The organism is Streptomyces sp. NPDC042100 (assembly GCF_055582325.1).
On sequence record NZ_JBVJDK010000014.1, the window covers coordinates 73702 to 131372 of the forward strand.

The window sequence follows — 57671 nt, forward strand, 5'->3', positions numbered from 1 at the left end:
CGTGGCTCACCGGGCGGGCGGCGCGCGGGAGTTCGGCGGCGGTCGGCGGGGCGGCGGGCGAGGGCGTCTCGGCGGCCCGCCGACCGCCGGCCGCGCCGTCCCGGCGCACCGGGTCGGCCGTGACCGGCGCGGTGGTGTCGCGCCGGGAGGAGGTCTCCGCGACGGTCGCCGGGGTCACGGGGCGGCTCACCGGCCCGGCGGGACCCACCGGCCCGGTGGCGCGCGGCGGCTGCGCGCCGGTCGGGCGCGTGACGGCGCGGCTCGACGGCCCGGCGGCGCCCGAGGGCACCCCGCCGGCCCGCTGCACGGTCGGCGCGGCCTCGGCGCCCGTCGGCCCGGCCGCGCGCGCGGACTCCGGGGCCGTGTCCGGCGCGGCGGTGCGCGAAGGCACCTCCGGGGTCCGCCGTACGGCCGGAGCGCTGACCGGGCCCACGGGCTCGGCCGCCCGCGAGGCCGCCCGCGAGGCGGCCCGCTGCACGCCCCGGGGCTCCCCGGCCGTCACGGCACCGGAGGTCACCCCGCCCGCGACCCCGGCGGCACCCGCCGCCCCCGCGTCCGCCACCGGCGGGCGCACCGGCAGCCGTACCGCCGGCAGGTCCGGCGCGGCGGGCTGGTCCCGGGGGACGCGGACGGCGTCCAGGAGGAGGCCGCCGGGGGCCGCCGGGGTGCGGCCGTGGCCCGGTTCACGGTGGAAGGACGGGTTCCCGTGGGTCGCGAGCGCGGCGGAGAAGGACGGGTCGGCGACCCGGCTCGGCGGGGCAAGAACGCGCTGGACCGGCGGCAGCGCCGCCCACGCGTCGCCCGGAGCGCGCCGGGGCGCCGCGACCGGCTCCGCCGCCCCGGCGGGCGCCGTCGCACCGTCCGCGTCCCGTCGCGACCTCCACCTGCCGAACATCCCCATCCTTCCCGTGTCCCCTTCTCTTCCCGCTCCGCCTGCTCGGCCTGCTCCGCTTGCTGGGCCTGCGCGGCCTCTTCCTCTTCTCTCCTCAGCCCTGCGGTCAGCCCTGGGCCGCCCGCTCCACGAGCGTCGCCGCCCGTTCCACGTACCGCCGCCGGTCCCCGTGCTCCAGGTCCAGCACGGAGTCGAGGGACCAGTGGAAGTGGTAGGCGAGGTACGCGGCCTCCTCCTCGATCCGGTCGGCCGCGTACGTCACGATTCCCCCAGGCGGCTCCCGGCCAGCTCGACCTCGAAGGACTCCGAGCAGTGCGGGCAGGCCACGGCGGCCCGGGTGTGGCCCTCCGCGTTGATCTGCCGGTAGAAGTCCTGGAGGAACGCCAGGTCGGAGGCGAACATGTTCTCCACCGTCCCGTCGTGCACCGACGGCAGTGTGCCGAGCCGGGTGACGACCCGGCCCAGCAGCACGACCGAGAGGTACGCGGGGTTCTCCCGTACCCGGACGTCACGCAGCGGGACCAGCTCGTCCCGCGCCGTGGCCAGCCGCATGGCGCCCCGGCGGTGGACGGTGCCGGACTCGTCGACGTAACCGCGCGGGAGCTCGAACTCGAACTCCGTGCGCAGGGGTTCTGCGGGAGCGGACGCCAGGGCGCCCCCAGGGCCTTCGCGTCGCATTACTCGATGACCAGCTCTTCGAACACGATGGTGACGGACTCGGTGAGCGCGGCGGCGTCGCCCGCCTTGACCCCGCTCGTGTCGACCTTGCTGCACCAGGCGTTGCGCAGGTTGTACCGCTTCACCGGGTTGTTCTGGTAGTCCATCATCATGATCGTGGCGTTCTTGCGGGCGGAGCCCATGTCGCCGGCGATGGACTGGTTGATCCACTCGTTGAAGGTCGCGCTCTGCGTCATGCCGCGCACGACCGTGCACTGACCGGCCTTCTTCACGCCGGGCATCTTCTTCACGACCGGCTTGCCGTCCGCCGAGACCTGCTGGTACTCGATGACGTCCTGCTCCATCGACAGGCCGTTGACCTCCTGGAGGTACTCGACCATGACGCCGTCGATCTGGAGGCCGAAATTATGGGTGGTGAGAGCGTCACCGGGCTGCAGGGACATGGTGTGGGGTCACTCCTTGGTTCTTGTTCGATGCTCTGCGGGTCGGGCGGGGTGCCGGGAGGGAGGCCGGGCGGAAGGGCCGGGCCTACTCCTCCAGTTCGCCCCCGCCGCCCTGGAACTGCGCCAGGCGGAAGACGACGAACTCCGCGGGCTTCACCGGCGCGATGCCGATCTCGCAGACCACGCGGCCGACGTCCACGGACTCCGGCGGGTTGGTCTCCTCGTCGCACTTCACGTAGAACGCGTCCTCGGGCCGCTGCCCGAAGAGCGCCCCGGAGCGCCACTCGTTCACCAGGAACGCCGAGATGTTGCGGCGGATCCGCGCCCACAGGGCCTGGTCGTTCGGCTCGAAGACGACCCACTGGGTGCCGATCAGGATCGACTCTTCGAGGTAGTTGAAGTAGCGGCGCACGTTGAGGTAGCGCCACGCCGGGTCGGAGGCCAGCGTGCGGGCGCCCCACACGCGGATGCCGCGGCCCGGGAAGGCCCGGATGCAGTTGACGCCGACCGGGTTGAGCAGGTCCTGCTCGCCGCGGGTGATCTGGAGCTCCAGGTCCACCGCGCCGCGCACGATCTCGTTGGCGGGCGCCTTGTGCACGCCGCGCTCGGAGTCGTTGCGGGCCCACACGCCGGCCATGTGGCCCGACGGCGGGACGATACGGGTCTGGCCGGTGGCCGGGTCGAAGGCCTTGATCCACGGGTAGTAGAGCGCCGCGTAGCGCGAGTCGTAGCCGGCGGTCTCCTGCCGCCAGGTGCGCACGTCGCGGGCGTTCAGGGCGGGCGGCGGGTCGAGCAGCGCCATCCGGTCGCCCATGAGCTCGCAGTGCGCGATCAGCCCCAGCTGCACGGCCTTGACCTGCTCCAGGTCGATCAGGCCCTGCTGGTAGGCGGCCATCAGGTCGGGCACGGCCACCATGGTGATCTCGTCGTACGCCTCCAGGCCGCCGAAGCCGGTGCGGTCCGCCGAGTCGCCGATGAACCGGCCCGAGTCCAGGGCCTGGCCCCGGCCGGAGCCGGCCGAGGGCACCGGCAGCGGCGCCGGGGCGGGCGGGGCCAGGGTCACGGTCTGCGCCTCGGGGCGGGCGAGCGCGGCGCCGGCCGCGGCCTCCTCCACCACGATCGTCTTCGACCGCTGCCGCACCTGCGTGACCACGAAGTTGCGGGCGCTCTTCTTCGCGCTCACCTCGAAGGTCTCGACGGCCTTGTCGCCGTCCTTCACGACCAGCTTGAAGCGCTCGGCTCCCTCCGGGTCGCCCTCCGCGTCCTGCACCTCGACGGTCAGCGTGCCCTCGGGCCCGGAACCGGCGGCGATCGCGGCGACCCGGAAGGAGCCGAGCGCGACGGCGGCGCCCGGCAGCAGCTCCTTCGGGGCGCCCGCACCGCTCGTGTCCGAGGCGGACGGCAGCGCGCCGGAGGCGTCCCCGCCGCCGACCCGCACGATGTACGCGGCGGTGCCCCCGTTGTTGAAGAAGCCGTAGACGGAGTGCGCCAGGTAGTACCCGTCCGTGAAGTCGCCGAAGGAGGCCACGTACTGCGACCAGTTGGTCACCAGCGTCGGCTCGTGCAGCGGTCCGGTCGGCGCCAGGCCGACGAACGCGGCGACGGAGGTGCCGACGCCCTCGATGGGACGGGAGCCGCTGGCGACTTCCTCGACGTAGACACCGGGGGAGAGGTAGGTGGGCATGGGTACGTGCGCTCCTGGAGGGGTACCGAGGACGGGAAAGGGGCGGTGACGCTTCCGACTCTCTCCCGCCCCCGGGCCCCGGCGCGTGGTCGAACGGGCGGCGCCGAGGGCAGCGATCGCTGCCTCACCGGACACCCGGAAGGGCAGTCCGTACGGAAGGGCAGCCGGGCCTGCCCCCGGCCCGGGACCTTCGGACACGCCCGCGCGCGCCCCCCGCCCGTAGCCTGCGGCCCATGACCATCTGGACCTCTCTGGACCCGGCCGCCGTGGCCGTCGAGCCCGGTTCCCGGGCCACCGCCCGGCTGCGGGTGCGGAACACCGGCGACACCGTCGAGGAGTACCGGCTCTCCCTCGTCGGCAGGCCCGCGGGCTGGGGCCGCGTCGAACCCGATGTACTGCGCCTCTATCCGGGTGCGGAGGGGACCGCGGAGATCTCGTTCGCCCCGCCGCGCAGCCCCGACGCGGAGGCCGGCCCCGCCGCCTACGGCATCCGGGTCGAACCCCGCGAGAACGGCGCCGTGCGCGACGTCGTCGAAGGGCAGCTGACCATCGCGCCCTTCACCGAGATCCGTGCCGAACTCCTCCCGCCCGCCCTGACCGGGCGCTTCCGGGGCAAGGCCCGGGTCGCCGTCGACAACCTCGGCAACACCCCCGTGACGGCCTCCCTGGTGGCCCGCGACGAGACCGACGCCCTGGAGTTCGACCTGGCGCCGAACGCCGTGCGCGTCGACCCGGGCCGTGCCGCCTTCGCCGAACTGGGGCTGCGGCCCCGGGACATCCGGTGGACCGGCGGCGAGCAGAGCCACCGCTTCACCCTGGCGCTGCGCCGCTCGGGCGACGACTCCGGGCAGGAGCTGGAGGGCACCTTCGCCCAGCGGCCCGTCGTCGGCGCCTGGCTGATGACGGTCGGCGGACTGCTCGTCGCGGGCGCCGTCGCCTTCGCGGTGCTCTGGTTCGGCTTCTCGCCCAAGATCGGCAGCTCGGCCAAGGAGCTGATGGCCTCCGGCGCCCCCAACCCCGTGCAGCAGGGCGACGGGACGAACCTCCCGACGCCCCCGCCGGCGCCCCCGGGCACCGGCGACGCCGCGGGCACCGGACCCGGCGGCGCGTCGCCGCCGCCCGCCGACGGCGGGAACCCCGACGGCGGCGGCGCCCCGCCGCCCGCCACCGGTGACGGCGGCGGTGGCGGCGGTGGCACCACCGGTGGCAACCAGGGCGGCGGCCCCGCACAGCAGCCCCGCACCCAGACGCCCGCCAAGGTCGGCCCGCCCTGGGGGCCCGGCTACCAGAAGGACCGCGTCGTCGAGTTCGCCCAGGAACGCCTGGTCAAGCTGAAGAACGCGTGCAGCCCCCGCGGCACCTTCACCCGCGGCGTGATCGACGCCCCGACCCGTGCCTCCCTGGTCTGCTACCAGAACGCCGTCGACGACAGCGGCAAGAACCCCCACAAGATCCTCAGCGTCGACGCAGAGGGCACACTCGGCCCGGCCACGCTGACCTCGCTGTGGATGCAGGGGGTCACCCCCGACGACGTCAAGCGCGGCGGCTGGGAGACGACCCGCTTCATGGCCGCCTTCTACTGGGCCATGAACGGCACCTTCGACGCCCACGACATGGACGTCGCACGGGCCAACGCGGACCTCGGCATCGACTACTTCCGCAACGGCGTGACGGGCCCCTCCACCAGCTACAACTCCAATGTCATCGCGCACGTCCGCGACTACCAGAAGGCCATGGGCCTGTCGGTGAACGGCACCATCGACTGGCCCACCATCCGCACCATGCTCGGCGGCGGCGTGATCTGGCGCCCCTGACAGACCGAGGAGGCCCGCGCGTGCCACCCGGCGGGCCTCCTCCTCATCTCTCCCGTGACGCCGCTACGGAGCCCAGGGCACCCCGGCGTCCGGCAGCAGCCGGCCCGCCTTCTGGTACTCGCGCCGGGCCCCCGCCCGTACGTCGTCCCCGGTCACCGGGCCGCCCCGGCCCGCCGCCAGATAGCCGGCGGTCACCGCCGCCGAGCGGATCGCGCCGCCCGCCAGCTCGAAGCCCTTCGCGCACTCCGCGAGCGCGTCCGCGAGGTCCGGCGCCTGCGGGGCGCCTGCCAGACACGCCTCCCACAGCGCCACCCGCTGCTCCGGGTCCGGGAACGGGAAGTCCACCACCAGGTCGAGCCGGCGGGTGAACGCCTCGTCGATGTTGGCCCGCAGATTGGTCGTCAGCACCGCGATCCCGTCGAAGGACTCAAGACGCTGGAGCAGATAGGCGCTCTCCAGGTTGGCGTACCGGTCGTGCGAGCTGCGCACCTCGGAACGCTTGCCGAAGACGGCGTCGGCCTCGTCGAAGAGCAGCACGCAGTCGGTCCGGTCGACCTCGGCGAAGATCCGCTCCAGGTTCTTCTCCGTCTCGCCCACGTACTTGTCGACGACCGACGACAGGTCCACCACATAGAGGTCCAGGCCGAGTTCGCCCGCGACGACCTCGGCGCCCAGCGTCTTTCCGGTGCCGGACTCCCCGGCGAACAGGGCCACCACGCCCCGCCCGCGCCCGCCGCCGGTGCGCAGCCGCCAGCCCCCGAGCACCCTGTCCCGGTGCCGGGCCCGCCCGGTCAGCTCGCGCAGCAGCCCCAGCGGCTCCTCGGGCAGCACCAGGTCGTCGAAGCCGACGGCGGGGCGCACCCGCCGGGCGTGGCTGTCGAGCAGCGGCGCCGACATCAGGCGCGCCCCGCGCTGCACGTGCGCGGCCGTCAGCTCAGACCCCTCGAAGGAGGCGAGCGCCAGCGCCGAACGGGCCGCCCGGCGGATGGGACCGCCGCCGAGCCGGTACGGGGCGACCGCCTCGGCCAGGTCGAACGCGGGCTCTCCGGTGCCGAGTTCGCGCCGCCACAGCTCGGCCGAGCCGGCCGCGTCGGCGGGCGCCTCCAGTGCCAGCGGCTCCACCTGCGGCGCCCAGCGCGGATCCGGGGCGTCGGTCCCGGCGAACACGACGGTCGCGTCCGGCACCGCCAGCGCCCGCACCAGCGGACCGGCGTCCCGGGGCAGCGGCTCGACCACGACGGCCGCCCCCCGCAGCCGGGCCTCCCGCAGCAGTACGGTCCCGAGGGCGCCGTCGGCGTCCCCGGCGCCCGCGCGCAGCCGGAGCACCGGCACGCCCGCGCCGCACAGCGCCTCGGCGACGGCGTCGGCGCCGCTGCCGGGGGTCCGTTCCCGCAGGTGCACGGCGACCGGCGCGGCGGCGAGGATCCGGCCGGCGAGCTCGTCCAGCGCCCCGGCCACCGGGGCCGTCCCCGGCGGGGCGGGCGGCAGCAGCTCCACCCCGGCGCCCGGCAGCAGCGCGTCCAGCCGCCCGTCGTCGCCGAGCAGATGGGCCACCACCCGCTCCGGCACCCGCAGCGCCCGCCCCGGCAGCGGCCGCTCCTCGTCCTCGACGAGCAGCAGGCCCCCGGCGCACAGCGGCGCGGCCGGGTGGAAGCGGTCGCGGGCGGCGGGCTGGTGCGGGCCGGTGCCCGCGAGCCCGAGGGCGAGCGCCACCGTCGCCCGGCGTCGGCCGACGTCGTCGTTGAGATACCCGAACAGCGGCTCGAAGGCCCGGTCCACGTCGGGCGCGAGGGCGGTCAGCAGGACGTGGACGTCGAGCGGGACGAGCCCGAAGGCACGCGCGAGCGCGCCGAGCCGGCCGTCCGCGTCCGCCTCCGGGCCTGGGCCCGTCTCCGGTCCCGGAACCGCGTCCGTTCCGGCGTCCGTCCCCGCTCCCGTCCCCGCTCCCGTCCCCGCTTCCTCCGCCGGGTCCGGCGCGCCGAGCGGGCGGGCGGCGGAGCGCAGGGCCGACTCGGGGGTCAGGTACAGGCCGCGCAGCGGGTCGGCGGCGGTCGGGTCCCCGGCGGCGCGGTCCTCGACCACGCCCCGCACCCGCTCCCGCAGCGCCGCGAGCCGTGCGGTCAGGCCGGCGGCGCTCACGGCAGGTACTCCGTCCGCCGGACCATGCGGGGCGCGGAGTCCGACGGCACCCCGTCGGAGCCGCGCACGGTGACCGCCATGCCCTCGGTGACCGGCGGCGCCACGTCGTACACCGGGACGACCGGGAACGGGGTGGTGATCACCACGTCCAGCGAGGGCTTCAGCTCCCCGCCGAGCGCCGACCAGATGTCCGCGAGGGACCGGGACTCGGCCGGCGGGACGGCCACGGTCAGCGGCAGCGCCGGGGTGCCCCCGTCCGCGCGCAGCACCTCGGGGACCACCTCCTGCGGCAGCGCCTCGTGCGGCAGCAGCAGCGCGAGGGCGCCGGACAGCAGCCGGTGCTCGTCCTCCGGGCGGGAGGTCCAGGCGGTCACCAGGTAGGAGAGCCGGAACCAGCGCCGGGGCTGGCGGCGGCGCACCACGGCCCCCCGGGCGTCGCGCTCCGCGTACGCCCCGCGCTCGCGGCGCGCCACGTCCTCCCGGATGTCGAAGAGGTACGCGTTGAGGGTCGGCGCGGTGCGGCGGGCGGCCCAGTCGCGGGTCGGCGGGTCGAAGGAGACGTCCCCGGTGACGGCGGGGGCCAGGAGGCGGCCCAGCGCCTCGTCGATCTCGTGGATCATCAGATGTAGCCCTCGCGGAGTGCGTACGCCACGGCGTGAGCCCGGTTGGCGAGATGGAGCCGCGTCATCAGCGCGTGCAGGATGTTCTTGACGGTGCGCTCGGAGTAGGCGAGCTTCTCGCTGATCTGCCGGGTGTCGAGCCCCTCGGCGAGCAGCCGCAGCACGTCCACCTCGCGCGGGGCCATCCCGAACAGCGGGGCGGTCCCGGTGGTCGCGGTGGTGGTCGCCCGCTGGAGCCGGCCCACCTGGTTGAGCAGCCGGCTGATCAGGTCCGGCGGGAGCTCGCCGTCGCCGCGCGCCGCGCTGTGCACGGCGTTGAGGAGCCGCTGCTCGGTGGCCTGGTGGCGCCAGAGGATCGCGCGCACCCCGTACTCGACGACGGTGAGCAGATCCGGCTCGCGCAGTTCGCCGGCGACGAGCACGACCCGCTGGTCCCCGCCGCGCAGCACGCGCCGCAGCTCGGTCGTGGCGGTCTCGTCGATCCGGTCCGCGAGCATCACGGCGACCGAGGGGGCGCCGTCCCGTCCCTCGCCCGGCTCCTCGGCGGGATGCTCGGGCACCACCTCGATCGTCGGCTGGTGCTGTAAATGGCTGATGAGTCCGGCCCGGCTGAGCGGGTCGGCGGCGTGGACGGTCACTGCCACGCGTGTGGTGAGCATCCCCGGATGCCTGCCCTTCCCCCAAGAATGTGCTGGTGAACGACCGTCGAACAGTCGTTTCATTGGTCTCCACCACATTCACGGGGGGCATTGCCGTCCCGTCGCCGCGCGGCTAACGCCCGGCTAACGCTCCGTCGCCGCCGCCCCGGCCGCCGAGGCCGCCGCGTCGAGCCGGCGCAGCTGCGCCTCGACCCGCTGCACGCCCTCCTTGTAGCCGTGCGCGAGGCCCATCTCCCTGGCCTGTACGAGCAGGGTGGCGGCCTCCTCGGTGCGGCCGAGGTCGATCAGGGCCGTGCCCGCCGTCGCGGTGAGCATGCTGTGCCGTATCCCCACCAGGCCGTTGACGGTGTCGCCGTCCAGGGCCAGCCCCTCGCGCGCGCAGGCCAGCGCCCCGGCCGGGTCGCCGACGGAGAGGAGCTGGCGCGACCGGTGCTCCAGGGCGAGGAGCTCGGTCATCACGTCGCCGGTGCCCCGGACCAGGACGGCGGCCCGCTCGGTGTGCCCGAGGGACTCCTCGCTCACCCCGAAGCGGTCGAGCGCGACGGCCAGGTTCACCAGCGCGGTCGCCTCGCTGGACGCCTCGCCGGCGCGGGCGGCCAGCGGGGGCGCGAGCCGCAGGTGGACCAGGGCCTCGGTGAGCCGGTTCTCCTGGGTGAGGACCCAGCCCAGCAGGGCGCGGACCCGCGACTCGGCGTCGGCGTCCCCCTCCCGGGCCGCCGAGTCGGCCGCCGCCTCCAGGAGCGGCACCCAGGCGTCGTGGCTGTGCCACAGGATGTACGGCCACTGGAGGACCGCGAGCCGCCAGGCCCGGTCGTGCAGACCGGCCGCGCGGGCGGCGGCGACCGCCGCCGCGAGGTTGTCGCGCTCGGCCGCGTACCAGAGCAGGGCCGCGTCCCGCCCGGCGAACTGCGCGGCCGTCCGGGGCAGCCGGGCGTTGGACGGTGCCGCGCAGCACGGCTGGTCGTCCGGCTCGGCGGCGCGGGCGGCGGCCATCGCGGCCAGGGTGTAGTGGTCGAGCAGCCGCAGCAGGGCGTCCTCGTCGGCGTCGAGGCCGCGCGCGTACAGCCGGACCAGGTCGTGCAGGGTGTGCCGGCCGGGCGCGTACTCGGTGAGCAGGTGCGCGTCGCACAGCCGGTCCAGGGCCTCCGCGGCCACCGGCGGGGTCCGGTCGAGCAGCGCCGCCGCCGCGTGCCGGTCCAGGTCGGTCCCCGGCACCACGCCGAGCTGCCGGAACAGCCGCGCGGCCTCGTCGGGCAGGCCCTGCACGGTGAGGCGGAGCGCGGCGGCCACGCCCTGCCCGTCGGCGCACTCGGAGTCGTCCACCGAGAGCAGGGACAGCCGCCGCTGCTCGTCGGCGAGTTCGGCGGCCAGGTCGGCGAGCCGCCAGTGCGGGCGGGCGGCGAGCTGCGCGGCGGTGACCCGCAGCGCGAGCGGCAGCCCGTCGCACAGGGCGGCGAGCCGGCGGGCGGCGGCGGGCTCCGCGTCGACCCGGTCCCCGCCGACGGCCGCGGCCAGCAGCGCGGCCGAGTCGTCGAGCCCCAGCACGCCGAGCGGCACCGGGCGGGCCAGCTCGCTGACGACCAGCCCGCCGAGCCGCAGCCGCGAGGTGACCACGGTCGCGCAGCGCGCCCCGGCCGGGAGCAGCGGGCGGGCCCGGTCGGCGCTGCGCACGTTGTCGAGGACGACGAGCAGCGCCCGGTCCTCGGTGAGCGAGCGGTAGAGCGCGGCGGCGGCCGTCGGCGACTCGGGCACCTGGCGGGGCGGCACGCCGAGCGCGGGCAGGAACTCGCGCAGGACGTCGGAGCTGTCGACGCCGTCGTCCTGGCTGAAGCCGCGCAGGTCGGCGTAGAGCACGCCGTCGGGGTAGTGGGCGGCGCGCCGGTGCGCCCAGTTGAGGGCGAGCGCGGTCTTGCCGACCCCGGCGGGGCCGGTGACGAGCGCGACCCGGGCGCGCTCGACGGCGGTGTCGAGGGCGGCCAGCTCGCGGGCGCGGCCGAGGAAGCCGCGCGGGGCGCGGGGCAGCAGGTCGGGGGCGGGCAGGGCCGCGGCGGGGGGCGCGGGCTCGGCGGCGGGGGCGGACTCCGGCGCTCCGGGCCACTCGGCGGGCCCGCCGGAGACCGGGGCGTCGCCGGCGGTGGCCGGCGCGGCGGGCGGGGTGCCGCGCAGCACGGCCTCGTACGCGGCGCGCAGCGCGGGCCCCGGGTCCACACCGAGCTCGTCGGCGAGCTGGGTCCGGGTGCGGTGGTAGCAGTCGAGGGCGTCCGACTGGTGCCCGGCCCGGTAGAGCGACAGCATCAGGGCCGCCGCGAGGGACTCGCGCAGCGGATTGGCCGCCGACTCGGCGCGCAGCAGCGCGGCCGCCTTCACGTGCTCGCCGAGCCGCCCGTAGGCCGCGGCGAGCTGCTCGACGGTGACCAGCCGGGTCTCCTCCAGCGCGCGGGCCGCCATCAGCAGCGGCTCGCTGGCCACGGTCCCGGTGAGGGCGGGGCCGCGCCACAGCGAGAGCGCCTCGCGCAGCATCAGGACCGCGTCCCCGGGGTGCTTCTGGTGCCCGGCGAGCTGGACCAGCTCCTCGAAGCGGTGGGCGTCCAGGAGGTGGTCGGGCATCCGCAGCTCGTAGGCCTGCCCGTGGGTGGCGAGCTCGACCCCGTAGTGGTCGGCGCCGCCCTGCTCGAACAGGGCCCGCAGCCGAGAGACGTGCCCCTGGACGACGGTGCGGGCCCGCGCGGGCGGGCGCTCGTCCCAGACGGCGTCGATCAGCCGGTCCACGGGCACGACGGCGTTCGCGCGCAGCAGCAGCGCGGCGAGGACGCCGCGCCGTTTGGCGGGGCCGAGTGGCAGCTCGCCTTCCTCGGTCGCGATGGACACCGTCCCGAGCAGGCGGAACTCCACCCGGCCCTCCTTCTACCGATTCCGTGGGCCCTCCAGTATCACCGCCCGGCCCTCCCAGACCTTTGTCGGGACCCTCCAGTTGTCCGGAACCGGACCGCCCCGGTGCTGTTCGGCTTGATCACCACGGCCGCCCGGGCCGGTTCCGCTCGGCCCCCGGGCCTCAGGCGTTCGGGTCGAAGGGGATGCCGGCGGGCATCGAGCGGCCGAGGTGGTAGGCGAAGTCGACGTCCCGGATCTTGAGCGTGGCGGAGCCGAAATCGGCGCCCGTCAGACGGTCGCGGAGGCCGGCCGGGTAGCCGTTCCAGCCGACCAGGCGCGGGTAGAACCAGCCCCCGGTGGCGTTCTCGATGCGGTCGTCGTCCGCGTTGGCGAAGCGGAAGCAGTGGGTCGAGGCGCCGTCCTTGTGGTAGACGATCTTGGGGTGGGTGCCGTCGAAGCGGACCGCCGAGCGGGCCGCGACCTGGTAGCCGCTGTGCTGGGAGACCGAGACGTACCGCACCTGGTCGTCGCTGATCCACACCACCACGTGCTCCCAGTCGTGGGTGTGGCCGATGGCCAGCGGGCCCCAGGTGGCCTGGTCCTTCTCGAAGTAGCTGGCGTACATGACGGCGCACCAGCCGTTGTTGCACTTGGCGCGCGAGTAGCTGTTCGCCGAGGCGAGCTGGGCCGGGTCGTGGCACTTGCCGTTCACCGTGCCGCCGAGCTTCAGGCCCGGGTTGAGGGTGCCGTCCGCGCCGATGGCGGCGGTCACGTAGCAGCCGTCGGTGTCGAAGTCGTACGCCGGGGCGAAGGTCTGGTCCAGGCCGTCGGCGTTCTGCGGCAGCGGCGGCAGCACGGCGGCGTGGGCGGTGGCGGGGACGCCGAGCACGAGGGCCAGGGCGCACAGCAGGGCGGCGAGGGCGGCGGGGGCGGAGCGCCGGGGGCGTCCGGATATCAGGTGCACGTCAACTCCTCGGGTGGGGGTGGGCCGACGCTCGCAGCCCGCCCCTCGGGGCGTCAACCACCGTGCGGGGAACGGGGGGTTACGGGTGGGGCGCGCGGGGGGCGCGCGACGCGTCAAGCCGGCGGGCCGGGTTCGCCGGATCGTGTGGGAGGCGGCGGTTGCGGGCGGAACCCGGCCCCGGGCGCGGCAGGATCGTCAGCGGTCGGGGTCGTCCTGAACGGGAGCTGTGGGGGCTCCTGGACCCCGTGCCCGGAGAGCGTCGTGCGCCGACGTCGCCGCTCTCGGCCGCCCCCGGACCCGGCTTCGCTCCGGGGGCGGCGCCGCATCGGGGGCCGGCTCACACCGCCCCGGCGGACAGCTCCTCGATCAGCCGCGCGACGGTCTCCGGCTGCCGCAGGGTCGGATAGTGGTCGCAGCCGGCCAGACGGACGAGGCGGCAGCCGGGGATCCGGGCGGCCATCTCCTCGTTGCAGCGCACGACCACGGGCTGGTCGAGCTCTCCCAGCGCCAGCAGGGTCGGCGCCGCGATCTCGCCGAGCCGGCCGAAGGCCGGGGCGTCCGTCCGCTGGTGCCCGACGTTCGCGAACCAGGCCGGCAGCACGCCCCGCAGCTGCGCGGCGGCCACCGGATCCGTCTCCGGGGTGCCGCCGCCCGCCCCGCCCCAGGTGGCGAGGCCGAGCCGCACGATGCCCTCCAGGTCCCCGGCCTTCGCGAAGCGCTCCAGCTCCTCGTAGAACCGCGCCTCCTCCAGTCCCGGGTAGCCCGTGACCCCCGGCACGAACAGCGCGAGGCCCGCGACCCGCTCGGGCTGGTCCAGGGTGAGGCCGATCGAGGCGGCCCCGCCCATGCTGGAGCCCACCAGCACCACCCGCTCCAGGCCGAAGTGGTCCAGCACCGCCGCGAGGTCCGCGACCGGGAGGTACGGCACGGTGGGCGCGGGCGAGCGCCCGTATCCCCGGGCGTCGTAGCGGATCACCCGGTGCCGCGCGGCGAGCGCGGGCAGCACCGGGTCCCAGATCGTCGAGTCGCCGACGCCCGGATGGACCAGGACCAGCGGCGGGCCCGCCGCGCCGGCGCCGCCCGTGTCGTCCGCCCAGAGCTCGCCGCCGTCCGTCTTCACCATGGTCTCCATGGGGCAAGTCTCCTCGGGCGGCCCGCCGCGACACCAGCCCGCCTCGCCCACCGGATGCGTCAAGTACCGAGACGGGTCAACGTGCTTGACGATCTGTCAGTAGTGGCGGGAAACCAGCTTGGAGACCCCTACTGGCCGGTTCTACTCTCAAGTCGCTTCGCGCGTCCCCGCTCCACCGCGATGAACCGCACCTCCTCGCACCCCACCGTCGAACACCGAGGAGATCCCCCATGTCCAGGCTGCTCGTCTCCCTGACCGGCCTCGCCGCCGCCACCGCCCTCACCTTCGGCGCCACCGGCACCCAGGCCGCGGCCCCCACCACCCTGCTCCCGGCCGGGCACTCCTTCGCCGCCAAGCTCTCCGGCAAGGCCACCTTCGTGGCCGGGTCCACCACCATGACCTGCACCGTCTCCGCCTCCACACCCACCAGCGGCGCCAACAACGCCGTCCCCGCCGCCCCCGGCAACCACAACGCCGCCGGCCCCGTCACCGTCCCGATCAACCCCCCGACCTTCAGTGGCTGCAGCACCAGCATCGTGGGCGTGAACGCCACCATCACCAGCAACGCCACCAACGGCGCCTGGACCCTGTCCGTCCAGAACGGCACCCCCGTCACCGGCGGCTTCACCATTCCCAAGGGCGGTGTCGTGATCAAGACCAGCGGCCTCGCCAGCTGCACCCTCACCGCCTCGCCCGCCGGGCCCACCGCCGTCAACGGCACCTGGACCAACGGCGCCCCCTCCAGCCTGGCCATCGCGGGCGCGCCCGTCGCCGCGACCGGCACCGGCGGCTTCCTCTGCCCGACCGGCAACCAGTCGGCCACCTTCAGCGCCACCTACCAGTTCACCGACACCACCGCCCCGGCCCAGCAGATCACCGTCACCGGCTGACCCGACCCCGGTCACCGAGCGTCACCCACGCCCCGGGCGCCCGCCCGGGGCGTGGATTCGGCCGCCTCCTCCCCGTCGTGATTTGCTTGACGGACATCCGACCGAAGAAGGCACCCCCATGAACCGCTCGGCCTGCACGGGAGACCCCACCGGCCTCGCCGACCTCAGCGACACCCCGTCGCTCCCGGCCGCGGCGGGCTTCGACGCCATGGAGCTGCCCGAGGCGGTGCTGGAGACCCTCGCCGCCCAGGGCGTCACCGCCCCCTTCCCGATCCAGGCCGCCGCCCTGCCCAGTGCCCTCGCGGGCCGTGACGTGCTCGGCCGGGGGCGTACCGGCTCGGGCAAGACGCTCGCCTTCGGGCTCGCCGTGCTCGCCCGCACCGCGGGCCGCCGCGCCGCCGCCAAGAAGCCGCTCGCCCTCGTCCTCGTCCCCACCCGCGAGCTCGCCCAGCAGGTCACCGAGGCGCTCACGCCCTACGCGCGCGCCCTCGACCTGCGGCTCGCGACCGTCGTCGGCGGGCTCCAGGCGGGCCGCCAGGCCGGCGAGCTGCGCGCCGGAGCCGAGGTCCTCGTCGCCACCCCCGGACGCCTCAAGGACCTCGTCGAGCGCCGCGACTGCCGGCTCGACCAGGTGGCCGTCACCGTCCTCGACGAGGCCGACCAGATGGCCGACCTCGGATTCCTTCCGCAGGTGACGGAACTCCTCGACCAGGTCCCGGCCGGCGGCCAGCGGATGCTCTTCTCGGCCACCCTCGACCAGGACGTCGAGACCCTGGTCGACCGCTACCTCAAGGACCCGGCGGTCCACTCCGCCGACCCGGCCGACGGCTCCGCCGGCACGGCCGAGCACCACGTCCTGCGCGTCCACGGCGGCGACAAGTTCGCCGTCGCCGGGGAGATCGCCGGACGCGAGGGACGCGTGCTGATGTTCCTGCACACCAAGGCGTCCGTCGACCGCTTCACCCGGCAGCTCGTCGCCGCCGGGCTGAAGGCCGCCGCCCTGCACGGCGACAAGTCCCAGCCGCAGCGCACGGCCACCCTGGAGCGGTTCAGGACCGGCGCCGTCACCGTCCTCGTCGCGACCAACGTCGCCGCCCGAGGCCTGCACGTCGACGACCTCGACCTCGTCGTCAACGTGGACCCGCCCACCGACCCCAAGGACTACCTCCACCGCGCGGGCCGCACCGCGCGCGCCGGCGCCTCCGGCGACGTCGTCACCCTCGCCCTGCCCGACCAGCGCCGCGACCTGGCCAGGCTCCTCACGGAGGCGGGTGTCCGCGCCCGCACCGCCGACGTCCGCCCCGGCTCGCCCGAGCTGCTCCGGATCACCGGCGCGAAGGCCGCCGCCGGCGCCCCCGACACCGCCGCCGGCCGCGACCGGCGAGGCGCCGAGTTCCGGGGCCGGGGCACCGTCCCGGGCCGCCCCGGCCGAGGCAAGAACGCCGACCGCAAGACCGCCGACGCCAAGCGCGCCGCCGAGGCCCGCAAGGCCGCCCGGGTGCGTCGCGGCGGCTCCTGACCTCCCGCGCCCCCCGGCTTCCCCGACTCCTCGCGGTTCCCGCCGATCTTCGGCATCCTAGGTGGCCTGAAGTGCGCCCCGGACGGGGCGAGTCGGCGTGTCCAGCGGAGGGGGAGCCGTACCGGATGAGCGGGGACGCAGAGGAAGCAGAGGCCGGGGGCGGCATACCCGTACGACGCGGGAGGCGGCGGCCCCGGGCCCGTACGGTGCTGCTGACCGCCCTCACCCTGCTGGTGGCGGCGGTCCTGCTCACCTCGGGCGTCGGGTACTGGGCCTACGAGCACTACACGGGCCGGGTCCAGCGGATCCCGCAGACCTTCCCCACGAACGCCCCGGTGCCCGCCGCCTCCAAGGGTGGCCAGAACTTCCTGCTGATGGGGCTCGACTCCCGCTCGGACGTCCCCACCACGGGCAGCGACGCCAAGGGCTCGCTCTGGAAGTACGGGGACCAGCGCAGCGACGCCATGATGCTCGTGCACATCCCGGCCGACCACTCCGCCGCCTACGTCGTCTCGCTGCCCCGGGACTCCTGGGTCGACATCCCCGGCCGGGGCCGGGCCAAGCTCAACGCGGCCTTCTCCTGGGGCGGGCCGCCGCTCCTCATCGACACCGTGCAGCGCCTGACCGACGTACGGGTCGACCACTTCGCCGTCATCGACTGGAACGGCTTCCGCAAGCTCACCGACGCCGTCGGCGGCGTCGACATCCTGATGTCCGACGGCGAGCGCCGGCACATGGACGGCGAGCAGGCCCTCGCCTACGTGGGCGAGCGCAAGGACCTGCCCAACGGCGACTTCGACCGCACCCACCGGCAGCAGAACTACCTGCGCACGGTCCTGGAGAAGGTCATGAGCTCCGCGTCCCTCAAGGACCCGCTCCAGCTCAAGAAGACCCTCGACATCTTCACCGAGACCGTCAGCGTCGACGAGCGCTTCGGCGACGGCCAACTGCGCGACCTGGTCTGGAACATGCGCGACGTCCGGGCCGGCGACATGACCTTCATGAACGCCCCCGTGAAGGGCACCGGCATGGTGAGGGGCCAGTCGGTCGTGCACCTCGACACCACCCGCGCGGCCGCCCTCTGGAAGGCGTACCGGGACGACTCCGTCGGCGCGTACGTCGAGAGCAACCCCGTCGACCGGCTGCGCCCCGCCACCAACTGAGCGGCCGTCCGGGCGGACTTGGGTCCGGTCCAAGTCGGGAGCTTGGTCGCGCCCGGGTGCGACCTAAGTCCCTTGAGCGGCCCCGTCCCGTCCCGGAGGCTGGAAGGGACTCACGAGCCAAGGACCGGGACAGATGAGCATCGAGTACATCGGGTACAGCCAGGACACCACTCGCGACCCCAACGGGACGCCTCACCTGATGCGCGGGCGGTGCGGGGCGACCTGGCGGCGCCGCCACAACGGGTACGACCCGGCGACGGGGCAGGACCTCGGCAGCACCACCCGCTTCGGCTTCCCGCCCTGCGAGGCCGGCGAGTCCCCGATCGAGAAGTTCGTCATGACGGCCTGGGGCGACAGCTTCGTCCCGGTCTACCGCTGCGCCGACCACAGCTGAGGCCGGCTGGGCCGGGGGGTGTGCCGGGCCCGGCGCCCCCCCCCGGCCGTACGCGCTATACCTACGTATGCGTCTTACGTATACGTATATGCCTATGCCTGCGCTTCCGTGTCCGTCTCCGGGAAGTGGCAGGCCACCTCCCTCGGCTCGCCCACGGCCAGGCTCCGCAGCGGCGGCGCCTCCGTCCGGCAGATCGCCCGCGCCTTCGGGCAGCGCGGATGGAAGGTGCAGCCCGGCGGCGGCGCGGCCGGGCTCGGCGGGTCGCCCAGCAGCGTGATCCGCTCCCGGGCCCGCTCGGCCGCCGGATCCGGCAGCGGCACCGCCGACAGCAGCGCCCGGGTGTAGGGGTGCGCGGGCGCCCCGTACACCCGCTCCTTCGCGCCGATCTCCACGATCCGGCCCAGGTACATCACGGCCACCCGGTCGCAGACCCGCTTCACCACCGACAGGTCGTGGGCGATGAAGAGGTACGCGAGCCCCAGCTCCTTCTGGAGCCGCTCCATCAGGTTGACGATCTGCGCCTGCACCGACACGTCCAGCGCCGAGACCGGCTCGTCCGCCACGACCAGGCGCGGCCCGGTCGCCAGCGCGCGGGCGATCCCGATGCGCTGCGCCTGCCCGCCGGAGAACTCGTGCGGGAAGCGGTCGGCGTGCTCCGGGATCAGCCCCACCAGCTCCATCAGCTCCCGTGCCCGCGCCCGCGCGTCCGCCGCCGAGCCGCCCTGCACCAGCAGCGGGTCGGCGATGATCCGGGCCACCGACTGGCGCGGGTTGAGCGAGGAGTGCGGGTCCTGGAAGACCATCTGGATCTCCCGCCGCAGCGGCTTCAGCGCCCGCTGCGACAGATGCGTCACGTCCCGGCCGCCGTACGTCACGGAGCCCGAGGTCGGCTCCAGGAGCCGGACGATCATGCGGCCGGTGGTCGACTTGCCGCAGCCGGACTCGCCGACCAGGCCCAGGGTCTCGCCCGCGGCCAGGTCGAAGCCGACCCCGTCGACCGCGCGCACCGGCGCCGAGCGCCGCCGCCCCGGGAAGGTCATCGTCAGCTCGCGGACCCGCAGCAGCGGCGCCTCGGCGGCGGAGTCCTCGTCGGGAGCGGGCGCCGGATGCGGCGGTGCCGCGGGGGAACGGGTCATGAGCCGGCCCTTTCGTACGGGGAGGGCGCCGCGGACGGCGCCGGGAACGACGGGAAGTGGCAGGCGGCCACGTGGCCCGCCGGTCCGCCGAGACCCGGGCGTTCGCCCGCGCAGCGCGCCCGCTCCTCGTCGGTGCCGGCGGCGGCCCGGGCACAGCGCGGCGCGAAGGCGCAGCCGGGCGCCGGGTCGAGCAGCGAGGGCGGAGTGCCGGGGATCGCCCGCAGCGGGGCGTCGTCGGGGTCGTCGAGCCGGGGCAGCGAGTCGAGCAGCCCCCGGGTGTACGGATGCGCGGGCGCGGCGAACAGGGCGTCCACCGGGGCCTGTTCGGCGGCCCGCCCGCCGTACATGACGAGCACCTCGTGGGCGACCCGGGCGACCACGCCCAGATCGTGGGTGATCATGACGACGGAGAGCCGCCGCTCCCGCTGGAGCCGGACCAGCAGGTCGAGGATCTGCGCCTGCACGGTCACGTCGAGCGCGGTGGTCGGCTCGTCGGCGATGAGCAGGTCCGGTTCGCAGACCAGCGCCATCGCGATCATCACCCGCTGGCGCATCCCGCCCGAGAACTGGTGCGGGTACTCGCCGGCCCGGCGCTTCGGCTCCGGGATGCCGACCTCGGCGAGCGCCTCCACGGCCCGCGCGCGGGCCGTGGCCCGCCGGGAACCGAAGTGCACCCGGTGGTGCTCGGCGATCTGCTCGCCGACCGTGTAGTACGGGTGCAGACTGGACAGCGGGTCCTGGAAGATCATCGCCATCCGCCGGCCGCGCAGCCTGTTCAGCTCGCGGTCCGGCAGCCCGGTCAGCTCGCGCCCGTCGAGGGCGACGGAGCCGGTCACCTCGGCGCCGGTGTGCAGGCCCATGACGGCGAGCGAGGTCACCGACTTGCCGGAGCCGGACTCGCCGACGATGCCGAGGGTGCGCCCGTGCGGCACCTCGAAGGAGAGGGAGTCCACGGCCCGGACGGGGCCGCGCGGGGTCGGGAAGGTGACGGTGAGGCCGCTGACCCGCAGCAGGGGTTCCGGTGCGCCCATCAGTACCTCACTCGGGGGTCGACGACGGCGTAGAGCAGGTCGACGCACAGGTTGGCGACGACGATGAAGGTGGCGGCGAGCAGCGTCACCCCGAGGATGACGGGCTGGTCGCCGGTGGTGAGCGCGCCGTAGAAGAGGCGTCCGATCCCGGGGAGTCCGAAGAGGGACTCGGTGATGACGGCTCCGGCGAGGAGCCCGCCGAGGTCCATGCCGAAGAGGGTGAGGACCGGGGTCATCCCGGCCCGCAGCCCGTGCTTGACGACGACCGTGCGGCGCGGCAGGCCCTTGGCGCGGGCGGTGCGGATGTACGGCTCCGCCATCGACTCGATCATCGAGCCGCGGCTCTGCCGGGCGTACATGGCCGCGTAGAGCACGGCCAGCGCCAGCCAGGGCAGCAGCAGGTTGGACGCCCAGGACAGCGGGTCGCTGGTGAGGGCCACGTACTGCGGGTAGGGCAGCAGTCCGGTCAGCCGGATGAAGCCGTAGATGAGCAGGACGGAGGTGAAGTACACCGGCAGCGAGGCGGCGGCGACCGCGCCGACCATCAGGGCCCGGTCGGTGAGGGTGTCCTTGCGCAGCGCGGCCGTCACCCCGGCGGAGAGCCCGAGGAGCAGCCAGAGGGCGGCGGCGCCGAAGGCGAGCGAGGCGGAGACCGGCAGCCGGTCGACGAGCAGGTCCCAGACGGCCTCGCTGTTCTCGTAGGAGTAGCCGAGGCACGGGAACTCGCAGCGCAGGGCGTAGCGGCCGGTGCCCATGGTGCGGCCGGTGAAGATGCCGGAGACGAAGTCGGCGAACTGGCGCCACAGCGGGGCGTCCAGGCCCATGTGGGCGCGGATCGCCTCCAGGCGCTCGTCGCTGCACGACTTGCCGCAGGCGGCCGCCGCCGGGTCGGAGGGGAGCACGTAGAAGATGACGAAGGTGACGGCGGCGATGGCGAGCAGCACGCCGGCCACCCCCAGCAGCCGGCGGCCGAGGTAGAGGATCACGAGCGGCCCCCTCGGGGGTCGAGGATGTCGCGCAGCGCGTCGCCGAGCAGGGTGAACGCGAGCACGGTGAGGAAGAGGCAGACGCTGGGGACGAGGAAGTACATCGGGTCGGTGTCGTAGTAGGCGACGCTCTCCGCGATCATCTGCCCCCAGGACGGGGTGGGCGGGCGGACGCCGACGCCCAGGTAGCTCAGGGCCGCCTCGGTGGCGATCATGCCGGGGATCATCAGCGTGGTGTACGCGATGACGGGCCCCGCGACACCGGGGAGGATGTCGCGGCCGAGGATCCGCCAGGGGCCGGAGCCGCCGACGCGGGCCGCGTCCACGTACTCGCGGTGCTTGAGCGAGAGGGTCTGGCCGCGCACCACCCGGGCCACGCCGGGCCAGCCGAAGAGGCCGATGACCAGGATCATCAGGAGGGTCCGGTTGACGTCCCGGGCCACCGACATCATCGCGATCATGAAGATGAGGGAGGGGAAGGACATGGTGAGGTCCATCAGCCGGGAGAGCACGGTGTCGGTGCGGCCCCCGAAGTAGCCGGCCGCGATCCCGGCGGCGGTGCCCGCCACCACGATGATCGCGGTGGCGGAGAAGGCGATGAGCAGCGACACCTGGGCGCCGTGCACGACCCGGGCGTACAGGTCGCGTCCGGTGATGGGCTCGACGCCGAGCCAGTGCTCGGCGGAGACCCCGCCGAGCGGACCGATGGGCTGGCCGCCGAGGTAGGGGTCGACGGCGGACTTGTCGAACTCCTCGGGGCCCCAGCCGCCGAGCGAGCCGATGAGCGGCGCGGCGACGGTCATCAGGACGAAGAGGGCGACGACGGCGAGGGAGACCTTGAGCGAGAGGCGGCGGCGCAGTTCCGCGCGGACCGTGCGCCAGGCCCCGTCGCCCCCGGCCGGTGCCGGGGGCCTGGTGGTGAGCGTCATGGCAGGGGCGTCCTTCAGTTCGCGCTCTTCGCCGGGTCCTTGAGACCGACGGTCGCGTAGTCGAGCTGGCCGCTCCAGGAGGTGTGCCCGAAGGCGCCGGCGACGTTGGTGCCGATGAGCAGGGTGCGGCGCTTGGAGGCGCCGGGGGCGACCGGGGCCTTGGCCAGGATCTGCCCGTCGAGCTCCTGCCACGCCTTGTTGGCCTGGGCGCCGTCGGCCAGGGCGGCGATCTCGTCCATCCGCTTCATGGTGGCCTCGTCCTTGAAGAGCGAATGGTTGCCGGAGTTGCCCTTCTCCTTGATGAAGCGCCCGTCGAAGACGAAGGGGAGGAAGGTGGAGCCGGAGGGGTAGTCGGGACACCAGCCGGTGTAGACGAGGTCGGTGCGGTTCCTGGTGTCGCCGATGGTGTCGTAGAAGGCCGACGGGTCGACGGTCTCGATGGTCACCTTGATGCCGGCCCGGCCCAGGGACTCCTGGACGGCCTCGCCGATCCGCTTGTCGTTGATGTTGACGGTGAGGCGGGTGGAGAAGCCGTCGGGCTTGCCGGCCTCCTTGAGGAGCTGCCTGGCCTTCGCCACGTCGCCGGAGAGCGGGATCTTCAGGGTGTCGGGCTGCTTGCCGCCGGTGAACAGGGCGCCGGGCATGACGGCGGTGGAGGCGTCGACGACGGCCGGGCCGCCGGCGGCGGTGACGATGGCCTCCCGGTCGAGGGCGTACTGCACGGCCTGGCGGACCTTCACGTCGTCGAAGGGCGCGCGCCCGGTGTGCATCTGGACCATCTCGGTGCAGCTGCTGGACTCGGCGAGCAGCCGGGACTTCACCTCGGCCTTGGTGAGCACCTTGGAGATGGACTCGGGGCGCAGCTGCGCCCAGGAGACGGCGGAGGCGTCGGGGCCGGAGGAGGCGATCAGCCGGTCGTCGATCTGGTTGCCCTTGAGGCCCATGGTGACGACGATCCGGTCCGGGTACGCCTTGCGGACGGTGTCGCTCTTCGGGTCCCAGTGGGTGTTGCGGACCAGCACGAGCTGCTTGTCGCGGGCGTAGCTCTCCACCTTGTACGGGCCGGAGGAGAACGGGCGGTTGTCGTACTGGGGGCCCTTGTCCTGGGCCTCGGGCACGGGCGCGAAGGTCGGCAGGGTGGCGGCGAAGGGGAACTCGGCGAAGGGCTTGTGGAGTTCGAAGACGATCGTGCGCGTGTCGGGGGTCTTCACGGAGTCCAGGTGCCTGCCCTCGGCCGGGCCCCGGTAGTCCTTGCCGCCGACGAGGTAGCGGGCGGCGTAGTCGGGGCCGCCGGGCAGGTCGGGGGAGAAGGAGCGCTCGACGTTGTGCTTGATGTCCTGCGCGGTGATCGGGGTGCCGTCCTCGTACTTCAGGCCGGGCTTGAGGCGGAAGGTCCAGGTCTTGGCCCCGTTGGAGGGGGTGCCGAGGTCCTCGGCCAGGTCGGGGACCAGCTCGCTGCCCTGGGCGCCGGGCGCCGCCTGGTAGGTGACGAGGGTCCGGTAGAGCAGCCGGGTGCCGAAGTCCATGTCGGGCATGACCCAGTTGCGGGCCGGGTCGAGGTGGGTGAAGTCCTGGTTGGACAGCACGGTGAGGGTGCCGCCCTTGACCGGGGTGCCCCCGATGACCTGCCCGTTGGTGCCGGTGGCGGGGTTGGCGCCGCGGTGCCCGCCGCTCCCGGCCGTGCCGCCTCCGCCGGTGCCGGAGCAGCCGGTCGCACCGAGGGTGAGGGCCGCGAGGACGGCGGCGGCGAGGGCGTTTCGGGTGTGCTTGTCCATCAGGGGTCACTCCGGGTGGGGAGGTTCGGACAGCCGCCGGGACCACGCGGCGGCTGGAATGTGACCCGTAACATAGTAATGTGAAATTGTACTGCGCAAGCCCTTGAACGTCCTGAACCCGCGCAGCCCACACCCTCGCCCCGCCCGGAAGGCTCGCCCCGTGACCCTCGTCTCCAGCAACCCGGCCGACCCCGCCGACGTCCTCGTCCGGCTCACCGCCCCCGGCGCCTTCGCCGCCGCCGACGCCGTCGAGCGCGCCCGCACCGCCCAGACCGCCTGGGCCGCCGCCGGTGCCGCCGCCCGCTCCGCCGCCCTCGGCGCCGTCGCCGACGCCGTCGAGGCCGCCTCGGCCGAACTCGCCGGCCTCGCCGTCCGCGAGGTCGGCAAGCCGCTCGCCGAGGCCCGCGCCGAGGTCGCCCGCACCGTCGCCATCTGGCGCTACTACGCCCAGGCCCCCTACGCGCCCGCCGGTGCCGTCCACGAGACCGCCGCCGGACCCGGGCTGCTGCTCACCCGCCGCCGCCCGCACGGCGTCGCCGGACTCGTCACCCCCTGGAACTTCCCCTTCGCCATCCCCACCTGGAAGGCCGCCCCCGCCCTCGCCGCGGGCAACGCCGTCGTCCTCAAGCCCGCCCCGCAGGCCACCGCCTGCGCCCAGCGGCTCGCCGAACTCGTCGGACGGGCCCTGCCCGCCGGGGTGTTCACCGTCGTCCCCGGCGGCGCCACCGAGGGCGGCGCCCTCGTCTCCGCCGCCGACGTCGTCTCCTTCACCGGCTCCTCCGCCGTCGGCCGCTCCGTCGTGCGCAGCGCCACCGCCCGAGGCATCCCGGTCCAGGCCGAGATGGGCGGCCTCAACGCCGCCATCGTGCTGCCCGACGCCGACTTCGAGCGCGCCGCCGCCCACATCGCCGCCTCCATCGCCGGCTACGCGGGCCAGAAGTGCACCGCCACCAGCCGGGTCATCGCCGTCGGCACCGCCCTCGGCCCGCTCCGCGAAGCGCTCGCCGAGGCCCTGCGCGCCGTCCCCGTCGGTGACCCCGCCGACCCCGCCACCGTCTGCGGCCCGCTCATCGACGAGCGCGCCCGCACCGAGGTCACCACCGCCTGGCGCGACCTGCCCGTCCTCGCCGGCGGCGACGTGCCCGAGCGCCCCGGCTGGTACGCCGCCCCCACCCTGGTGGAGAAGGCCGCCCCCGGCCACCGGCTGCTCCGCGAGGAGGTCTTCGGACCCGTCGCCGCACTGCTCACCGCGCCCGACCTCGACCACGCCGTACGCCTGAGCAACGCCGCCCGCTACGGCCTCGTCACCTCCGTGCACACCGCCGACCTCGACACCGCCCTGCACGGCCTCGACCGGCTCGACACCGGCATGGTCCGGATCAACGCCCCCTCCACCGGCGTCGACTTCCACCTGCCCTTCGGCGGCTCCAAGGCCTCCAGCTTCGGCCCCCGCGAACAGGGCTCCGCCGCCCTGGACTTCTACACCTCCTCCCGCACCTACACCCTCGCCCCCGCCCGCTGAGCCGGCCGCGCTCCCGCCCGCCGCGGCCCCGCCCCGAAGGAAGCCATGCACCCCGCGTACGCGACCACCGACCACGTCTTCGAGGTCCCGCTCGACCACGACGACCCCGCCGGCCCCACCCTGCGGGTCTTCGCCCGCGAGGTCGTCGACCCCGCCCGCGCCGCCGAGCCGCTGCCCTGGCTGCTCTACCTCCAGGGCGGCCCCGGCGGCAAGTCCCCCCGCCCCGTGCACGGTTCGCCCGGCTGGCTCGACCAGGCGCTGAAGACCCACCGGGTGCTCCTGCTCGACCAGCGCGGCACCGGCCGCTCCACCCCGGTCACCGCCCGCACCGCCGCCCGCTTCGGCAGCCCGGAACGGCTCGCCGCCCACCTCGGCCACTTCCGCGCCGACGCCATCGTCCGCGACGCCGAGCTGATCCGCCGCAGGCTCTGCGGCGACACCCCCTGGGACACCCTCGGCCAGAGCTACGGCGGCTTCGTCACCCTCACCTACCTCTCGTACGCGCCAGAGGGCCTGCGGCGCTGCCACGTCACCGGCGGGCTGCCCGGCCTCACCGCCACCGCCGACGACGTCTACGCCCACACCTCCCCGCGCGTGCGCGACCGCGTCCTCGGCCTCTACGCCCGCTACCCGGGCGACGCCGCCCGGCTCCGCGCGATCGCCGGCCGGCTCGCCGCCGGGGACGTCCGGCTGCCCGGCGGCGACCGGCTCACCACCCGCCGGCTGCGCAGCCTCGGCCTCGCCCTCGGCATGGGCGACGGCTACGAACGTCTCCACTGGCTGATCGACGAGGCCGTCGAGGACTCCGCCGAGGGCGGCGGCCTGACCGACACCTTCCTCCACCAGGTCGAGGCCCTCACCGGCTTCACCGACAACCCGCTCTTCGCCGTGCTGCACGAGTCGATCTACGCCCAGGGCGCCGGACCGACCGCCTGGGCCGCCGAACGGGCGCTCGCCGCCCTCCCCGAGTTCGCCGAGGACGCCGATCCGCTGCTGCTCACCGGCGAGTCCATCCACCCCTGGATGTTCGAGGAGATCGCCGGACTGCGCCCGTTCGCCGAGGCGGCCGAACTGCTCGCCCGGCGCGCCGACTGGCCGCCGCTCTACGACCCGGCCCGGCTCGCCGCCAACGAGGTCCCGCTGGCCGCCGTCGTCTACCACGACGACATGTACGTGGACGCGGGCATCTCGCTCGCCACCGTCGGCGCGATCGGTGCCGCCCGCGCCTGGGTCACCAACGAGTGGGAGCACGACGGGGTGAGCGCCTCCGGAGGCCGGGTCCTCGCCCGGCTGATGGACATGACGGCCGGGCGGGCGTAGGGGGCGAGTGGAGGGGGCCCGGGGTTCCGAGGGGTGCGCCGGGGCCCGGGCCGGGGTCGAATGGGGGAGACCACAGCGACCGGCACGGCGGAAGGGCACGAGGACATGACGGAACTCATCGCGGTCACCGGAGCGACCGGGCGGATCGGCGGGCGCGTGGTCCGGCGGCTCGCCGAGGCCGGCGCCCCCGTGCGGGCGCTCGGCCGGGACCAGGGGAAGCTCGCCGCCCTGCCCGTCGCCGACACCCGGACGGCCTCCTACGAGGACGCGGCCGCGATGCGCGCCGCGCTCGACGGGGCGGGCGTCCTCTTCCTCGTCTCCGCCCACGAGGGGCCGGGCCGGGTCAGGACCCACACCGGGGCGGTGGACGCGGCCCTCGCCGCCGGGGTGCGCCGGGTGGTCTACCTCTCGTACCTCTCGGCCGCCCCGCACGCCACCTTCACGTACGCCCGCGACCACTGGTACACCGAGCAGCACATCCGCTCCACCGGCGTTCCGTACACCTTCCTGCGCGACAGCGCCTACCAGGCCGACCTGGCGGCGATGACCGGGGCCGACGGGATCCTGCGCGGCCCGGCGGGCGACGGCCGGGTCGCCGCCGTCACCCACGACGACGTCGCCGACTCGGCCGTGGCGGTCCTGCTCGGCGGCGGCGCCCACGACGGGACCACCTACGACATGACCGGGCCCGAGGCCCTCTCCTTCGCCGAGATCGCCGAGACGCTGGCCCGTGCGGCGGACCGACCGGTCCACTACGTGCCCGAGACCCGGGACGAGGCATTCGCCTCCCGCGCCCGGTTCGAGGCGCCGGACTGGGAGGTCGAGGGCTGGGTCACCTCGTACGAGGCGGTGGCCGACGGCGAGATGGACACCGTCTCGGACGCCGTCCGGACCCTGACCGGACGCCCGCCCCAGGCCTTCGCGGACTTCCTGGCCGCGCACCCGCAGGTGCTGCGGCACATCACCGGCTGAGGGACGGGATGACGGCGGCCGGTCGGCCCCCCACCCAGGCATTCGCTCAGATATTCGAATACTGGTCTACCCTTGACCCATGACCGGCCTCCAGGGATCCCTCTTCGACCAGGGCGACGACATCGGAACCGGCTCGCTGGACGGCCTGCGGCGGACCGAGCTCGGGGCCGGCGCCTGGATCGACCACCTGCCCGGCTGGCTGCACGGCGCCGACGCCCTGTTCGAGGAGCTGGCCGGCCGGGTGCCCTGGCAGGCCGAGGAGCGGGCCATGTACGACAGCGTCGTCGCCGTGCCCCGGCTCCTCGCCCACTACCGCGAGGGCGCCCCGCTCCCGCACCCCGCCCTCGTCGACGCCCGCGAGCGGCTCGGCGCCCACTACGCGCCCGAGCTCGGCGAGCCCTTCGTCACCGCCGGGCTCTGCCTCTACCGCGACGGGCGCGACAGCGTCGCCTGGCACGGCGACCGCACCGGCCGCTCCGCGACCCGGGACACGATGGTCGCGATCCTCTCCCTCGGCGACCCCCGCGACCTCGCCCTGCGCCCGCGCGGCGGCGGCCCGACAGCGCTGCGGCTGCCGCTCGGCCATGGCGACCTGGTCGTGATGGGCGGCTCCTGCCAGCGCACCTGGGAGCACGCGGTCCCCAAGACGAGCCGCGCCGTCGGCCCCCGGATCAGCGTCCAGTACCGCACCCGGGGCGTGCGCTGACTCCACCGGCCCTACAGGGTGAGCGCGTCCTCGGCGTTGTCCGTCCAGGGGGTCACCGAGTTCTTGTCGGGGGAGACGTAGAGCCCCGGTGTCGTGGCCTTGAGCGGCTTCTGCGCCAGATCCGACTCGGTGTCCATGGTCATGGCGATCGAGTCGACCGTCGCGCCCGCCTTCCCGGTGTGCGGGCCGCCCATGAGCCCCGCGTAGGCCGAGCCGCCCGGGTCCAGCCGCAGGGACTCCTCGGGGGAGGGGGCGGTGCCCCGCGCGGTGGCCGAGCCGCCGAGCGAGCCGAAGGTCACGATCGGATGGCCGAGCACCCGGCACGGCTTCCCGGACTTGTTGGTGATCTTCAGCAGGTAGCTGCCGGTCGTCTTCTCGGCCAGGCTCGCCGTGAACGTCACGTCGTACGTGCTGCACGGGAAGACGCCGACGTCGGGATCGGCCGGAAGCTCCGGCGGCGCGGTCGTCGGCTTCGGCTTCGGCTTGCCGGGCGTCGGCGCCGGGGCGGCGGTCGTCGCGGGGGCCTCCGGCGGCGCCGAGGCGGTCGGGCCGGCGCCCGAGGCGCCGCCTCCGGAGGGGCCGCAGGCCGTCAGGAGGAACGCGGCCGACGCGACGGCGGCGACGGCGGCGGTGGCCGGAACGGTTCTGCGGGCGGATCCGCGGACGGTGCTCATGGCGTGCTGCCCCCGAGGTGAGAAGACGTGACGAGCTTAGGGCTCGAACACCGAGGATTCCCGGCCGGGTTCACGATTCGGTGACGACGCCTTCCCGACTCCACCACAGTGTCCGCGCCGGGCGCGTCCCGGGCGCCGGGTCCGTCCGCTTGATAGACAGGTGAACCGTCCGCACGCCCCGAACCCGACCGGAGAGCCCCCCATGAGGATCCATCTGACCAGCGTCTTCGTCGACGACCAGGACAAGGCCCTGCGCTTCTACACGGAGGTGCTGGGCTTCGTGAAGAAGGAGGACGTCCCGCTCGGCGAGTACCGCTGGCTGACCGTCGTCTCGCCCGAGGCGCCCGAGGGCACCGAACTGCTCCTGGAGCCCGACGCTCACCGGGCCGTCGGGCCGTACAAGAAGGCGCTCGTGGAGGACGGCATCCCGGCCGCCGCCTTCGCCGTCGACGACGTGCCCGCCGAGTACGAGCGGCTGCGCGGGCTCGGGGTGCGGTTCACCCGGGAGCCGATGGAGATGGGTCCCGTGACGATCGCCGTGCTCGACGACACCTGCGGAAATCTCCTCCAGATCGTTCACCGAGAGTCGTGACCGAATAGGTACAAAAATCGTTTACCGGTCGTGAAACTCACCGTGCGTTCCCTTACCGCCCTCGCCCTCGCGGGCGGGGCCCTCGCCGCCGTCGCCGGCACCGCGCAGGCCGCCCCGGCCGCCGCCCCGGCGCGGGCGGAGGCCTCCGCCGCCACGCTCAGCCACGACGTGGACGTGCCGGACATCGACCTTGAGGACGTCGAACTGCTGGACCTGCTCGGCCGCTGAGCCGAAGCGCCACCGTAAGTCCCCCCGTAACAAAGCCAGTCGAGCACACACGAGAACAGAGGAGGAGAGATGACGGGCCGCGCGCTCATCGTCGTCGACGTGCAGCGGGATTTCTGCGAAGGAGGGAAGGTCCCCGTGAAGGGCGGTGCCGAACAGGCCCGCGCCATCGCGGAGTTCGTCAAGGACCGGGCCGGTGAGACCTATGCCCGGGTGGTCGCCACCCGGGACCACCACATCGACCCCGGGGACCACTTCTCCGACGAGCCCGACTTCGAGAACTCCTTCCCCGAGCACGCCGTCGCCGGCACCGAGGGCTGTGAGTTCCACCCGGACTTCGAGCCCGTCGTGACCTCCGGCGCCGTCCACGAGGTCTTCTTCAAGGGCGCCCACTCCGCCTCGAAGAGCGGCTTCGAGGGTGCGACGGCCGGCGGGCAGCCGCTCGGCGACTGGCTGCGCGAGCACGGCGTCGACGCCGTCGACGTGGTCGGCATCGCCACCGACCACTGCGTGAAGGCCACCGCGCTGGGTGGGGTGGAGGACGGATTCGACGTCCGCGTCCTGCTCGACTACACCTCGGGCGTCGCCCACGACACCACCGCCCGCGCTCTCGGCGAGATGCGCGAGGCGGGCGTGGAGCTGACGGGCGAGCCCGTCGTCCTCGGCTGACGCGCCAGGGGGCCGGCTCCGCCCACCGGCCCCCGACGCCGCCGTACCCTCGGCCACTCCGTTCCCACGAGCCCCCTCCAGGGCCCCGCTCCTCTCTCCCCTCCCCCCCGCGATCGCCGCCCATCGGGCCACCGTGACTAGGCCGCCTCTTCCGCAGCGCCTTCCGGGTGCGTACCGGACCGGCCCCACGCCGGCATCGGCGGCCGTGAGCCGTGTCTCATCGGGGGCCGGGCCGCTTGCTATGCACTCAGTTGCATAGCAAGATCCGGGGCATGGCGCTCGAACACGCGATCCTCGTCTCCCTGCTGGAGAAGCCGGGCTCCGGCTATGAGCTGGCCCGGCGCTTCGAGCGCTCCATCGGCTACTTCTGGACCGCCACCCACCAGCAGATCTACCGCGTGCTCAAGCGCATGGAGAACGACGGCTGGGTCGCCGCCCGGGACGTGCCGCAGCAGGGCCGCCCGGACAAGCGGGAGTACTCCGTCGCCGATCTCGGCCGCGCCGCGCTCTCCTCCTGGCTGCACGAGCCCATCGAACCCGAGAGCGTCCGGCACGACCTGGCGGTCAAGATCCGAGGCGCCGCCTTCGACGACCCGGCCGCCCTCGTCACCGAGGTCCGGCGGCACCGCGCCGCCCACGCGGAGCGCCTCGCCCGGTACCTCGCCGGCGAGGAGCGCGACTTCACCGGGCCCGAGCCCCGCGCCGCCGCCGTCGGCGAGGCCGAGCGCGAGCTCCAGCACGCGGTGCTGCGCGGCGGCATCGCGTACGAGCGCATGATGCTGGACTGGCTGGACGACGTCCTCGGCACGCTGGCCCGCTTCGGCCCGGACCGCTGACGGCCCCGGATTCCCGAAGCCCCGGCACCCCGTAGCCCCCGCCCCCTGCCCGATCCCACCAGCCGAAAGGCGTCCCCACCATGGCCGACCCGCTGCTCTTCAACCCGCGCACCTACGATCCCGCGCACTTCGACGCGGAGACCCGCCGTCTGCTGCGCGCCACCGTCGACTGGTTCGAGGAGCGCGGCAAGCGCCGTCTGACCGAGGACTACCGCAACGCCGTCTGGCTCGCGGACTTCCTGGAGTTCGCGGCCAAGGAGGGCCTGTTCGCGACCTTCCTCACCCCGGAGGCCGTCGCCGGGGATGCCCAGGACAAGCGCTGGGACACCGCCCGCATCGCCGCACTCAACGAGATCCTCGGCTTCTACGGCCTGGACTACTGGTACGCCTGGCAGGTCACCATCCTCGGTCTCGGCCCGGTCTGGCAGAGCGACAACGCCGCCGCCCGCGTCCGTGCCGCCGAACTCCTCGCGCAGGGCGAGGTGTTCGCCTTCGGTCTGTCCGAGAAGACGCACGGCGCCGACATCTACTCCACCGACATGCTCCTGGAGCCCGACGGCGACGGCGGCTTCCGCGCCACCGGCTCCAAGTACTACATCGGCAACGGCAACGCCGCCGGACTCGTCTCCGTCTTCGGCCGCCGCACCGACCTGGAAGGCCCGGACGCGTACGTCTTCTTCGCCGCCGACAGCCGCGCCCCCGGCTACCACCTGGCCAAGAACGTCGTCCACTCCTCCAAGTTCGTCAGCGAGTTCCGCCTGACGGACTACCCGGTCGCCGCCGAGGACGTCCTGCACACCGGCCGCGCCGCCTTCGACGCCGCCCTCAACACCGTCAACGTCGGCAAGTTCAACCTCTGCACCGCCTCCATCGGCATCTGCGAGCACGCGATGTACGAGGCGGTCACCCACGCCCACGGCCGTGTCCTGTACGGCCGTCCCGTCACCGCGTTCCCGCACGTGCGGCGCGAGCTGACCGACGCGTACGTCCGCCTGGTCGGCATGAAGCTGTTCAGCGACCGCGCCGTCGACTACTTCCGCTCCGCGGGACCCGACGACCGCCGCTACCTCCTCTTCAACCCGATGACGAAGATGAAGGTGACGACCGAGGGCGAGAAGGTCATCGACCTGCTGTGGGACGTCATCGCCGCCAAGGGCTTCGAGAAGGACACCTACTTCCACCAGGCGGCCGTCGAGATCCGAGGCCTGCCCAAGCTGGAGGGGACGGTCCACGTCAACCTGGCGCTGATCCTCAAGTTCATGCGGAACCACCTGCTCGACCCGGCCGCCTACGAGCCCGTCCCCACCCGCCTCGACGACGCCGACGACGCCTTCCTCTTCCGCCAGGGTCCGGCCCGCGGCCTCGGCTCGGTCCGCTTCCACGACTGGCGCCCGGCCTTCGACGCGTACGCCCACCTGCCCAACGTCGCCCGCTTCCGCGAACAGGCCGACGCCCTGTGCGCGTTCGTCACCACGGCCGCGCCCGACGAGGAGCAGAGCCGCGACCTCGACCTGCTCCTCGCCGTCGGCCAGCTCTTCGCGCTCGTCGTCCACGGCCAGCTGGTCCTGGAACAGAGCGCCCTGACCGCCCTCGACGAGGACGTCCTGGACGAGCTGTTCGCCGTCCTCGTGCGGGACTTCTCCGCCCACGCCGTCGAACTCCACGGCAAGGACTCGGCGACCCCCGCGCAGCAGGACTGGGCCTTGGACGCCGTCCGCCGCCCCGTCGTCGACGAGGCCCGCACCGCCCGCGTATGGCAGCGGGTGGAGGCGCTGCCGGGGACGTACGAGATGGCGCCCTGAGGCACGGCCGCGGGGGTCAGCACTCCCAGGTGTGGCTCGCCAGGTAGGTGCCCGCGTTCGGCAGGTTGACCTTGCGGCCGGAGGCGAGGCAGAACGCCTTCGTCCCGGCGTACCCGACCCGGGTGTAGGCGGCCACCGGATCGCCGGTGGTGCCCCGGTTGTAGGCCGACTTCACCCGGGTGTCCTTCGACCAGGCGCAGACGGTGCTGCCCTTGCGCCAGTCGGGGTCGTCCACCTGCCAACCGCAGGCCCTGCCGGTTCCGTTGGCGCCCGAGTACACGCAGAACGCGCCGGGGGTGCAGGTCCAGGGGTCCACCGGGGCCGCGCCGGCGGGCCCCGGCGCGGTCACCGCGCCGAGCACGGCGGCGACCGCGAGGCCGACGGTCAGGTACAGGGGCTTCTTCATGGGAGTCCTTCTTTCGTCGGTGCCGGGGCAGGCCGGATCCACGTCCGGCCCGCCTCAGCGGGGATCGGGGGAGGGGAAGGGGAGAAAGAGGGAGGAGGGAGGGAGAGATCCGGGAAGGCTGTCGTACGGAGTGGGCGGCGCGGAGCCGTGTCAGGGGGCCGTGGAGACCGGCGGCTCGTACTGGTGGGCCACTCCGAGGGCGCCCATGATGTCCCGCATGAGCAGCTCGAACATCGGCTCCTGGTCGCCGAAGAGCGGCTCGAAGTGCCCGAACGCCTCCAGGGCGACCTGCCCGTAGAGAGAGCGCCAGCAGCCGAGCATCACCGCCGCCGCCTCGGGCGGGAGGCCGACGCCCGTGTCGGCCACGTAGTCCCGCATCTGCCGCAGCAGCCGGGGCTCCAGCCGCGCCGGGGAGGGCACCGGATAGCCGTGCGCCGCCCAGAGTTCCACGAAGGCGGGGTCCCAGACACCGGCGAGCCGGCGCACCCAGCGGGTGGTGAGGACGGCGTGCGCGTCGCCCGCGGCGCGGGCGGGGGTGCCGAAGAGGAACCAGAACTCCCGGCGCCTGGTGATCGCCCAGGACCGCAGCACGCGGCTCGGTCCGACCATCCGCATCGCGTAGTTGTCGCGGGGACAGCCGTCGGCGGCTCTGGTCAGCTCCTCGACGAGCTCGTCGACGATGTCGTCCGCCACATGGGCGACGATGTCAGGGAGCCCGCGCTCGAAGTGGTGGTAGAGGGCCGCGGGGGTGACTCCGACCCGGCGCGCGATCTCGGTGAGGGTCAGCGTCTCGACCCCGCTGCCGACGATGACGTCCCGGGCGGCCTCGCGCACGTCGGCGGACCCCGAATGAGCCGTCCACGCCACCGTCTACGCTGGCGCACGCCGAAATCCACGAGTCCCCGTGCGAGTTCCGTTCGCGCATCCGCAGATCCGCCCCCCTCAGAGGAGTGATCCCGATCTTCACGGCACACCGGCGCATCGCCGCCGCCCTCCTGCTCGCCTCCGCGCTGCTGCTGCCCGGCGGCGGCACGGCGGTCGCGGCGGACCCCGCGCCGATCGTCACCGGAGCGGTCTTCAACGACCCGAAGGGGACGACGGCGGAGCGGAACGCCGTCAAGGACCACATCATCGGCGCCGTCCGCGCCACCGCCCCGGGCCGGCTCATCCGGGCCGCGCTGTACGCGCTGACCGACCAGGACTACACCGACGCGCTGGCCGAGGCCCACGCGCGGGGCGTCAACGTCCGGGTGGTGCTGGACGCGAAGTACAGCGACTCGGCCGCCGCGCAGTCGCTGATCGGTGCGCTGGGGACGGACAAGTCGGCCCTGTCCTGGGTCGACGTCTGCACGTCGGGCGGCGCCTGCATCGCCACGGGCGGGGTGAACCCGATCAACCACAACAAGTTCTTCACGTTCTCGCGGGTCGGCGCGGTGGCGGGGGTCGGCGAGGACGTGGTGATCCAGGCCTCCGCGAACCAGACGCCCGTGAACACGGCGAAGTACTGGAACAACGCGTACACGGTCGTCGGCAACACCGAGCTCTACACGGCGTACGTGAACTACTTCAACGACCTGGCCGCGGGCGTCAAGAACGCGAACTATTACACCACCGCCAAGGTCGGCACCGAGAAGTACTACTTCTTCCCGCAGCAGACGGGCGACGTGATCGTCGACGTCCTGAACAACGTCTCCTGCACCGGCAACACGACGGTCGGCACGGCCACCCACCGCACCATCGTCCGCGTCGCCGCCTTCGCCCTCCACCGCGACGCGGTCGCCGACGCGCTCGTCTCCCTGGGGGCCCAGGGCTGCTCGGTGCAGATCGTGTACGCCGAGAGCAACGAGGTCGCCACGCTGAAGGGCCGCACCAACATCACCCTGAAGCAGCTGAAGACGACCGACGGCTACCTGCTGCACTCCAAGTACCTGCTGGTCGAGGGCGTCTACGCGGGCCACCCCGACACCAAGTGGACCTTCACCGGCTCCCACAACCTCGACGAGTCCTCCCTCCGCGAGAACGACGAGGCCCTCCTCCGCCTGGAGGGCGCCGCGCCGCACGACGCGTACGCGGGGAACTTCGCGTCGCTGCTGGGGTACGCGGTGCCGGCGGTCTGAGGCCTCAGGTCCGCCCCACCCATGCGAAAGCCCCGCCAGATTCCCTGGCGGGGCTTCCGCGTTGCGTCAGCCGCCGGTACGGGGCGACCCGTCGTCGCCCACCGGGGGTTCAGGATCTCGAATCCCCAGTGATTCGACTGCTCCGCAGATGGCCTGGGCCACTACCTGCACATTCTCGCTGTAGAAGCCGATTCTCTGATGAAAGGCTTCTTCTGACGAGCGGTTGAGGAACGTGAACGTCAACGATCCCAGCAGGACGTGGAGATCGGCATCGCTCACCTCAATCTCGATGCGCTCAGGCGATCGAAAGTCCACTTCTCGATTTCTCAGCGCGAGCAAATCCGGCGAGGCTTCTCCGGTCGCGAGGGCGACCATTCTCGCGGAGTATCCACCGCCATGCAGGTGGACGAGCACTCTTCTGATCATCTCGAATTGGGTGGGGGTGAGAGTGAGAATGTACCCGTTCCCCAAGGCCCTGAGGCCGACTCTGCGAAGCAACTGGCCTCATCCTAGGGCGTTGAAGATACTGTTGAACTCATCCAGTGACTGGTGATAGGCGTGGACGTAGTAGGAGTTCTGGACGATCGTCACTCCTCTGCCGTCCTTGTCCAGCCTCGTCTCATCGCGTCTGGCTGTCGTTCCCGGTTTTCTCCGGTCGACGTGTGTCATCCCCATATCGCGTTGATCCCGCAGGTAGTTGGCCAGTCCCTGGATGTTCTTGCCGATTCCCTTGATGCTGTGATCGGCCGCTTCCTGTGCGGTGTTGCAGGCCGTGCACATGCGCTGGTGATTGTAGTCGACACCATCGGCAACGTCATTGCCGTGCGATTTCTGGAGCTTCCCGTGAGTGTCGTCGTCGATTCCCTCGCAGTTGTGTACGAGGACCGGCTTCACCCCGGCCAGAACGTAGTACGTGTGCTCACCGGCGACGGTGAGGTTGCGGACCTTCTTGTGCTGGGTCCAGCGCTTGACCTCGGTGACCTGGACCCATGATCCCGACGAGGTGCGCAGCCACTCGCCCGCCGTGAGGTCGGTGGCCTTCAGCCACGTTCCCAGGGCCGGGGCCCAGAAGGGGTGGCCGTCGGTGGCGGTGAGCTTCTCTGTGGCGTCGCCCTTGGAGCCGTCGGTGTCGATCTTGATCTCGACGAGGTTCTTCTGCCCCTCGCCGATGATCTGGGCGACGACGGGTCGGGCCTTCGTCGCGCCCGACTTCTCATCGGTCGCGACGACCTGGTCGCCGATCTCGACGTCCTCAATGGCCTTCGAGGAGCCGTCCGCCATCAGCACCTGAGTGCCGGGCACGAAGCTGTTGCACGTGCCCTTCTCGGAGCCGCCGGTGTCGCTGTCCTTGCCGCCCGACTTCTTGGGCTCGTCCGCCTTCTTGGACTCGGAGGACTTCGAGGACTTTCCGTCTCCGTCGGCCTTCTTGGCCTTCTGGGCCGAAGACTTGCCCTGCTTGGCTGCTGTGGCCGCGGCCTCGTCGGCCTTCTTGGCGGCTGCGGCAGCAGCCTCCTGGGCGGCTCTTCGGGCCGCCGCGGCCTCTTCCTCCAGTTTTCTCGCGCGTTCGGCAGCTTCCTCTATCTGGCGTTTCCACTCGGCCAGGTCCTCGGCGTACTTGGCCATGGCCTGCTGGTAACGCTCGACCCTGCGCATGATGTCGCGGGCCAGGGCGAGCTTCGAAGCCCAGCTGTTGAAGGCCTCCCAGGCCCGGTCGAGGGCCTTCAGGATGCGCTTGGCACGACCCGCGAAGGGCAGTGCCGCGTCGAGGGCGAGACCCGCGCAGGCCCAGCCGTCGCCGCCGAGACAGGCCTTGATGTCGTTGTAGCCCGAGACGTCCTTGAGGATGCCGATGGCGACCTCGAGGGCGACGTCCAGGGCGCTCTTGCCCTGGACCATCTTGGCCCAGGCCTCCTCCGCCGCGGTGAAGTCCATGACGGGCATCACCGGAGGCGCGATCGAGAGACCGCTCGGGTCCGCGTACGTCACCGGCGAGTTGTTCGCGTAGGCGTACGGGTTCATCTGCTTGGGCTCGTTGTAGTCGACGATGGGGTCGACGGAAAGGAACCGCCCCGTTGCCGGGTCGTACTCACGAGCACCCAGGTGGACCAGACCCGAGGACTCGTCCATCTCTCCGCCGACGAAGCCCTTCTTCCCCGGCCATACGGACGGTGCCGTACCGCGCACCTCGCCGAAGGGGGTGAACTTACGGCGCGTGATGGCGGAGGTCGATGTGTCCACGGACGTGGTGGCCGTGCCGTTCTGGTCACCCATCAGATAGGACGTCGTGATGACGCCGTCCTTGGCCGTCTTCACAAGGGTCGGACCGGCCGGGTGGGCGTAGTAGCGCGTGCCCTCCAGCTTGCCCGCCGCCGTCAGCTTGACCTGAGTGCCCGGCAGGTAGAGCGTTGTGCCGGTCGGGTCGCGCTTGATCAGACGATTACCGCCGGCGTCGTAGACGAACTCCGTCGACTCGGTGCCCTTGGTCACCTTCGCGAGCTGTCCGGCCACGTCCCAGTCCAGGGTCTGGGTGTTGCCCTGGATGGTCCGCGTACGGGTGTTGCCCGCCTCGTCGTACGTGTACGACTCGGTGCGCGACCCGCCCGGCCCGGAGGTGTCGACCTTCGTCAGCTGGTTGGCGCGGGCCTGGCCCGGGGTGCCGTAGGTGTAGAGGCGGGTGACGTCCTTGGTGAGGTCACCGGTGGGGGAGTGCTGGATCTCCTTCGTGCGGTTGCCGGCCGCGTCGAAGCTGTACGAGGTCCAGTACGGGTTCGGGCCGCCGACCGACGGGGTGGAGCCGGGACCGGTGGAGCCGGGCTTGGCGGCGCAGTCGTCGGTCGAGGTCCATGCCTCGTTCATGCGGCGCAGGTAGTCGTACGTGAAGCACTGGACGTCGGTGGGGCCGCTTGACCCCTCCGTGTCCGAGATCTTCAGGATGTTGCCGACGTCATCCCGCTCGTACGTCGTGTCGTTGATCCGGCTCGGCGACACCTCGCGGTCGTTGACGGTCCGCAGGAGGTCACGGGTCTGCTCGTCGTAGTAGTTCGTCGCGTAGACCTGGGAGCCGGCGGGTCCGGACTCCGTGCGCAGGACGTCGCCCATCGGCGAGTAGTCGACCTTGCCGACGAACGCCTTCCCCCCGACGCCCATGATCGTAGGCAGCTCGAAGTGGTTGTACGTCATCGTGCTGATCTCGCTGGGCAGGCCGCCCACTGCCGGCTGCATCGACCAGGCCTTGAGGCCGGTGTTCGCCCGGTAGCCGCTGGAGAAGCTGTAGGTACCGGCGAGCGCCCCCTCCGAGGCAGGGATGGTGACCTTCGACCCGGTGGGCCGGTACTCGGTGTCGTAGCCGGTGATCTCCTGCTTGTAGGCGTTGCCGCCCACGTAGCGCGTGGAGGTGACGGGCAGGCCGATCGCCCCAGGCAGGGCGTCGTAGGTGGTCGACGTCAGCGTCGGGCCCGTGATCGAGCCCTCGTGCGTGGCGACGACCCGGCCGAGCACGTCGTACTCCGGTGCGACGGTCTTGCCGCGGGCGTCGGTGGCGGACTCGACCCGGTCGCCGGCACCGTACTTGATCGTCGACGTGCCCTTCTCGGGGTCCGTCTGCTTGGTCTGGCGCCCGCGGATGTCGTACTCGAAGCCCCACTTGTCGCCGGCCTGGCTGACGACCGACTCCAGCATGCCGCGCCGGTTGTACGTGTACCGCGTCGTGTCGTACGCCCCCGTCGGCGAGTCCGCCTTGAAGAAGCGCAGCTCCGTCTTGCGGCCCGCGCCGTCCAGGAAGGCCCGGGTCGGGGTCTCGCCCTTCGGCGGGTCGACGGTGATGTTGTCGCCGCCGTAGCTGGTCGTGGTCCGCGAGGTCTCCACGCCGAACCTGCGGGAGATCTGCGCGGTCGCACGGCCGGAGCCGTCGTACTGGGTCACCGTCGAGGACGGGACCTCGTTGTCCTTCGGGCCCCACTGGACGCCCGAGGCAGTGCCCTCGGTGTAGTAGGCGCCGTTGCTCTTCCAGACCTGGCCGAGGCTGTTGTAGAAGGTGTCGGTGATGACCCGTCCACCGCCCAGCGCCTCCATCTGGGTCTGGCGGATGCGCAGGCTCGCGTCGTAGATGTCGTAGCTGGTGCGGTAGGTGCCGTCGTCCAGCAGGGCCTTGTTGGTGATGACCACCGGGCCGTCGGTGCGGACGTCGTACGCGAACTCGCCGTCCGGCGACTTGGTCTGCGGGTCGCGGTCCGGGGACCAGACCTTCAGGAGCCGGCCGAGCGGGTCGTACCGCATGACCTGCTTGCGGTTGTTGGCGTCCGTCTGGACCAGCACCGAACCGCGGCCCTGGTCGGTCTCGGTGGTCTTGGTGTGACCGAGGGCGTTCGTCGTGACGACCTTCGTCACGATCTGACCGGACGCCGGCGTGTAAGCCGTCCGCGTGACCTTGCCGAACACGTCCGTGGTCGCCGTCGGACGCCCGTACGCGTCGTACTCCGCGCTGCCGTCCGTCGTGTACTGCGGCGTGCCGCCCGAGTAGCCCGAGAGCGACTCGGTGGACTGCACGTTGCCGGCCGCGTCGTACCGCATCCGCACGTCCGACGTCACGTCCGCCGGACGCGCCACGTCCGTCGCGTCACACGCCTTCGCGACGGACTCCACCCGCTTCTGCCGCGCGATGATCCACCGCGCCGGGTCCTCGTCGTACTCGTACCGCGTGCAGCTGTCGTCCGACGGGTCGGCGATGTCGCCGCGGTTCGAGACCGACTGGGCGAAGCCCCGGTCGTCGTACTCCGTGTGCATCGCCGTGCGGCGCCAGCCGCGGCCGTCGGAGAGGAGGATGCGGGAGGCCACGTCGCTCGTCTGCTGGACGAACGACTGCTGCGGCTCGATGTCCTCCTCCGGGACCGCGCCCTTGCGCACGCGGGTCGCCGTGGGGCCGCGCAGCCACGGAGTGTACGTGGTCGCCGCCTCCAGCGGGCCGCCCTCGCCGTCGTACGCCAGGACCTCGCGGGTCTGGCCGGCGAAGAGGCGGTGGTCCGGGAGCTCGTTGCCCTCGGAGTCCTTGACCTTGACCGAGCGGGCGCCGCCGGTGGGCGTCGCCCGGTCGCCGTCGAGGCCCCGGAAGAACAGCGTCTCCGTCTGGGAGCGCCGGTCCGGCGCCACGCCGATGAGGGTGCGGACCCGCTCGTAGCCACGCCACTGGGACCAGGTGCGGGTCTTGGGCCGCATCATCTCGGTCTCGTCGTCGTAGGCCCACGCCGGGTCGCCGAGGAACTGGTACTCGGTGCGCCGCGTCGGCGAGTTGCCGTTGCGGTCCTCCTCCTGGACCCAGTCGACGACGTGCTTGTGGAACCAGTCGGTGACGTAGAGCTTGCGCTCGCGCTTGGGGTCGTTCGGGTCCGGGATCTCGGTGATCACCGGGTAGCAGCGCAGCTTGTTCGCCTCGGGGGACGAGGGCAGGACGGTGGTCGTGCACTGGGTGTCGGCGTAGTGCGCGAGGATCGTCGAGCCGGTCTCGGTGTCGATCGCCTCGACGCGGTAGCGCTTGTACGGCGGCTTGCCGTCGCCGGTGCCGTCGACCCGGTTGTCGAGCTGCTTGCCGCGGAACCTCACCGGCGGCAGCGGCAGGTCCCCGCCGTTGCGCCCGGTGTGCCGGATCTCGGACAGCCACAGCGGGTAGTCCGTGCCGTCACCGGTCATCGGGAAGTCCTGGACGAGCTTCCAGGTGTCGACCGGCTTGCGCTCGACGCCGTTCCAGACGGTGGTGGTGACCTCGGCCAGCCGCTTGCGGGTGAAGAAGGTCGGGGTGAACCGGCCCTTGCACTCCTCGCCCTGGGCGCACAGCTGGTCGCCGGGGGTGTCGGGCCACTGCTTGGCGATGTTCCAGTCGACGTCCGGCTTCAGCTTGCCGGGCGCGCAGTCGAAGTCCGCCGTCGCCAGGCAGCGCTCGACGACCTCGAAGTCCACCTGGGCCGGCGGCTCGGCGAACAGGGCGTCGCCGCGCAGGCCGTACGCGATGTGGTCGAGCCAGCCCGAGCGGTCGTAGGAGCGGGCGGTGGAGCCGCCGGCGATCTGGTAGTTGGAGCCGTAGTAGTTGGTCTCCTTCTCGTACCAGTACGTCATGGCGTTGCCGCGCGGGTCCACGACGTAGTCGAGGTTCCAGCGGTAGGCCTGGTCGCACACGGCGTTCGCGAAGGTGGCGTTGTAGCAGGGCTCGCCGGGGTGGTTGCCGTAGACCGGGACGGTCCAGGCGGAGTTGGTCAGCGGCTTGCCCGCCGTCCAGCCCGGGACCCGGTTGAGGCCGAAGTAGAACTGGATGCCCTGTGGGTTGGTGAACCGCCAGTGGTCACCCTCCTTGTCCCCGTTCTGGGCGCCGGTGAGCAGCTCGACCCGGGAGCCGTCGTCCTTGGCCGGACGCCACTTCTTGGTGGTGTCGTCGAGGACGAGCTGCGTGGAGCCGCCGTTCAGGGAGAGCGTGACCATGGGCGCGCCGTGGCACAGGTCGCCGGTGTCGTCCTTCGGGTTGTTGAACCCGGAGTTCGGGCGCTTGTCCTGGCTGCACGGCACATAGGACCGCTCGATGAAGTTCGAGGCCAGGTCCCAGCCGTCGCCGACCCAGGAGGTCTGCTGTGCGGAGGCGTTGGTGCGGCCGTCGATGGTCGAGCTGGAGTAGCCGAGGGTCAGCGAGGGGCTGGGGCCGCCGAGCGAGGCGGGGATGTCCAGCGGGTACGACCAGGAGAAGTCGCCCGCGGAGCCGCCCGCCTGCCAGGCGCCACTCGGGTTCAGCGAGGTCGCCTTGTACGTGCCGTTGGCGCCGTCCGCGCCCGCGGTGGCGGCCAGCGTCACGGCCTGCGCGCCGGCGGCGGCCTTCGCGAGCCGGGCGCCACCGGTCGCGCCACCGGTCGCGGCGGCGGGCCGGGCCGGGGCGTCGAAGGTGGCGACCAGCTTGCCGGTGACCGGGTCGTTGACCGTGGTGACCGGGGTGCCGGTCCGGCACTCCGTCTTGTCCGGCGTGGTCAGGGCGCAGGCCGGGAGCGCGGTGAAGCGGAGCCGGGAGCCCCAGCCGCCGCCGTACGCGTTCTTGAAGGCGTTGTAGTCGAGTTCGACCGAGACCGGGGCCGGGGCGGCGCCGGTGTCGGTGCGCTGGACGGAGAGCAGCAGGCTGCCGGCGCGACCGGCACGGCGGGCCGCCGCCTGGTCGAGCAGGCCGACCTTGACCGTGACCGGGGCGGTGTCCGCTCCTGCGGCGGACCGCCCGAGGTCGCGCGCGTCCGGTCCGGACGCGCCGGCCGGGGCGGTCCCGGCGGGCCGGGCGACGGGGGTGCCGGGCGGGAGCGCGGCGACCGCCACCGGCAGGGCGCCCGCGCGGACCGCCTTGCCGGCCGTGACCGGCTTGCCCGGCGCGCCGGGCTTCGCGGCGGCGAGAGTGCTACGGGCGGCCGGATTCCGCTGCCCGGTGGGCGCGATCTCGGGAGCCGGCAGCGTGATCTCGGCCGAACCCGCCTTCGGCCACGCGATGGTGGGCGGTTGCTTCCAGGTCTTGCGCTGGGACTCGGCGGGGCCCGCCGCCGGCTTGCCGGTGACGGGGGCGCCGCCGACCTTCGTCAGCCGCTGGGTACCGGGGAGCCGCAGGTCCGAGGAGGCCGCGTCGGCATCCACGGGGGTGAGTCCGGTGGTCAGCAGGCTCAGTGCCAGCAGCGGTATCGGCCACCGCCAGGCACGCCTCAGAGGCGCACGCCAGGCGTGCGCCTTGGATCTTCTCAAGATTCGAACACTCCATGAGACCAGGATGAGAGCAGCGTGAAGGTGTCATGATCACGCTTTATGGGACGGCGCCGAACCTAACAGTCGGCATCCCGGAGCGTCGAGCGCCCCCGCACCTGCCGGGTGAGGGTGTATCAGGAGAAAGGGGCAGGTCGTCTTGGATAAAACCGCGGAGAACGGCGGAATGTGAGCCTCCGTCAACCTGCCCTTCGGCGGGCCGTCCCCTGGGGGACGCCCACCGGGATCGGGCTCACGCGGGATGCCCCGCTGCTGCTACAAATAATCGAACGCCCACGGCCGACCGTCGAGGTGGCCGAAAGGCGTCCTCGTGGTGCGGTCCCGGGCGACCGATCTCGGACACCCGCTCCGGCGCGGTGACCGACCGACCACCGAGGACCCGCTCAGTGAGACCCACCCCGACGCGCCCCCGCGTCGACGATCCGCCCCGCCGCACCCCGGCCGCCCGCGCCACGGCCACCCGCGCCACCGCCGCCCTCCTGGCGGCCGCGCTGCTGGCCGCGCTGCCCGTCACCGAGGCCGTCGCCGACGGCCCGGCGGACGCCTCCGGCCGTACCAAGGCCGCCTCGGACGCCGCCGCGGCCAAGGGCCGTACGGCGGACCCGGCCGAGACCGCCCTGCACGCCGCCGCGAGCGCGGCGGCCAAGCGCTCCGGCAAGCCCGTCGAACTCCCCTCCAAGCGCACCGAGACCGACGACGTCTGGGCCAACCCCGACGGCACGTTCACCCAGAACCACGCCCTCACCCCGATCCGCGTCCGCCGCGACGGGAAGCTGGTGGCCGCGGACACGGGCCTGAGCCGACAGCGCGACGGACGGATCGGCCCGCGCGCCACCCGCGTCGGCCTCAGCTTCTCCGGCGGCGGCACCGCCCCGCTCGTCACCATGCGCAAGGACGGCCGGGACATCTCCCTGACCTGGCCCAAGCCGCTGCCCGCCCCGCGCGTCGAGGGCGACACCGCCGTCTACCCCGAGGTGCTGCGCGGTGTGGACCTGCGGGTCACCGCCGACGTCACCGGCTTCTCGCACCAGCTGGTCGTCAAGAACCGCGCGGCGGCCGACGACCCGGCCCTCGCCTCCCTCGGCTTCGGCCTCACCGGCAAGGGCGTGACCCTCCGCAAGGAGGCCAACGGCGAACTGCGGGCCCTCGACCCCTCCGGCAAGGCCCTCTTCACCTCCGCCAAGCCCCAGATGTGGGACTCCGGCGCCGACCGCCCGGCCACCGAGACCACGGCGGGGGCCACCGGCACCGCCGCCGCGCCCCAGGCCCGTACCGCCGCCGGCACCGCCAAGGCCGAGTCCGCGGCCCCGGCCCCGGTCGCCGACCGGGTCCCCGCCGTCGACGGCATCTCCACCGGCACCCGGCAGGCCGACCTCGGCGTGGCGCTCAAGGGCGGCACGCTCACCCTCACGCCCGACCGGAAGCTGCTCACCGCCCCCGGCACCCGCTACCCCGTCGTCATCGACCCCCAGTGGCGCGACGACTGGAAGTCGGCGTGGGCCCTGGCGTACAAGCACAACTCCTTCCCGAACTCGGCCAACACCAACTACTGGAACGGCGGCACCCTCAGCAAGGAGGCCCGGGTCGGCTGCGCCAAGGACGCCGCGAACAACAACAACGTCGTCTGCGCGAAGACCTTCTTCCAGGTCGGCATGGGCGCCCTGTGGGACAAGCAGATCCTGTCGTCGACCTTCCGCATCCAGCAGAAGTACGCGGGCTCCTGGAGCTGCAAGTCCGGTGACATCCAGATCTGGGACACCGACGGCATCGGCGGCGGCACCACCTGGAACAACCAGCCCGCCTGGAAGCGCATGGTGGACTCCTCCGGCCAGTCCTTCGGCGGGCGCAACTGCCCCGGCGACGGCGACCTGATCGAGCTCAACGTCACCTCCGCCGTCGCCGACGCGGCCCGCTGGCACTGGCCCGCCTGGACCATGGGCCTGAGGTCCGCCAACGACACCGTCGACGTGTCCTGGCGCAAGATGAACCCGGACAGCGCCCGCATCTCCACCCAGTACAACACCGTGCCCGACCCCGTCGGCGAGCGCGGCTCCGACCCCTCCGTGTCCTGCGGCGGCGGCATGATCGGCACCACCGACGAGGTCGTGCTGCGCGCCCGCGTCTCGGACGCCGACGACAGCGGCATCCGCGCCGAGTTCAACCTCTGGAACGACAAGGACTACTGGGGCACCATCAAGCGGCCCCAGGTGTGGGTCACCAGCGGCAACGTCGCCCAGGTGCGCATACCCGCCGCCGAGCTCCCCACCGGCACCTACCGCTGGGACGTCCGCGCGCTCGACGACTACGCCGCCGGACCGTGGGCCGGCCAGTGCGTCTTCAGCATCGACGCGACCCGGCCCGGCCACCCGCCCAAGGTCTCCTCGGCGCAGTTCCCCGAGAACGAGCCGGACAAGACCTCCGAGGCCCGCACCAAGGGCGCCTTCACCTTCAACGCCAACGGCGAGTCCGACGTCGTGAAGTACCAGTGGTGGACCGAGTCCGACCCGAAGGTGCGCGAGGCCGCCCCCGCCCAGGCCGGCGGTGAGGCCACCGTCGAGTACACCCCGTCCACGACGGGCCCGCAGACCCTCTTCGTCCGCAGCCTCGACGCGGCGGGCAACCGCTCCGACCTGAAGGCGTACCTCTTCTACGCCAAGCGCAAGCCGACCCGTGACAAGCCCGGCGACCTCAACGGCGACGGCACCGTCGACATCTGGAGCGTGGACCCGGGCTCCGGGCAGCTGTGGATGCACCCCGGCAAGGGCGACGGCACCTTCGACCTGTCGAAGAAGCTGACCAACCGGGGCCCCTTCGGCGACGCCGTGTCCCTGTCCCACCGGGGCAGCTGGAACACCGACTACTACGAGGACCTCGTCGCGCTGCGCCCGTCCCCCGACGGCAGCCGCAACGACCTGATCGTCTACCCGGGCAACGGCGACGGCGACCTCCAGCCCATCGACGCCAACCGCATCCCGCTGGCCACCGTCATGGAGGAGAACGACCACTGGGCCCACGCCGACCAGGTCCTCGTCATCGGCAGCGTCGACGACGACTCCAAGGACGGCAGGGTCGACGCGAACGACCAGCCCGACCTGCTGGTCAAGGCGGGCGCCCAGCTCTACCTGTACCTCGGCACCACGGGCGGCTACCTCGACGTCACCGAGCAGGGCCTCGTCCCGCCGATCCTGCTCGGCAACGCCGACTGGCAGAACATGACCCTGATCGCCCCCGGCGACCTCAACGGCGACGGGCTGCCCGAGATCTGGGCCCGCGACAAGGTGACCGGCAAGATCCACCAGTACACCAGCCGGACCACCACCGACCCGGCCGCGACCACCGCCGCCGACCTCGCGGTCTACGGCGAGGCCGCCGCCCGCGCCACCGCCGTCGCCACCGGCTTCACCTCGCCGCAGCACCTCCAGAGCAACGGCGACTTCGAGGGCAACGGCTACGCCGACCTGTGGTCGCGCGACGCCACCGGCGAGATCACCGAGTTCCCCGGCCGCGCCCCCAGCGGCGGCTCCGTCTTCGGCGCGGGCCGCAGGCTCGTCCTCGGCGGCACCCCCTGGACCGAGTGCCAGAGCTTCACCTCGGCCGCGACCGGCACCCACAGCCTGTGCGGCCCGATCCTCGCCAAGTACCTGGCCAAGGGCGGCCCCAGCGGCTACGGCTACCCGACCACGGACGTCCTGGTCGCCGCGGACGGCGAGGGCCGCTACGCCGGCATCCGCCACAACAGCCAGAACGGCGAGAACGCCTCCATCTACTGGCACCCGACCACCGGCGCCTGGATGGTCCAGAACGGCATCCGCGACTACTGGCGCTCGCTCGGCGCCGAGCGGGGCTTCCTGGGCTACCCGACCTCCGACGAGTCGACCACCTTCGAGAGCGACGCCTGGGTCACCACCTTCCGGGGCTCCGGCGGCGACGGCGCCATCTACTGGACGTACGACTTCGGCGGACGCTCCATCCACGGCACCATCTACAAGAAGTACCTGGAGCTCGGCGGCCCGTCCGGCTTCGGCTACCCGACCACCGACGAGACCAACGTCGACGACGGCATCGGCCGCTACAACCACTTCCGGCGCCGCGGCGAGACCTCCGACACCCGCTCCATCTTCTGGACCACCACCACGGGCCAGGCCTGGGGCGTGTGGGGCACCATCCGCAACAAGTGGCTGGAGCTGGGCGGCGGCAAGAGCTGGCTCGGCTACCCGCAGTCGGAGGAGTACGACGTCACGGGCGGTCCCCGGACCGACTTCCAGAACGGCTACATCCGGCACAACCGGTGGACCGGCGTCTCCGTCGAGCACCACTGGACCGACCGCACGGACGGCGTCCGCAAGGAGCTGTCGGGCGACTTCAACGGCGACGGCCGTTCCGACCTGGCCACCGTCTACGACTACGGCAGCGACGCGATGGGCCTGTTCACCCACGCGGCCAAGGCCGACGGCGGCTTCGCGGCCCCCGTCGCCGCCCACACCCAGGGCGCCTGGACCTGGCGGGTCTCGCAGTCCCAGTGGGTCTCCGGCGACTTCAACGGGGACGGCCGGGACGACCTGGCCGCGCTCTACGGCTACGGTGACGGCTCCAGCGGCATGTTCACCTTCCTGGGCAAGGCCGACGGCACCTTCACCTCGATCGCGCGCAGCGCCTACACGGGCCCGGGCAACTGGGACGCCGCCAAGGGCAAGCTGGTGGCCGGCGACTTCAACGGCGACGGGCGCGACGACGTGGCCATGATGTTCGACCACGGCAACTGCGACACCGGTGCCTACACCTTCCTGTCGAACGCGGACGGCACGTTCAAGAACATCTTCGGGAGCTGGCGCTCCGGCGGCGGCAACTGGTGCCAGGGCCAGACCAAGTTCGTCGGCGGCGACTTCAACGGCGACGGCCGCGACGACCTCGTCGCCTTCTACGGCTACAACGACGGCTCGGTCACCGCCTGGACCATGCTGAGCAAGGCCGACGGTGGCTTCGCGACGACCACCCCGTCCTTCCACCGGAACCCGGGCCAGTGGGAGTGGTGGCGCTCCAAGCTCACCGCCGGCGACTACAACGGCGACGGCCGCGCCGACCTCGCCGTGATGTACGACTACGGCTACGGCAACTCCTCGCTGTTCACGCTGACGGCCAAGGCCGACGGCACGCTCAACGACGACGTCCGCAGCTGGCAGGCGCCCGCGAACACCTGGCACGTCCAGGATGCCTCGTTCCCCGTCTCCGGCGACACGGACCACGACGGGCGCGAGGACATCGCGATCATGTACAACGACAGCCAGGGCACGACCTCGGCGTACACCTTCAAGGGACGCGCCGACGGAGGCTTCGAGAACGGCCTGAAGAGCTGGCAGTCCCTCCAGGGCACCTGGTGACCCCGGCCTGACCCGCTCGTGATCCGGTCATGAGAACCCTCGCCCTCCGGGACCCCTCGCGGTCCCGGAGGGCGAGGTGTTTCCCGCCGTGGCCCGACGCCACCCTCCCGGAAGAGCGGATTCCCGTTAGGGTCGGATGATGGCCAAGTACTTCGACGTTCATCCGCAGACCCCCCAGACCCGCACCATCGGCACGGTCGTCGACAGCCTCCGGGCCGGCGCCCTCATCGCGTATCCCACCGACTCCTGCTTCGCGCTCGGCTGCCGGCTCGGCAACCACGAGGCACTGGAGCGCATCCGCTCGATCCGGCACCTTGACGACCGGCACCACTTCACCCTGGTGTGCGAGAACTTCGCCCAGCTCGGACAGTTCGTCCAGGTCGACAACGACGTGTTCCGGGCCATCAAGGCGTCCACCCCGGGCAGCTACACCTTCATCCTGCCCGCCACCCGGGAGGTCCCGCGCCGCCTCCAGCACCCCAAGAAGAAGACGGTCGGCGTCCGCATCCCCGACCACACCGTGACCCGCGCCCTGCTCGCCGAGCTCGGCGAGCCGCTGGTCTCCAGCACCCTGCTGCTGCCCGACGAGGCCGAGCCGCTGACCCAGGGCTGGGAGATCAAGGAGCGCCTCGACCACGTCCTGGACGCCGTGGTCGACTCCGGCGACTGCGGCACCGAGCCGACCACGGTCGTCGACTTCTCCGGCGGGGAGGCCGAGATCATCCGGCGCGGCGCGGGCGACCCCTCGCGCTTCGAGTGACCGGCGCCCGGCCTCCCGCCCCCGCTCAGACCAGGTCGGACGGGTCCGTGTTCGCGCCGCACAGCACGACACAGACCCGCTCGCCCGGCTCCGGCCGGTAGGCCGCGCCCACGGCGGCGTGGGCGGTCGCGGCGGCGTGCTCGACCACCAGGCGCCGCTCGTCCCACAGGGCCCGGCGGGCCCGCACGATCTCGGCGTCGGTGACCAGCACGGCCCGGACGTCGTCCTGCCGGGCCGCCTCCAGCGCCGCCGCCGAGACCCGGCGGGCGCCCAGCGAGTCCGCCGCCACCGAGTCCACCGTCACGTCCACGGGCCGCCCGGCCTCCAGCGCCGCGCCCAGCGCCCGGCAGTTCTCCGGCTCGACCGCCACCACCCGGACGCCGTGCTCGCGGGCCGCGGCGGCCACCCCGGCGAACAGCCCGCCGCCGCCGACCGAGACCACCACCGTGTCCAGGCCGGGCAGCCCCCGCCGGACCTCCTCCAGCAGGGTGCCCGCGCCCGCGGCGATCAGCGGGTGGTCGTACGCGTGCGAGGCCAGCGCCCCGGTCTCCGCCGCGAAGGTCTCGCAGGCGGCGAGGGCCTCCGCGTACTCGGTGCCGACCAGCCGCACGTCCGCCCCGTAGCCGAGCAGCCGCTCCACCTTCAGCTTCGGCGCCGTCGTCGGCAGGAAGACCGTGGCCCGCGCGTCCTGGCGGCGGGCCGCCCAGGCGCAGGCGAGCCCCGCGTTGCCGCCGGACGCGATCGTGACCCCGGCCGCGGGCAGGGTCCCCGCCTCGCGGTGGGCCAGCAGGAAGTTCAGCGCGCCGCGCGCCTTGAAGGAACCGGTGTGCTGCATCAGTTCGAGGGCGAACCACACCCCGTCGCCGTCACCGGGGGCGACCGTGACGGGTCGGACCTGGCCGGCGATCCGGTCGGCTGCTGTCTTGACGTCGGCGTGGCTCAGCGTGTGCACGTGCGGCTCCAGGATCGGGTGGTGGTGCTTGCCGTACTCCGAACACTGCCATACGGGTCAGCGCGCGGCGGCCGGTTCCGCCACGGGCCTGACCAGCGTGACCAGATGGTCGGCGTAGGTGTCGAGGGCCGCCGAGGCCGCCGCGTCGTCCCGGTCGATCAGCCAGTTCAGCGTCAGCCCGTCCAGCACGCTCAGCCCGTACCGTGCCAGCACCGGCAGCGGCAGGGTCCACTCGGCGCCGGAGCGGCGGGCGATCGACTCCAACTGCCGCAGGCTCACCTCGGTGTAGTGCCGGTACTGGCCCCTGGCCACATCGGCGAGCCCCGGCTTGCGCAGCGCGTACTGCGTCAACTCGTACGTCAGCAGGTGCTCGTCCGGGTTGGCCCGGACCCTGGCCCAGTAGGCGCGCAGGGTGCCCCGGACCACCTCGTCGACCGTGGGCGAGCCCTCCGCCTCCCTAGGGGCAGGCGGGGCAGGCGGGGCAGGCAGGGCAGGCAGGGCCGGCGGGTCCAGGGAGCGCAGCATGATCCGCTCGATCACGCTGTGCAGCAGTTGCTCCTTGGCCCGGAAGCAGTAGTGGAACGCACCCAGCGGCAGCCCCGCCTCCGCGACCACCGCCCGGGTGGTCGCCTTGGCCACGCCGTCGCGGATCATGACCCGGATCGCCGCGTCGATCAGCTGCTCGCGGCGCTCGTCGGCGGATCGGCGGCCCATGGGAACTCCCGGAGGTGAGGGGGAACGTCGGAGCACGCTATCCCGAGCCGGGGCGCACGGTGCCGGCGCGGTCCGGTGGGAGGCGTTACGGCGACCGGTGGCGGCGTGAGAACCGGCGGAAGTGTGACGGCGACCGGCGGAAGCGTCGCGGGAACCGGCGTAGGCGTGACGGCGACCGGCGGAAGCGTCACAGGAAGGCGTGGCCCTCGCCCCGGTAGGTCGGCACGACGTCCACGATCCGGCCCGCCTCCACCAGGTGCAGCCGGTCCACCCGCTCGCACAGCTCCCCGGCCTTCGCGTGCCGGAACCAGACCCGGTCGCCGAGGCGCAGCGCGTCGGCGGCGTCCCCGGTCAGCGGGGTCTGCACCTCACCCGCGCCCTCCTGGGCCAGCATCCGCAGCCCCGTCGGCCACACCGGCACCGGCAGCCGGTCCGCGCCCGCCGGGCCCGAGGCGATCCAGCCGCCGCCGAGGACCGTCACATGCCGGGGCGCGGGCCGCCGCACCACGTCCAGCGCGAAGTACGCGGCGGGCACCGGCCGGAAGGCGCGGTAGTGGTCGAACAGCGTGGGGGAGTAGATGCCCGAGCCGGCCCCCAGCTCGGTGACCGCCGGCTCCGCCGAGGTGCCCTCCAGGCTGCCGGTCCCGCCGCCGTTCACGAACTCCAGCGGGGCGACCTCCCGCACCGAGCGGACCGCCGCCGCCCGCCGGGCGCGCAGCTCCCGGGCCGAGGTGCGCTGGACGAGGCGCAGCACCGAGCGGGTCAGCGGCGAGCCCGGCTGGTCGTCCCCGACCCCCGCGATCTGCCCCTCGTACGACATGACGCCGACCAGCCGCAGCCGAGGCCGGGCCACGACGGCCCGCGCCAGCGCCGCCGCGGCGGCCGGGCTGTGCAGCGGCGAGCGGCGCATCCCCAGGTGCACCCGGCCGCCGAGCAGCCGCAGCGAGGCGTCCAGGTCGAGGCAGACCCGCACGGCCGGACCGTCCGCGCCGAGCACGGCGTCCAGCAGATCGAGGTGCTCCAGCGAGTCGATCATGACGGTGACCCGGGCGGCGGCGGCCTCGTCGGCGGCGAGGGCGCGCAGCGGGGCCGGATCGACGCAGGGGTAGCCGACCAGGATGTCGCCCACCGAGGCGTCGGCGGTACGGGCCAGCCACAGCGCCTCCGGCAGCGTGAACGCCAGGACGCCGGAGAAGCCCGCCAGTCCGGTGACCCGCTCGATCAGCGGCCGGCAGCGCAGCGACTTGCTGGCGAGCCGGATCGGCTTGCCGCCGGCCCGCCGGGCCATCCCCGCCGCGTTCGCGTGCAGCGCCCCGAGGTCGACCACGGCGAACGGCGGACTGAGCTCGGCCGTGACCCGGCGCAGCTCCTCGAAGGACATCGGCGCGGCGGCGGCGCGGAGTGCGGTGGTGGCCGGCATGGCTGCTCCCCTGACTGCGCGGTTCGGGCCGTCACCATCTCCCGGTCACCCGTCCAAGTCAATGGTTCAGGACGCTTGACTTGGACAACTGACCGAGTTCAGTCTTCCGTGCACCGCGTCCGCTACGGCGCGCGGACCGCCGAACCCTGCGAGAGGACCCCGGGCATGACGAACGTGGCGGGCACGTGGAGCAACTGGTCGGGCAGCGAGCACGCCAGCCCCGTACGGGTGATCCGCCCCATGGACGCCGGCGAGGTGGCGGCGGCCGTGACGGCCGCCGCGCGCGCCGGGAACCGGGTCAAGGCCGTCGGCGCCGGGCACTCCTTCAGCTCCGTCGCCGTCGCCCCCGACGTCCAGCTCCGCCTGGACCGGCTCGCGACGCTGGAATCGGTGGACCGCACGACCGGCCTGGTCACGGTCGGCGCGGGGATGCCGCTGTGGCGGCTGAACCCGCTGCTCGCCGAGCACGGGCTGGCCCTGGAGATCCTCGGCGACATCGACCGCCAGACCGTCTCCGGCGCCATCTCCACCGGCACCCACGGCAGCGGCACCGGCTTCGGCGGCATCGCCACCCAGGTGCGGGCCCTGGAACTGGTCCTGGCCGACGGCACCCTCGTCAGCTGCTCGGCCGAGGAACGGCCCGAGCTCTTCGCCGCCGCCCGCGTCGGACTCGGCGCGCTCGGCATCCTCACCCGGGTCACCCTCCAGTGCGTGCCGCTCTTCGCGCTGCACGCCCGCGACGAGGCCCGCCCGGTCGAGGAGACCCTGGCCCGGGTCCACGAACTCGCCGACACCAACGACCACTTCGAGTTCTTCTGGTTCCCGCACAGCGGCACCACGCTCACCCGCAGCTTCACCCGGCTCCCCGGCGACACCCCGCTGAAGCCGATCGGCGAGCTCTCCCGGAAGCTCGACGAGGCCGTCAGCGGCCCCGGCTTCGACCTGCTCAACCGGCTCGGCACCCGCTTCCCGGGGCTCGTGCCGCCCATCACCCGCTTCGCCGCCCGCGCCATGTCCGCCCGCGAGTGGACCGACCTCTCGTACAAGGTCTTCGCCTCGGTCCGCGACGTGCGCTTCCACGAGGGCGAGTTCGCCATCCCCCGCGAGGACGCCGTGGACGCGCTGCGCGAGATCAAGGCGTGGATCGACCGCCACGACGAGCGGGTGTCGTTCCCGCTGGAGGTCCGCTTCGCCGCCCCCGACGACGTCTGGCTCTCCACCGCGTACGGGCGCGAGAGCTGCTACATCGCCTTCCACCAGTACCACCGGATGCCCCACGAACGGTACTTCCGGGCCTGCCAGGACATCCTCGGCTCCTTCGGCGGACGCCCCCACTGGGGCAAGATGCACGATCTCGACGCCGCCGCGCTGCGCCCCCGCTACGAGTGCTTCGACGCCTTCACGAACGTACGGGACGAGGTCGACCCGACCGGCCTCTTCGCCAACCCGTATCTGGACCGGGTGCTCGGCCCCGCGCCGAAGGCGGCGGACGGTGCGGGCAGACTGGGCGAGTGACCAGGGACGACAGCAGCGCAGACAGCAGCACGGACAGCAGCGCGGGCGACCGCATGACGGGTGCGGGGGGCGAGGCCGCGGGCGTGGTCCTGGAGATCCCGCAGGGGCGCCTGCGGGGCGTGCCGGACCCCGGGGTGCCCGGGGTGACGGCGTTCCGGGGCATCCCGTACGCCGCCCCGCCCGTCGGCCCGCTCCGCTTCCGGCCGCCCGCCGCCCACCCCGGCTGGCCCGGCGTCCGCGACGCCACGCGCCCGGGCCCGTCGGTGCCGCAGGGCCCCAGCCGCCTCGCCGGGGTGATGGGCGACCGGGTCCCGGACGGCGACGAGGCCGGCTGCCTCCACCTCACCGTCTGGACCCCGGCCACCGGCCCGGACCGGCGCCGCCCGGTGCTGCTCTGGTTCCACGGCGGCGGCTTCAGCAGCGGCTCCAGCGGCTGGGACTGGTACGACGGGGCCCGGCTGGCAGCCGCCGGGGACGTGGTCGTCGTCACCGCCAACTACCGCCTCGGGCCCCTCGGCTACCTCAGCCTGCCGGAGCTGGGCGCCGACAACCTCGGCTCCCGCGACCAGGCCGCCGCCCTGCGCTGGGTCCGGGACACCGTCGGCGCGTTCGGCGGGGACCTCGCGCGGATCACCGTCGGCGGGCAGTCGGCGGGCGCGTACTCCGCCCTCGCCCTCGCGCTCGACCCGGAGACCGGCCCGCTGGTCCACCGGCTCGTCCTGCAGAGCGGCCCCTGGAGCCTCCTCCCGCAGCGGCCCGAGGACGCCGACCGCGCCGCCGACCACTTCCTCGCCGCGCTCGGCCTCGCCCGTGGCGCCGGACTCGCCGAGGCCCTGAGCGAGGTGCCCGTCCCCCGACTCCTCGACACGTACGCGCGCGTGGCGACCGAACTCGCCCGCCCGCGCGACGCCTCCCCGCCCCTGCACCCCGTCCTCGGCGGCGCCGGGCACCGGACCGCCTGGCCGACGGCCCTCGCCGCCGGGGCGCTCGCGGGCAAGGGCGTCCTCGTCGGCAGCACCGAGCACGAGGCCGCCGCCTTCCTCGGGCCCGAGGCCCCGGCCGAACTCGTCGCGGGCGTCACCCGGGCCGCGTTCGGCGAGGGCGTCGACACCCTCGCCCGCGCCTGCGCCGCCCACGGCACCCCGGCCCACGTCTACCGCTTCGCCCGCGCCTCCACCGCCGTGCCCGGACTCGGCGCCCCGCACTGCGCCGACCTGCCCTTCGCCTTCGACCGGCTCGACGCCTACGCGGGCGCCCCGATGCTCGGCCCGGTCGACGCGCGGGACCGGGAGCTGGCCCGTGCGTTCAGCGGCGCGCTGGCCGCCTTCACCGCGACCGGCGACCCGGGCTGGCCCGCGTATCTGCCCGACGCCGCACCCCCGTACGTACACCGGATCACCCGTGACTGAGACGGGGCGGCCCGGGCCGAAACGCGTTTCCCCGGGCCGTGCCCCTGTGCCTAGGGTGGCGCGGTGACGACTCAGGTGATCATCCTCAACGGGGGCTCCAGCGCCGGCAAGTCCGGAATCGTACGCTGCCTCCAGTCCGTGCTCCCCGGCCCCTGGCTCGCCTTCGGCACCGACGCGTTCGTGGACGCGCTGCCCGCCCGGATGCGCGCGTCCGAGGACGGCATCGCGTTCGCCGAGGACGGCGGGGTCAGCGTCGGGGCCGAGTTCGGCAGGCTGGAGGAGGCGTGGACGGCGGGCATCGCGGCGATGGCCCGGGCGGGCGCGCGGATCGTCGTCGACGAGGTCTTCCTCGGCGGCGCCGCCTCCCAGCGGCGCTGGCTGCGGCACCTCGACGGACTCGACGTGCTGTGGGTCGGCGTCCGCTGCGACGCCGGGGTGGCCACCGGCCGCGAGACCGCCCGGGGCGACCGCACCCCCGGCATGGCCGCGCTCCAGGCCGGGCAGGTCCACGAGGGCGTCCGCTACGACCTGGAGGTGGACACCACGCACACCGAGGCACTGGACTGCGCCCGCCGCATCGCGGCCGAGGTCCGCTGAGCGACCGGTCCGGCGCGGACGAGGGGGCGACGGGGCGCGTACGGGAGTACGGCAGTAAGCCAGTTGCGGGAGTACGGGAGGGGCGTGCCCGGGGTGCGAGTGGGCGCGTACCCGGGGGGAGACGACGGGAGACGAGGGGAGTTGACGGTGGTGGACGGCATACGGGGCGACCTGGGGGACGACGCGACGGTGGACGGCACGACGGACGGGGCGGCGGGCGGGGCGGCGGGCACGACGGACGGCGGCGGCACGGGCCGCACCCCCGACACGATCGAGGCCGCCGCCCGGGCGGCGTTCGAGCAGGGGGTCCAGGACCGGACCGCCGGGTGGGTGAACGGCGCGCGGGAGGCGTTCCAGCGGGCCGCCCGCTCCGGACACCCCGACATCGGGCCCATGGCCCTCGCGAACCTCGCCGTCCTGGAGGCCCAGGACGGGCGCGCCGCCGCCGCCCGCGAGGCCTTCGAGCGGGCCATCGCCACCGGGCACCCCGACCACGCCCCGCAGTCCCTGTTCAACTACGCGGTCTTCGAGCAGCGCTCCGGCGACCGGGCGCACGCCCGCGAGCTGTACCGGCGCGCCCTCGGCAGCGGGCACCCCGAGCACGCCCGCAAGGCGCTGCTGAACCTCGGCGGACTCGCCGCCGACGAGGGCGCGACCGACGAGGCCGGCGCCCTGTGGCTGCGCGCCATGGAGCCGCCCTTCCGCGGCGACACCGCCCACCGCGCGCACCGGCGGCTCGTCGAGTCCGCCCGCGACCGGCTGCCCGAGGCGCGCGAGGTGTATCTGCGGGCGATCGCCGGAGCCGACGAGCGGACCGCGAGCCAGGCCCGCACGCTGCTGCACGACCTGGACCCCGGCTTCCTGCTGCCCGGGGAGTCCGTCCGGCTCGGCTCCCGGAGCTTCGACCCGGCCGAGATCGAGTCCGCCGAGTGGGCCACCGGCCGCCGCCCCTCCTACTCCAGCGGCCACCTCGACGTGTACACCCGCGACGGCGCCCTGCACACCGTGTTCGTCGACCTCGGCGACCCGTACGACCGGCGCGGCTACGAGGCCCTGCGCCGCCTCCTGGGACCGGCGGGCCTCTGAGCCGTACGGGCGAACCTCCGCCGGTAGCCCGACCGGCCGCCTTTGTCAGTCCGTAAGGTTCCGGATTCCTCGCGCCGGGACGCGTCGCTAGCGTCCTGATGCCGATCCACCGGTACCGTCGCGCGACGACCAGGAGGTCCCCCGTTGACCGCGCAGCCCCCCACCCGCAGGAGCATCCTCAAGTCCGCCGGCGGCCTTTCCGCCGCCTTGGCCCTCGGCGCCGGAGGCGTGCTCGGCTCGGCCTCCTCGGCCGCCGCGGCCGGCGACGGCTTCGGCCTGCGGATCGTGGACCGCAACGAGAGCGACTACCGCATGTGGTACTACCGCTTCGCGACCGACGCGATCGGCTGGAACCCCGGCGTCAACGTGCTGCTCCCGGACGACTACCACTACAGCGGCCGCACCTACCCCGTGCTCTACCTCTTCCACGGCGGCGGCAGCGACCAGGACTTCATCACCTTCGACCGCGAGCGGATCCGCGACTGGACGGCCGGCCGCCGGCTGATCGTCGTCATG

General features: G+C 73.5%; 45 protein-coding genes and 1 pseudogene (1 of these 46 running past the window's edge). 22 read left to right on the top strand and 24 right to left on the bottom strand.

All coding sequences use genetic code 11. From position 1 onward, the window contains the following. The 5 genes and pseudogenes from ACZ6J5_RS28390 to ACZ6J5_RS28410 form a co-directional block, all read right to left on the bottom strand. A pseudogene (locus ACZ6J5_RS28390) lies at window positions 1-895 on the bottom strand (hypothetical protein); the annotation flags it as partial. A 103-nt stretch (window positions 896-998) separates the two neighbouring features. Beyond that, window positions 999-1154, bottom strand: a complete 156-nt coding sequence (locus ACZ6J5_RS28395; protein ID WP_469396184.1) for a DUF6760 family protein — start codon at window positions 1152-1154, stop codon at window positions 999-1001. Beyond that, window positions 1151-1570, bottom strand: a complete 420-nt coding sequence (locus ACZ6J5_RS28400; protein WP_469396185.1) for a hypothetical protein — start codon at window positions 1568-1570, stop codon at window positions 1151-1153. The genes ACZ6J5_RS28395 and ACZ6J5_RS28400 overlap by 4 nt, the downstream gene beginning before the upstream one ends. Then, window positions 1570-2013, bottom strand: coding sequence for a phage tail protein (locus tag ACZ6J5_RS28405; protein WP_362470032.1), 444 nt, complete (start codon window positions 2011-2013; stop codon window positions 1570-1572). The genes ACZ6J5_RS28400 and ACZ6J5_RS28405 overlap by 1 nt, the downstream gene beginning before the upstream one ends. 85 nt (window positions 2014-2098) lie before the next feature. Continuing rightward, complete coding sequence (locus tag ACZ6J5_RS28410) at window positions 2099-3697, bottom strand: phage tail sheath family protein (protein WP_469396187.1); 1599 nt, start codon at window positions 3695-3697, stop codon at window positions 2099-2101. A gap of 233 nt (window positions 3698-3930) precedes the next feature. On the opposite strand from ACZ6J5_RS28410, the gene ACZ6J5_RS28415 reads away from it, so the two are divergent. Then, window positions 3931-5511: a COG1470 family protein gene (locus ACZ6J5_RS28415; protein WP_469396188.1), complete on the top strand. Its 1581-nt coding sequence runs from the start codon at window positions 3931-3933 to the stop codon at window positions 5509-5511. A gap of 63 nt (window positions 5512-5574) precedes the next feature. Here ACZ6J5_RS28415 and ACZ6J5_RS28420 read toward each other — a convergent pair whose 3' ends face one another. The 6 genes from ACZ6J5_RS28420 to ACZ6J5_RS28445 form a co-directional block, all read right to left on the bottom strand. After that, window positions 5575-7650 carry an ATP-binding protein gene (locus tag ACZ6J5_RS28420; protein WP_469396190.1) on the bottom strand — a complete coding sequence of 692 codons (2076 nt, stop codon included), beginning with the start codon at window positions 7648-7650 and terminating at the stop codon, window positions 5575-5577. After that, window positions 7647-8270 (bottom strand): Pvc16 family protein, encoded by a 624-nt coding sequence (locus tag ACZ6J5_RS28425; protein WP_469396192.1) that lies wholly within the window; start codon window positions 8268-8270, stop codon window positions 7647-7649. Before ACZ6J5_RS28425 ends, ACZ6J5_RS28420 begins: the two co-directional genes overlap by 4 nt. After that, a complete protein-coding gene (locus ACZ6J5_RS28430) occupies window positions 8270-8929 on the bottom strand; it encodes a helix-turn-helix transcriptional regulator (protein ID WP_469396193.1) in 660 nt (219 codons plus the stop codon). Before ACZ6J5_RS28430 ends, ACZ6J5_RS28425 begins: the two co-directional genes overlap by 1 nt. A gap of 123 nt (window positions 8930-9052) precedes the next feature. Beyond that, window positions 9053-11821, bottom strand: a complete 2769-nt coding sequence (locus ACZ6J5_RS28435) for an AfsR/SARP family transcriptional regulator (protein WP_469396194.1) — start codon at window positions 11819-11821, stop codon at window positions 9053-9055. Between the two features lie 160 nt (window positions 11822-11981). Next, window positions 11982-12764 (bottom strand): NPP1 family protein, encoded by a 783-nt coding sequence (locus tag ACZ6J5_RS28440; RefSeq protein ID WP_469396196.1) that lies wholly within the window; start codon window positions 12762-12764, stop codon window positions 11982-11984. A gap of 337 nt (window positions 12765-13101) precedes the next feature. Beyond that, complete coding sequence (locus ACZ6J5_RS28445) at window positions 13102-13896, bottom strand: alpha/beta fold hydrolase (RefSeq protein WP_469396198.1); 795 nt, start codon at window positions 13894-13896, stop codon at window positions 13102-13104. Window positions 13897-14126: 230 nt separating this feature from the next. Between ACZ6J5_RS28445 and ACZ6J5_RS28450 the strand changes: the two genes are divergently transcribed. From ACZ6J5_RS28450 to ACZ6J5_RS28465, 4 genes are all read left to right on the top strand, one after another. Beyond that, window positions 14127-14786, top strand: a complete 660-nt coding sequence (locus tag ACZ6J5_RS28450) for a hypothetical protein (protein WP_469396200.1) — start codon at window positions 14127-14129, stop codon at window positions 14784-14786. 118 nt (window positions 14787-14904) lie between these two features. Further along, on the top strand, window positions 14905-16305 hold the full coding sequence (locus tag ACZ6J5_RS28455) for a DEAD/DEAH box helicase (protein WP_469396201.1): 1401 nt from the start codon (window positions 14905-14907) through the stop codon (window positions 16303-16305). 125 nt (window positions 16306-16430) lie between these two features. Then, complete coding sequence (locus ACZ6J5_RS28460) at window positions 16431-17468, top strand: LCP family protein (protein ID WP_469396203.1); 1038 nt, start codon at window positions 16431-16433, stop codon at window positions 17466-17468. A 133-nt stretch (window positions 17469-17601) separates the two neighbouring features. Then, a complete protein-coding gene (locus tag ACZ6J5_RS28465) occupies window positions 17602-17862 on the top strand; it encodes a hypothetical protein (RefSeq protein WP_469396205.1) in 261 nt (86 codons plus the stop codon). Between the two features lie 92 nt (window positions 17863-17954). On the opposite strand, the gene ACZ6J5_RS28470 is transcribed toward ACZ6J5_RS28465, so the two are convergent. From ACZ6J5_RS28470 to ACZ6J5_RS28490, 5 genes are read right to left on the bottom strand one after another with little or no spacing between them, the layout of a single operon-like run. After that, window positions 17955-18998, bottom strand: coding sequence for an ABC transporter ATP-binding protein (locus ACZ6J5_RS28470; protein ID WP_469396207.1), 1044 nt, complete (start codon window positions 18996-18998; stop codon window positions 17955-17957). Further along, window positions 18995-20029, bottom strand: a complete 1035-nt coding sequence (locus ACZ6J5_RS28475; RefSeq protein WP_469396209.1) for an ABC transporter ATP-binding protein — start codon at window positions 20027-20029, stop codon at window positions 18995-18997. The genes ACZ6J5_RS28470 and ACZ6J5_RS28475 overlap by 4 nt, the downstream gene beginning before the upstream one ends. Continuing rightward, window positions 20029-21015, bottom strand: coding sequence for an ABC transporter permease (locus ACZ6J5_RS28480; RefSeq protein ID WP_469396211.1), 987 nt, complete (start codon window positions 21013-21015; stop codon window positions 20029-20031). The genes ACZ6J5_RS28475 and ACZ6J5_RS28480 overlap by 1 nt, the downstream gene beginning before the upstream one ends. Continuing rightward, complete coding sequence (locus ACZ6J5_RS28485) at window positions 21012-21944, bottom strand: ABC transporter permease (protein ID WP_469396212.1); 933 nt, start codon at window positions 21942-21944, stop codon at window positions 21012-21014. The genes ACZ6J5_RS28480 and ACZ6J5_RS28485 overlap by 4 nt, the downstream gene beginning before the upstream one ends. A 14-nt stretch (window positions 21945-21958) precedes the next feature. Beyond that, window positions 21959-23719 carry an ABC transporter substrate-binding protein gene (locus ACZ6J5_RS28490; protein WP_469396214.1) on the bottom strand — a complete coding sequence of 587 codons (1761 nt, stop codon included), beginning with the start codon at window positions 23717-23719 and terminating at the stop codon, window positions 21959-21961. Between the two features lie 160 nt (window positions 23720-23879). Here ACZ6J5_RS28490 and ACZ6J5_RS28495 point away from each other — a divergent pair, with 160 nt between their 5' ends. The 4 genes from ACZ6J5_RS28495 (at window position 23880) to ACZ6J5_RS28510 (ending at window position 28239) form a co-directional block, all read left to right on the top strand. Beyond that, the gene (locus tag ACZ6J5_RS28495; RefSeq protein WP_469396216.1) at window positions 23880-25241 is read left to right on the top strand and encodes an aldehyde dehydrogenase family protein; all 1362 of its coding nucleotides are present in this window, start codon (window positions 23880-23882) and stop codon (window positions 25239-25241) included. Window positions 25242-25286: 45 nt separating this feature from the next. After that, entirely contained in the window at window positions 25287-26561 is a 1275-nt protein-coding gene (locus ACZ6J5_RS28500) for an alpha/beta fold hydrolase (RefSeq protein ID WP_469396218.1), read from the top strand. A 105-nt stretch (window positions 26562-26666) separates the two neighbouring features. After that, window positions 26667-27533 (top strand): SDR family oxidoreductase, encoded by an 867-nt coding sequence (locus tag ACZ6J5_RS28505; protein ID WP_469396219.1) that lies wholly within the window; start codon window positions 26667-26669, stop codon window positions 27531-27533. Between the two features lie 79 nt (window positions 27534-27612). Then, window positions 27613-28239: an alpha-ketoglutarate-dependent dioxygenase AlkB gene (locus ACZ6J5_RS28510; protein WP_469396221.1), complete on the top strand. Its 627-nt coding sequence runs from the start codon at window positions 27613-27615 to the stop codon at window positions 28237-28239. Window positions 28240-28250: 11 nt separating this feature from the next. Here ACZ6J5_RS28510 and ACZ6J5_RS28515 read toward each other — a convergent pair whose 3' ends face one another. Then, on the bottom strand, window positions 28251-28913 hold the full coding sequence (locus ACZ6J5_RS28515) for a DUF4232 domain-containing protein (RefSeq protein ID WP_469396223.1): 663 nt from the start codon (window positions 28911-28913) through the stop codon (window positions 28251-28253). A gap of 202 nt (window positions 28914-29115) precedes the next feature. Here ACZ6J5_RS28515 and ACZ6J5_RS28520 point away from each other — a divergent pair, with 202 nt between their 5' ends. The 5 genes from ACZ6J5_RS28520 to ACZ6J5_RS28540 all read left to right on the top strand — a co-directional run bounded on the left by ACZ6J5_RS28520 (window position 29116) and on the right by ACZ6J5_RS28540 (window position 33037). Next, window positions 29116-29505 (top strand): VOC family protein, encoded by a 390-nt coding sequence (locus ACZ6J5_RS28520; protein WP_469396225.1) that lies wholly within the window; start codon window positions 29116-29118, stop codon window positions 29503-29505. A gap of 42 nt (window positions 29506-29547) precedes the next feature. Continuing rightward, window positions 29548-29733: a hypothetical protein gene (locus ACZ6J5_RS28525; RefSeq protein ID WP_469396227.1), complete on the top strand. Its 186-nt coding sequence runs from the start codon at window positions 29548-29550 to the stop codon at window positions 29731-29733. Window positions 29734-29802: 69 nt separating this feature from the next. After that, window positions 29803-30399 (top strand): isochorismatase family protein, encoded by a 597-nt coding sequence (locus ACZ6J5_RS28530; protein WP_469396229.1) that lies wholly within the window; start codon window positions 29803-29805, stop codon window positions 30397-30399. 272 nt (window positions 30400-30671) lie between these two features. Beyond that, window positions 30672-31235: a PadR family transcriptional regulator gene (locus ACZ6J5_RS28535; protein WP_469396231.1), complete on the top strand. Its 564-nt coding sequence runs from the start codon at window positions 30672-30674 to the stop codon at window positions 31233-31235. A gap of 80 nt (window positions 31236-31315) precedes the next feature. Further along, complete coding sequence (locus tag ACZ6J5_RS28540) at window positions 31316-33037, top strand: acyl-CoA dehydrogenase family protein (protein ID WP_469396233.1); 1722 nt, start codon at window positions 31316-31318, stop codon at window positions 33035-33037. Between the two features lie 16 nt (window positions 33038-33053). Here the strand turns inward: ACZ6J5_RS28540 and ACZ6J5_RS28545 are convergent, their stop codons facing one another. Beyond that, the gene (locus ACZ6J5_RS28545) at window positions 33054-33443 is read right to left on the bottom strand and encodes a peptidase inhibitor family I36 protein (RefSeq protein ID WP_469396235.1); all 390 of its coding nucleotides are present in this window, start codon (window positions 33441-33443) and stop codon (window positions 33054-33056) included. 150 nt (window positions 33444-33593) lie between these two features. Beyond that, complete coding sequence (locus ACZ6J5_RS28550; RefSeq protein ID WP_469396237.1) at window positions 33594-34277, bottom strand: TetR/AcrR family transcriptional regulator; 684 nt, start codon at window positions 34275-34277, stop codon at window positions 33594-33596. 116 nt (window positions 34278-34393) lie between these two features. Between ACZ6J5_RS28550 and ACZ6J5_RS28555 the strand changes: the two genes are divergently transcribed. Further along, window positions 34394-35560, top strand: a complete 1167-nt coding sequence (locus ACZ6J5_RS28555; RefSeq protein WP_469396238.1) for a phospholipase D-like domain-containing protein — start codon at window positions 34394-34396, stop codon at window positions 35558-35560. A 66-nt stretch (window positions 35561-35626) separates the two neighbouring features. Here the strand turns inward: ACZ6J5_RS28555 and ACZ6J5_RS28560 are convergent, their stop codons facing one another. Further along, entirely contained in the window at window positions 35627-35935 is a 309-nt protein-coding gene (locus ACZ6J5_RS28560; RefSeq protein WP_469396240.1) for a hypothetical protein, read from the bottom strand. Between the two features lie 129 nt (window positions 35936-36064). Further along, complete coding sequence (locus ACZ6J5_RS28565) at window positions 36065-43306, bottom strand: polymorphic toxin-type HINT domain-containing protein (RefSeq protein ID WP_469396241.1); 7242 nt, start codon at window positions 43304-43306, stop codon at window positions 36065-36067. Window positions 43307-43710: 404 nt separating this feature from the next. Between ACZ6J5_RS28565 and ACZ6J5_RS28570 the strand changes: the two genes are divergently transcribed. Both ACZ6J5_RS28570 and ACZ6J5_RS28575 read left to right on the top strand, forming a co-directional pair. Next, the gene (locus ACZ6J5_RS28570; protein ID WP_469396242.1) at window positions 43711-48702 is read left to right on the top strand and encodes an FG-GAP-like repeat-containing protein; all 4992 of its coding nucleotides are present in this window, start codon (window positions 43711-43713) and stop codon (window positions 48700-48702) included. Between the two features lie 139 nt (window positions 48703-48841). Next, the gene (locus ACZ6J5_RS28575; protein ID WP_469396244.1) at window positions 48842-49462 is read left to right on the top strand and encodes an L-threonylcarbamoyladenylate synthase; all 621 of its coding nucleotides are present in this window, start codon (window positions 48842-48844) and stop codon (window positions 49460-49462) included. A 25-nt stretch (window positions 49463-49487) separates the two neighbouring features. Here the strand turns inward: ACZ6J5_RS28575 and ACZ6J5_RS28580 are convergent, their stop codons facing one another. The 3 genes from ACZ6J5_RS28580 to ACZ6J5_RS28590 all read right to left on the bottom strand — a co-directional run bounded on the left by ACZ6J5_RS28580 (window position 49488) and on the right by ACZ6J5_RS28590 (window position 52548). Next, a complete protein-coding gene (locus ACZ6J5_RS28580; RefSeq protein ID WP_469396245.1) occupies window positions 49488-50414 on the bottom strand; it encodes a threonine/serine dehydratase in 927 nt (308 codons plus the stop codon). Window positions 50415-50471: 57 nt separating this feature from the next. After that, window positions 50472-51128 carry a TetR/AcrR family transcriptional regulator gene (locus tag ACZ6J5_RS28585; protein ID WP_469396246.1) on the bottom strand — a complete coding sequence of 219 codons (657 nt, stop codon included), beginning with the start codon at window positions 51126-51128 and terminating at the stop codon, window positions 50472-50474. Between the two features lie 187 nt (window positions 51129-51315). Further along, the gene (locus tag ACZ6J5_RS28590; RefSeq protein ID WP_469396248.1) at window positions 51316-52548 is read right to left on the bottom strand and encodes an amino acid deaminase/aldolase; all 1233 of its coding nucleotides are present in this window, start codon (window positions 52546-52548) and stop codon (window positions 51316-51318) included. 165 nt (window positions 52549-52713) lie between these two features. On the opposite strand from ACZ6J5_RS28590, the gene ACZ6J5_RS28595 reads away from it, so the two are divergent. The 5 genes from ACZ6J5_RS28595 to ACZ6J5_RS28615 all read left to right on the top strand — a co-directional run. Further along, a complete protein-coding gene (locus tag ACZ6J5_RS28595; protein ID WP_469396249.1) occupies window positions 52714-54063 on the top strand; it encodes a D-arabinono-1,4-lactone oxidase in 1350 nt (449 codons plus the stop codon). Further along, window positions 54060-55472 (top strand): carboxylesterase family protein, encoded by a 1413-nt coding sequence (locus ACZ6J5_RS28600; protein WP_469396251.1) that lies wholly within the window; start codon window positions 54060-54062, stop codon window positions 55470-55472. The genes ACZ6J5_RS28595 and ACZ6J5_RS28600 overlap by 4 nt, the downstream gene beginning before the upstream one ends. A gap of 63 nt (window positions 55473-55535) precedes the next feature. Beyond that, window positions 55536-56069 carry a chloramphenicol phosphotransferase CPT gene (gene cpt / locus ACZ6J5_RS28605; protein WP_469396252.1) on the top strand — a complete coding sequence of 178 codons (534 nt, stop codon included), beginning with the start codon at window positions 55536-55538 and terminating at the stop codon, window positions 56067-56069. A 147-nt stretch (window positions 56070-56216) separates the two neighbouring features. Then, the gene (locus ACZ6J5_RS28610; RefSeq protein ID WP_469396254.1) at window positions 56217-57155 is read left to right on the top strand and encodes a tetratricopeptide repeat protein; all 939 of its coding nucleotides are present in this window, start codon (window positions 56217-56219) and stop codon (window positions 57153-57155) included. 144 nt (window positions 57156-57299) lie between these two features. Next, window positions 57300-57671, top strand: partial view of an alpha/beta hydrolase gene (locus tag ACZ6J5_RS28615; RefSeq protein WP_469396256.1) — the 5' end (the start) only. 615 nt of this gene lie beyond the right edge of the window; the window shows 372 of its 987 coding nt (coding positions 1-372); it begins with the start codon at window positions 57300-57302; its stop codon lies off the right edge, out of view.

Excerpts from the sequence above, each read along its gene's own strand:
- ACZ6J5_RS28530 (WP_469396229.1), top strand. The coding sequence starts at position 29,803 with ATGACGGGCCGCGCGCTCATCGTCGTCGACGTGCAGCGGGATTTCTGC.
- ACZ6J5_RS28595 (WP_469396249.1), top strand. The coding sequence starts at position 52,714 with ATGACGAACGTGGCGGGCACGTGGAGCAACTGGTCGGGCAGCGAGCAC.
- ACZ6J5_RS28585 (WP_469396246.1), bottom strand. The coding sequence starts at position 51,128 with ATGGGCCGCCGATCCGCCGACGAGCGCCGCGAGCAGCTGATCGACGCG.
- ACZ6J5_RS28490 (WP_469396214.1), bottom strand. The coding sequence starts at position 23,719 with ATGGACAAGCACACCCGAAACGCCCTCGCCGCCGCCGTCCTCGCGGCC.
- ACZ6J5_RS28450 (WP_469396200.1), top strand. The coding sequence starts at position 14,127 with ATGTCCAGGCTGCTCGTCTCCCTGACCGGCCTCGCCGCCGCCACCGCC.
- ACZ6J5_RS28560 (WP_469396240.1), bottom strand. The coding sequence starts at position 35,935 with ATGGTCGCCCTCGCGACCGGAGAAGCCTCGCCGGATTTGCTCGCGCTG.
- ACZ6J5_RS28445 (WP_469396198.1), bottom strand. The coding sequence starts at position 13,896 with ATGGAGACCATGGTGAAGACGGACGGCGGCGAGCTCTGGGCGGACGAC.
- ACZ6J5_RS28510 (WP_469396221.1), top strand. The coding sequence starts at position 27,613 with ATGACCGGCCTCCAGGGATCCCTCTTCGACCAGGGCGACGACATCGGA.
- ACZ6J5_RS28470 (WP_469396207.1), bottom strand. The coding sequence starts at position 18,998 with ATGACCCGTTCCCCCGCGGCACCGCCGCATCCGGCGCCCGCTCCCGAC.
- ACZ6J5_RS28535 (WP_469396231.1), top strand. The coding sequence starts at position 30,672 with ATGGCGCTCGAACACGCGATCCTCGTCTCCCTGCTGGAGAAGCCGGGC.
- ACZ6J5_RS28575 (WP_469396244.1), top strand. The coding sequence starts at position 48,842 with ATGGCCAAGTACTTCGACGTTCATCCGCAGACCCCCCAGACCCGCACC.
- ACZ6J5_RS28400 (WP_469396185.1), bottom strand. The coding sequence starts at position 1,570 with ATGCGACGCGAAGGCCCTGGGGGCGCCCTGGCGTCCGCTCCCGCAGAA.
- ACZ6J5_RS28460 (WP_469396203.1), top strand. The coding sequence starts at position 16,431 with ATGAGCGGGGACGCAGAGGAAGCAGAGGCCGGGGGCGGCATACCCGTA.
- ACZ6J5_RS28475 (WP_469396209.1), bottom strand. The coding sequence starts at position 20,029 with ATGGGCGCACCGGAACCCCTGCTGCGGGTCAGCGGCCTCACCGTCACC.
- ACZ6J5_RS28455 (WP_469396201.1), top strand. The coding sequence starts at position 14,905 with ATGAACCGCTCGGCCTGCACGGGAGACCCCACCGGCCTCGCCGACCTC.
- ACZ6J5_RS28590 (WP_469396248.1), bottom strand. The coding sequence starts at position 52,548 with ATGCCGGCCACCACCGCACTCCGCGCCGCCGCCGCGCCGATGTCCTTC.
- ACZ6J5_RS28520 (WP_469396225.1), top strand. The coding sequence starts at position 29,116 with ATGAGGATCCATCTGACCAGCGTCTTCGTCGACGACCAGGACAAGGCC.
- ACZ6J5_RS28485 (WP_469396212.1), bottom strand. The coding sequence starts at position 21,944 with ATGACGCTCACCACCAGGCCCCCGGCACCGGCCGGGGGCGACGGGGCC.
- ACZ6J5_RS28430 (WP_469396193.1), bottom strand. The coding sequence starts at position 8,929 with ATGCTCACCACACGCGTGGCAGTGACCGTCCACGCCGCCGACCCGCTC.
- ACZ6J5_RS28500 (WP_469396218.1), top strand. The coding sequence starts at position 25,287 with ATGCACCCCGCGTACGCGACCACCGACCACGTCTTCGAGGTCCCGCTC.
- ACZ6J5_RS28415 (WP_469396188.1), top strand. The coding sequence starts at position 3,931 with ATGACCATCTGGACCTCTCTGGACCCGGCCGCCGTGGCCGTCGAGCCC.
- ACZ6J5_RS28545 (WP_469396235.1), bottom strand. The coding sequence starts at position 33,443 with ATGAAGAAGCCCCTGTACCTGACCGTCGGCCTCGCGGTCGCCGCCGTG.
- ACZ6J5_RS28405 (WP_362470032.1), bottom strand. The coding sequence starts at position 2,013 with ATGTCCCTGCAGCCCGGTGACGCTCTCACCACCCATAATTTCGGCCTC.
- ACZ6J5_RS28410 (WP_469396187.1), bottom strand. The coding sequence starts at position 3,697 with ATGCCCACCTACCTCTCCCCCGGTGTCTACGTCGAGGAAGTCGCCAGC.
- ACZ6J5_RS28425 (WP_469396192.1), bottom strand. The coding sequence starts at position 8,270 with ATGATCCACGAGATCGACGAGGCGCTGGGCCGCCTCCTGGCCCCCGCC.
- ACZ6J5_RS28515 (WP_469396223.1), bottom strand. The coding sequence starts at position 28,913 with ATGAGCACCGTCCGCGGATCCGCCCGCAGAACCGTTCCGGCCACCGCC.
- ACZ6J5_RS28540 (WP_469396233.1), top strand. The coding sequence starts at position 31,316 with ATGGCCGACCCGCTGCTCTTCAACCCGCGCACCTACGATCCCGCGCAC.
- ACZ6J5_RS28505 (WP_469396219.1), top strand. The coding sequence starts at position 26,667 with ATGACGGAACTCATCGCGGTCACCGGAGCGACCGGGCGGATCGGCGGG.
- ACZ6J5_RS28465 (WP_469396205.1), top strand. The coding sequence starts at position 17,602 with ATGAGCATCGAGTACATCGGGTACAGCCAGGACACCACTCGCGACCCC.